This window comes from Salinisphaera aquimarina (assembly GCF_042643355.1).
Taxonomy (GTDB): domain Bacteria; phylum Pseudomonadota; class Gammaproteobacteria; order Nevskiales; family Salinisphaeraceae; genus Salinisphaera; species Salinisphaera aquimarina.
Window position 1 is genome coordinate 576,206 of sequence record NZ_JBHRSS010000008.1, and the last position, 55,349, is coordinate 631,554.

Annotated in this window: 47 protein-coding genes and 1 other RNA gene (1 of these 48 cut by a window edge); 19 read left to right on the forward strand and 29 right to left on the reverse strand. The window is 63.8% G+C overall.

The features are described 5' to 3' along the window. From folP to ACFOSU_RS18095, 3 genes are all read right to left on the reverse strand, one after another. Positions 1-292: the 5' portion of a dihydropteroate synthase gene (folP, locus tag ACFOSU_RS18085; RefSeq protein ID WP_380691382.1), read on the reverse strand. 548 nt of this gene lie to the left of the window's left edge; the window shows 292 of its 840 coding nt (coding positions 1-292); it begins with the start codon at positions 290-292; the stop codon falls past the left edge of the window. Between the two features lie 95 nt (positions 293-387). Beyond that, complete coding sequence (ftsH, locus tag ACFOSU_RS18090) at positions 388-2,361, reverse strand: ATP-dependent zinc metalloprotease FtsH (RefSeq protein WP_380691317.1); 1,974 nt, start codon at positions 2,359-2,361, stop codon at positions 388-390. Positions 2,362-2,483: 122 nt separating this feature from the next. Next, entirely contained in the window at positions 2,484-3,101 is a 618-nt protein-coding gene (locus ACFOSU_RS18095; RefSeq protein ID WP_380691318.1) for an RlmE family RNA methyltransferase, read from the reverse strand. Between the two features lie 51 nt (positions 3,102-3,152). On the opposite strand from ACFOSU_RS18095, the gene ACFOSU_RS18100 reads away from it, so the two are divergent. Continuing rightward, a complete protein-coding gene (locus tag ACFOSU_RS18100) occupies positions 3,153-3,473 on the forward strand; it encodes a YhbY family RNA-binding protein (RefSeq protein WP_380691320.1) in 321 nt (106 codons plus the stop codon). Between the two features lie 21 nt (positions 3,474-3,494). Here the strand turns inward: ACFOSU_RS18100 and greA are convergent, their stop codons facing one another. The 4 genes from greA to ubiA all read right to left on the reverse strand — a co-directional run bounded on the left by greA (position 3,495) and on the right by ubiA (position 7,468). Continuing rightward, positions 3,495-3,977 (reverse strand): transcription elongation factor GreA, encoded by a 483-nt coding sequence (greA, locus tag ACFOSU_RS18105; protein ID WP_380691321.1) that lies wholly within the window; start codon positions 3,975-3,977, stop codon positions 3,495-3,497. Positions 3,978-4,120: 143 nt separating this feature from the next. Beyond that, a complete protein-coding gene (locus tag ACFOSU_RS18110) occupies positions 4,121-5,479 on the reverse strand; it encodes an adenosylmethionine--8-amino-7-oxononanoate transaminase (protein WP_380691323.1) in 1,359 nt (452 codons plus the stop codon). Between the two features lie 38 nt (positions 5,480-5,517). Further along, entirely contained in the window at positions 5,518-6,558 is a 1,041-nt protein-coding gene (locus tag ACFOSU_RS18115; RefSeq protein WP_380691324.1) for a hypothetical protein, read from the reverse strand. A gap of 34 nt (positions 6,559-6,592) precedes the next feature. Continuing rightward, positions 6,593-7,468, reverse strand: coding sequence for a 4-hydroxybenzoate octaprenyltransferase (gene ubiA, locus ACFOSU_RS18120; protein WP_380691325.1), 876 nt, complete (start codon positions 7,466-7,468; stop codon positions 6,593-6,595). 206 nt (positions 7,469-7,674) lie between these two features. On the opposite strand from ubiA, the gene ACFOSU_RS18125 reads away from it, so the two are divergent. After that, entirely contained in the window at positions 7,675-9,039 is a 1,365-nt protein-coding gene (locus ACFOSU_RS18125) for a glutamate--cysteine ligase (RefSeq protein ID WP_380691326.1), read from the forward strand. On the opposite strand, the gene ACFOSU_RS18130 is transcribed toward ACFOSU_RS18125, so the two are convergent. Continuing rightward, positions 9,033-10,238, reverse strand: coding sequence for a cation diffusion facilitator family transporter (locus tag ACFOSU_RS18130; protein ID WP_380691327.1), 1,206 nt, complete (start codon positions 10,236-10,238; stop codon positions 9,033-9,035). The two genes, ACFOSU_RS18125 and ACFOSU_RS18130, sit on opposite strands and share 7 nt — an antisense overlap. Before the next feature lie 115 nt (positions 10,239-10,353). Next, complete coding sequence (locus ACFOSU_RS18135; RefSeq protein ID WP_380691328.1) at positions 10,354-11,082, reverse strand: epoxyqueuosine reductase QueH; 729 nt, start codon at positions 11,080-11,082, stop codon at positions 10,354-10,356. Positions 11,083-11,244: 162 nt separating this feature from the next. Between ACFOSU_RS18135 and ACFOSU_RS18140 the strand changes: the two genes are divergently transcribed. After that, positions 11,245-13,110, forward strand: a complete 1,866-nt coding sequence (locus tag ACFOSU_RS18140; protein WP_380691329.1) for a monovalent cation:proton antiporter family protein — start codon at positions 11,245-11,247, stop codon at positions 13,108-13,110. 77 nt (positions 13,111-13,187) lie between these two features. Beyond that, positions 13,188-13,499: a hypothetical protein gene (locus tag ACFOSU_RS18145; RefSeq protein WP_380691330.1), complete on the forward strand. Its 312-nt coding sequence runs from the start codon at positions 13,188-13,190 to the stop codon at positions 13,497-13,499. Between the two features lie 376 nt (positions 13,500-13,875). Here the strand turns inward: ACFOSU_RS18145 and ACFOSU_RS18150 are convergent, their stop codons facing one another. The 9 genes from ACFOSU_RS18150 to grpE all read right to left on the reverse strand — a co-directional run bounded on the left by ACFOSU_RS18150 (position 13,876) and on the right by grpE (position 25,700). Continuing rightward, positions 13,876-14,265, reverse strand: coding sequence for an ectoine synthase (locus ACFOSU_RS18150; protein ID WP_380691332.1), 390 nt, complete (start codon positions 14,263-14,265; stop codon positions 13,876-13,878). 95 nt (positions 14,266-14,360) lie between these two features. Then, positions 14,361-15,638 carry a diaminobutyrate--2-oxoglutarate transaminase gene (gene ectB / locus ACFOSU_RS18155; protein WP_380691333.1) on the reverse strand — a complete coding sequence of 426 codons (1,278 nt, stop codon included), beginning with the start codon at positions 15,636-15,638 and terminating at the stop codon, positions 14,361-14,363. A gap of 37 nt (positions 15,639-15,675) precedes the next feature. After that, the gene (gene ectA, locus ACFOSU_RS18160; protein WP_380691383.1) at positions 15,676-16,224 is read right to left on the reverse strand and encodes a diaminobutyrate acetyltransferase; all 549 of its coding nucleotides are present in this window, start codon (positions 16,222-16,224) and stop codon (positions 15,676-15,678) included. A gap of 62 nt (positions 16,225-16,286) precedes the next feature. Further along, on the reverse strand, positions 16,287-19,511 hold the full coding sequence (carB, locus tag ACFOSU_RS18165; protein WP_380691334.1) for a carbamoyl-phosphate synthase large subunit: 3,225 nt from the start codon (positions 19,509-19,511) through the stop codon (positions 16,287-16,289). Between the two features lie 95 nt (positions 19,512-19,606). Continuing rightward, complete coding sequence (gene carA / locus ACFOSU_RS18170) at positions 19,607-20,743, reverse strand: glutamine-hydrolyzing carbamoyl-phosphate synthase small subunit (protein WP_380691335.1); 1,137 nt, start codon at positions 20,741-20,743, stop codon at positions 19,607-19,609. Between the two features lie 108 nt (positions 20,744-20,851). Further along, entirely contained in the window at positions 20,852-21,661 is an 810-nt protein-coding gene (gene dapB, locus ACFOSU_RS18175; RefSeq protein ID WP_380691336.1) for a 4-hydroxy-tetrahydrodipicolinate reductase, read from the reverse strand. 51 nt (positions 21,662-21,712) lie between these two features. Beyond that, the gene (gene dnaJ, locus ACFOSU_RS18180) at positions 21,713-22,846 is read right to left on the reverse strand and encodes a molecular chaperone DnaJ (protein WP_380691337.1); all 1,134 of its coding nucleotides are present in this window, start codon (positions 22,844-22,846) and stop codon (positions 21,713-21,715) included. Positions 22,847-22,998: 152 nt separating this feature from the next. After that, positions 22,999-24,945: a molecular chaperone DnaK gene (gene dnaK / locus ACFOSU_RS18185; protein WP_380691338.1), complete on the reverse strand. Its 1,947-nt coding sequence runs from the start codon at positions 24,943-24,945 to the stop codon at positions 22,999-23,001. A gap of 125 nt (positions 24,946-25,070) precedes the next feature. Next, positions 25,071-25,700 carry a nucleotide exchange factor GrpE gene (grpE, locus tag ACFOSU_RS18190; RefSeq protein WP_380691339.1) on the reverse strand — a complete coding sequence of 210 codons (630 nt, stop codon included), beginning with the start codon at positions 25,698-25,700 and terminating at the stop codon, positions 25,071-25,073. 174 nt (positions 25,701-25,874) lie between these two features. Here grpE and ACFOSU_RS18195 point away from each other — a divergent pair, with 174 nt between their 5' ends. From ACFOSU_RS18195 to ACFOSU_RS18205, 3 genes are all read left to right on the forward strand, one after another. Then, positions 25,875-26,768, forward strand: coding sequence for an NAD(+) kinase (locus ACFOSU_RS18195; RefSeq protein WP_380691340.1), 894 nt, complete (start codon positions 25,875-25,877; stop codon positions 26,766-26,768). A gap of 21 nt (positions 26,769-26,789) precedes the next feature. Then, the gene (recN, locus tag ACFOSU_RS18200) at positions 26,790-28,463 is read left to right on the forward strand and encodes a DNA repair protein RecN (protein WP_380691341.1); all 1,674 of its coding nucleotides are present in this window, start codon (positions 26,790-26,792) and stop codon (positions 28,461-28,463) included. A gap of 446 nt (positions 28,464-28,909) precedes the next feature. Then, on the forward strand, positions 28,910-29,326 hold the full coding sequence (locus ACFOSU_RS18205; RefSeq protein ID WP_380691342.1) for an outer membrane protein assembly factor BamE: 417 nt from the start codon (positions 28,910-28,912) through the stop codon (positions 29,324-29,326). Here ACFOSU_RS18205 and ACFOSU_RS18210 read toward each other — a convergent pair whose 3' ends face one another. Both ACFOSU_RS18210 and ACFOSU_RS18215 read right to left on the reverse strand, forming a co-directional pair. Beyond that, positions 29,327-29,656, reverse strand: a complete 330-nt coding sequence (locus tag ACFOSU_RS18210) for an RnfH family protein (protein ID WP_380691343.1) — start codon at positions 29,654-29,656, stop codon at positions 29,327-29,329. Then, a complete protein-coding gene (locus ACFOSU_RS18215) occupies positions 29,653-31,035 on the reverse strand; it encodes a sodium-dependent transporter (protein ID WP_380691344.1) in 1,383 nt (460 codons plus the stop codon). Before ACFOSU_RS18215 ends, ACFOSU_RS18210 begins: the two co-directional genes overlap by 4 nt. Before the next feature lie 441 nt (positions 31,036-31,476). Between ACFOSU_RS18215 and smpB the strand changes: the two genes are divergently transcribed. Continuing rightward, positions 31,477-31,956, forward strand: a complete 480-nt coding sequence (gene smpB / locus ACFOSU_RS18220; RefSeq protein WP_380691345.1) for an SsrA-binding protein SmpB — start codon at positions 31,477-31,479, stop codon at positions 31,954-31,956. Between the two features lie 105 nt (positions 31,957-32,061). Then, positions 32,062-32,420: a transfer-messenger RNA gene (gene ssrA / locus ACFOSU_RS18225) on the forward strand. 39 nt (positions 32,421-32,459) lie between these two features. On the opposite strand, the gene ACFOSU_RS18230 is transcribed toward ssrA, so the two are convergent. After that, on the reverse strand, positions 32,460-33,284 hold the full coding sequence (locus ACFOSU_RS18230; RefSeq protein ID WP_380691346.1) for a sulfite exporter TauE/SafE family protein: 825 nt from the start codon (positions 33,282-33,284) through the stop codon (positions 32,460-32,462). Between the two features lie 586 nt (positions 33,285-33,870). Here ACFOSU_RS18230 and ACFOSU_RS18235 point away from each other — a divergent pair. Continuing rightward, complete coding sequence (locus ACFOSU_RS18235) at positions 33,871-35,631, forward strand: potassium/proton antiporter (protein WP_380691347.1); 1,761 nt, start codon at positions 33,871-33,873, stop codon at positions 35,629-35,631. A 24-nt stretch (positions 35,632-35,655) separates the two neighbouring features. Here ACFOSU_RS18235 and ACFOSU_RS18240 read toward each other — a convergent pair whose 3' ends face one another. Together ACFOSU_RS18240 and ppsR are read right to left on the reverse strand one after the other, a co-directional pair. Then, positions 35,656-36,138, reverse strand: coding sequence for a DUF1249 domain-containing protein (locus tag ACFOSU_RS18240; protein ID WP_380691348.1), 483 nt, complete (start codon positions 36,136-36,138; stop codon positions 35,656-35,658). A 105-nt stretch (positions 36,139-36,243) separates the two neighbouring features. Next, on the reverse strand, positions 36,244-37,080 hold the full coding sequence (gene ppsR / locus ACFOSU_RS18245; protein ID WP_380691349.1) for a posphoenolpyruvate synthetase regulatory kinase/phosphorylase PpsR: 837 nt from the start codon (positions 37,078-37,080) through the stop codon (positions 36,244-36,246). Between the two features lie 126 nt (positions 37,081-37,206). Between ppsR and ppsA the strand changes: the two genes are divergently transcribed. Genes ppsA through ACFOSU_RS18260 form a run of 3 tightly spaced genes read left to right on the forward strand, consistent with a single transcriptional unit; the run spans position 37,207 to position 41,496 of the window. Further along, the gene (gene ppsA / locus ACFOSU_RS18250; RefSeq protein WP_380691350.1) at positions 37,207-39,603 is read left to right on the forward strand and encodes a phosphoenolpyruvate synthase; all 2,397 of its coding nucleotides are present in this window, start codon (positions 37,207-37,209) and stop codon (positions 39,601-39,603) included. A gap of 27 nt (positions 39,604-39,630) precedes the next feature. Beyond that, complete coding sequence (locus ACFOSU_RS18255; protein WP_380691351.1) at positions 39,631-40,452, forward strand: sulfurtransferase; 822 nt, start codon at positions 39,631-39,633, stop codon at positions 40,450-40,452. Positions 40,453-40,482: 30 nt separating this feature from the next. Beyond that, the gene (locus ACFOSU_RS18260; RefSeq protein WP_380691352.1) at positions 40,483-41,496 is read left to right on the forward strand and encodes an MBL fold metallo-hydrolase; all 1,014 of its coding nucleotides are present in this window, start codon (positions 40,483-40,485) and stop codon (positions 41,494-41,496) included. 94 nt (positions 41,497-41,590) lie between these two features. On the opposite strand, the gene ACFOSU_RS18265 is transcribed toward ACFOSU_RS18260, so the two are convergent. The 5 genes from ACFOSU_RS18265 to ACFOSU_RS18285 all read right to left on the reverse strand — a co-directional run bounded on the left by ACFOSU_RS18265 (position 41,591) and on the right by ACFOSU_RS18285 (position 48,037). Beyond that, the gene (locus tag ACFOSU_RS18265; protein WP_380691353.1) at positions 41,591-43,249 is read right to left on the reverse strand and encodes a putative bifunctional diguanylate cyclase/phosphodiesterase; all 1,659 of its coding nucleotides are present in this window, start codon (positions 43,247-43,249) and stop codon (positions 41,591-41,593) included. 96 nt (positions 43,250-43,345) lie between these two features. After that, the gene (locus tag ACFOSU_RS18270; protein WP_380691354.1) at positions 43,346-44,113 is read right to left on the reverse strand and encodes a competence/damage-inducible protein A; all 768 of its coding nucleotides are present in this window, start codon (positions 44,111-44,113) and stop codon (positions 43,346-43,348) included. Positions 44,114-44,188: 75 nt separating this feature from the next. Then, positions 44,189-45,958, reverse strand: coding sequence for an isocitrate dehydrogenase (NADP(+)) (icd, locus tag ACFOSU_RS18275; protein ID WP_380691355.1), 1,770 nt, complete (start codon positions 45,956-45,958; stop codon positions 44,189-44,191). Positions 45,959-46,032: 74 nt separating this feature from the next. Next, positions 46,033-46,362 (reverse strand): Grx4 family monothiol glutaredoxin, encoded by a 330-nt coding sequence (gene grxD / locus ACFOSU_RS18280; RefSeq protein ID WP_380691356.1) that lies wholly within the window; start codon positions 46,360-46,362, stop codon positions 46,033-46,035. Between the two features lie 91 nt (positions 46,363-46,453). Continuing rightward, positions 46,454-48,037 (reverse strand): hydantoinase B/oxoprolinase family protein, encoded by a 1,584-nt coding sequence (locus ACFOSU_RS18285; RefSeq protein ID WP_380691357.1) that lies wholly within the window; start codon positions 48,035-48,037, stop codon positions 46,454-46,456. Between the two features lie 163 nt (positions 48,038-48,200). On the opposite strand from ACFOSU_RS18285, the gene ACFOSU_RS18290 reads away from it, so the two are divergent. The 3 genes from ACFOSU_RS18290 (at position 48,201) to argF (ending at position 51,029) form a co-directional block, all read left to right on the forward strand. Continuing rightward, a complete protein-coding gene (locus tag ACFOSU_RS18290; protein WP_380691358.1) occupies positions 48,201-48,806 on the forward strand; it encodes a superoxide dismutase in 606 nt (201 codons plus the stop codon). A gap of 130 nt (positions 48,807-48,936) precedes the next feature. After that, positions 48,937-50,121 carry an acetylornithine transaminase gene (locus ACFOSU_RS18295; RefSeq protein ID WP_380691359.1) on the forward strand — a complete coding sequence of 395 codons (1,185 nt, stop codon included), beginning with the start codon at positions 48,937-48,939 and terminating at the stop codon, positions 50,119-50,121. A gap of 8 nt (positions 50,122-50,129) precedes the next feature. Continuing rightward, positions 50,130-51,029 carry an ornithine carbamoyltransferase gene (gene argF, locus ACFOSU_RS18300; RefSeq protein ID WP_380691360.1) on the forward strand — a complete coding sequence of 300 codons (900 nt, stop codon included), beginning with the start codon at positions 50,130-50,132 and terminating at the stop codon, positions 51,027-51,029. Positions 51,030-51,035: 6 nt separating this feature from the next. On the opposite strand, the gene egtD is transcribed toward argF, so the two are convergent. Then, positions 51,036-52,031 carry an L-histidine N(alpha)-methyltransferase gene (egtD, locus tag ACFOSU_RS18305; protein ID WP_380691361.1) on the reverse strand — a complete coding sequence of 332 codons (996 nt, stop codon included), beginning with the start codon at positions 52,029-52,031 and terminating at the stop codon, positions 51,036-51,038. Between the two features lie 74 nt (positions 52,032-52,105). Here egtD and egtC point away from each other — a divergent pair, with 74 nt between their 5' ends. From egtC to nadC, 3 genes are read left to right on the forward strand one after another with little or no spacing between them, the layout of a single operon-like run. Continuing rightward, positions 52,106-52,870, forward strand: a complete 765-nt coding sequence (gene egtC, locus ACFOSU_RS18310; RefSeq protein ID WP_380691362.1) for an ergothioneine biosynthesis protein EgtC — start codon at positions 52,106-52,108, stop codon at positions 52,868-52,870. Then, positions 52,867-54,000, forward strand: a complete 1,134-nt coding sequence (locus ACFOSU_RS18315; RefSeq protein WP_380691363.1) for an SUMF1/EgtB/PvdO family nonheme iron enzyme — start codon at positions 52,867-52,869, stop codon at positions 53,998-54,000. The genes egtC and ACFOSU_RS18315 overlap by 4 nt, the downstream gene beginning before the upstream one ends. A 56-nt stretch (positions 54,001-54,056) precedes the next feature. Next, a complete protein-coding gene (nadC, locus tag ACFOSU_RS18320; protein WP_380691364.1) occupies positions 54,057-54,941 on the forward strand; it encodes a carboxylating nicotinate-nucleotide diphosphorylase in 885 nt (294 codons plus the stop codon). The last annotated feature ends 408 nt before the right edge of the window (positions 54,942-55,349 follow it).

The window sequence follows — 55,349 nt, forward strand, 5'->3', positions numbered from 1 at the left end:
GAGTATCGATGGAGATGAACACATCGCTTGCGGCACGCAACGCACGGATCACCGGCAGCACGCGCTCGCATTCATCGTGCGCCGTGACCGGCGACGCGCCGGGGCGCGTCGACTCGCCGCCGATATCGATGATCGCCGCGCCCTCGTCGACCATCGACAGCGCGCGCGCCACCGCCGCATCCGCCGAGGCGTAGCTGCCGCCGTCGGAAAACGAATCGGGGGTGACGTTGAGAATGCCCATCACCGCCGGCTGCGACAGATCGCAGACCGAACGCGGACCGACCAGTTGCATGGAGAGCGCCATTCGATTTTCAGCCGTCATCAGGGCGTTACGCAAAAAGCCGGCAGCACAGGCTGCCGGCTTGAACATTCACCATCGAGGCGAAATCAGGACTGGCGGTTGTGCGCCGGGCTCGGCACACCCTTGTCCTTGTCCCGCTTGCCGCTGTCATCGGTTGACGCCGTGCCTTCGGACGTGTCCGTGACCGTGGCGCCACCGCCGCCGGAACTCGGCGGGGTGTCGGAATCGTCGTCCCAGCTCTGGGGCGGGCCGGGCTCGCGTCCCTGCATGATCTGGTCAATCTGCTTGCGGTCGATGGTCTCGTACTTCATGAGCGCATCGGACATGCAGTGCAGCTTGTCCATGTTGTCCTCGAGAATCTGCTTGGCGCGCTCGTAGCAGCCGTCGATGATAGAACGCATTTCCTCGTCGATCGCGTGCGCGGTCTCGTCGGAGATCCCACTGGACTGGGTCGCCGATCGGCCCAGGAACGGCTGGCTGTCCTCGGTATCGTAGGCAATCGGGCCGAGACGGTCCGACAGGCCCCACTTGGTGACCATGTTGCGGGCGATCTCGGTGACACGCTCGATGTCGTTGGAAGCACCGGTAGTGACCGCTTCCTTGCCGAAAATGATCTCCTCGGCCAGACGACCGCCATAGAGCGTGCAGATCTGGCTGATCAGGCGCTGCTTGGAATAGCTGTAGCGATCCTCTTCCGGCAGGAACATGGTCACACCCAGGGCACGCCCGCGTGGCACGATCGTCACCTTGTGCACCGGATCGTGCTGGGGCACGGTCAGGCCGATGATGGCGTGGCCGGCCTCGTGGTATGCAGTCAGGCGCTTTTCGTCCTCGGTCATGACCATGGACTTGCGCTCGGCGCCCATCATGATCTTGTCCTTGGCGCGCTCGAAGTCTTCCTGGGTCACCGTCTTCTTGTTGGCGCGGGCGGCGAACAGCGCCGCCTCGTTGACCAGATTGGCCAGGTCCGCGCCCGAGAAGCCAGGGCAGCCGCGCGCGATGATCGAGGCCTTCACGTTGTCGTGAATCGGCACGTTCTTCATGTGCACCTTGAGAATCTGCTCGCGACCGCGTACGTCCGGCAGCGGTACGACCACCTGGCGATCGAAACGGCCCGGACGCAGCAGCGCCGGATCGAGCACGTCGGGACGGTTGGTGGCGGCGATGACGATAACGCCTTCGCTGCCTTCGAAACCGTCCATCTCGACCAGCAGCTGGTTGAGCGTCTGCTCGCGTTCGTCATGACCGCCGCCCAGGCCGGCGCCGCGCTGACGACCGACCGCGTCGATCTCGTCGATGAAGATGATGCAGGGCGACTGCTTCTTGGCCTGCTCGAACATGTCCCGAACACGCGAAGCACCCACGCCGACGAACATCTCGACGAAATCGGAACCCGAGATCGAGAAGAACGGTACGCCTGCTTCGCCGGCGATCGCCTTGGCCAGCAGCGTCTTGCCGGTGCCGGGCGAGCCGACCATGAGCACGCCGCGCGGGATCTTGCCGCCGACCTTCTGGAACTTGCCCGGCTCGGCAAGGAACTCCACCAGTTCCTGGACCTCGGACTTGGCTTCCTCGACGCCGGCCACGTCCGCAAACGTGATCTTGATCTGGTCGGCCTGCATCATCCGCGCCTTCGACTTGCCGAAGGACATCGCGCCGCGACCGCCGCCGCCGCCCTGCATCTGCCGCATGAAGTAGATCCACACGCCGATCAGCAGCAGGAACGGGAACCAGGAAATGAGGATCTGCTTGAGGAACGAGCCCTGATCCGGCGGCTCGCCGGTGATCTCGACACTGTTGTCCATCAACGTGCCGATCATCGCCTTGTTGTCCGACTCCGGACTGTAGGTGGCGAACTTCTGCCCGGACTTGAGCTGACCGCGAATGCGCTGGTCCTCGATATGAACCTGCGATACGCCGCCGCTCTTGACCTGGGTCAGGAACTGCGAATACGGAATCTCGTTGGCGTTGGACGTGGAAGGCGCAAAGCTGGAGAACACGCTCATCAGCACCAGCGCAATCACGACCCACAGCAGCAGATTCTTAGCTAATTCGTTCAAGATCGTCGTCCTCGACCACGGCACGTGCGGTCGTGTGAATACTTCGTGCGTTGCTTGGCAAACAGTATAAACAATCGGGGCCGAACCCCGCCTGCGTCATGCACTCATTTTGTTCAGTTCAGTCATGTACGCCAGCCCTGGCCCAGCAGATACATTTCGCGACTGGCATCCCGGGACGCCTTGGGCTTGCGCACGGCCACCCGGCCGAAACGCTGGCGCATGTTGACGAGCAGTTCGTCGAACCCTTCGCCCTGGAATACCTTGATCAGCAGATCGCCACCCTTGACCAGCACCTGATCGCACAGATCGAGGGCGAGTTCGGCCAACTGCATCACGCCGGCCTGATCAGCCACCATGATCCCTGTAAGATTGGGGGCCATGTCGGAAAGTACAAGATCGACCGGATCCGCGCCCAGTCGTTCGGTCAGCGCGTCCAGCCCCGCCGCCTGCGCGAAGTCGCCGTGCAGAAATTCCACGCCGTCGATCGGATCCATTTCCAGCCGATCCAGCGCCAGTACACGCGCCTTCGGACATTCGCGCCGGCAATACTGGCTCCAGCCGCCCGGCGCCGCGCCCAGATCGATGATGCAGCGCTTGCCGTGCAGCAGACGATCGCGCGCGTCGACCTCGGCGAGCTTGTAAACCGCCCGTGAGCGGTAGTTATCCTTCTGCGCCGCCTTCACGAACGGGTCGTTGCGATGCTTGTCCAGCCAGCGGCGTGTTTCACTGCGCTTGCTCATGAGCCGTATACTGCCTCGCCCCTGAATATCCCACCGACAAAGCTGTTCATCATGTCTCTAACGCTCGATACCGAGGCGCGCCGCGCCCTGAAGAAACAGGCCCATCATCTCAAGCCGATCGTACAGAGCGGCGCCGCCGGTCTGAGCGAAGCCGTACTGGCCGAAATAGAGCGCGCGCTGGTCGACCACGAACTGGTCAAGATCAAGCTGGCCGCCGACGACAAATCCGCCTTCCAGGCCGATGTCGACACTGCCTGCGAGACACTGCGCGCTGCCTGCGTACAGCAGATCGGGCGCACCGCAACCCTGTATCGGCCGAAACCCGACAAGCAGAAGACAGAAAAAAGCGGCAATAAAAAGAAGAAGAAATAATTCAGTGCCGCGCTTCGCGCGCTAGATATAACGCACTTCCACGATTTCCAGCGTGCGCTTGCCGCTGGGCACGGCGACATCGACCACGTCGCCCTCGGTCTTGCCGATAAGCGCGCGCGCAATCGGCGAGGCGAACGAGAGCATGCCATTCTTGATATCGGCCTCGTCCTCGCCAACGATCTTGTAGGTCAGTTCGTCGCCGGAATCCTCGTCGGCCAGATCCACGGTGGCACCGAACACGACGCGGCCGTTGGCCTGCGCGCCCACGCGCGCGACGTCGATGATCTGCGCCGTCGCCAGCTTGCCTTCGATATCGTTGATACGGCCTTCGTTGAAGCCCTGCTCTTCCTTGGCGGCATGATATTCGGCGTTCTCCTTGAGATCGCCGTGAGCGCGCGCTTCCTCGATCGCGGCGACAATGCGCGGGCGCTCGACTTTCTTGAGCCGCTTCAATTCATCGCGCAGCGCGTCGGCGCCGGTCTGGGTCAAGGGTGTCCTGTCCATAACTTAAGCCTCGAAATATAATCGGTTCCGCGGGGACTACGTCCGTTCGAAACAAAACGGCCGCCGTTTGGCGACCGTTTCTGCTGAGAATCGGTTGTGGGCTCTCGTCCAGCCTTTGCACTCAGGCTAGCAGTGCGGCCGATTCAAGTCGAGACGGCGCGCTCGATGCCTTCGATCGCCACGCGGCCCAGATGCGCGATCTGCTCGGGCGTGATGATGTAGGGCGGCATGAAATAGATCGTATCGCCGAGCGGGCGCAGTAGCGCGCCCTGACTCAGCGCATGGCGATAGACAGCCAGCCCACGCCGTTCACGCCAGTCGAAGGGCGTCCTGGTGGCCTTCTTGGCAACCATCTCGATAGCCAGCACCATGCCGGTCTGGCGCACCTCGGCGACATTGGGGTGATCGGCCAGTGGCGCGACCGCGTCGGCCATGCACTGCGCCAGCCGCTTGTTCACATTGACCTGATCGCGACGCTCAAACTCGTCCAGAGTCGCGAGCGCAGCCGCGCAGGCGAGCGGATTGCCGGTATAGGAATGCGAGTGCAGAAACGCGGTCAGGTTCGCGTAGTCGTCGTAGAAGGCGTTGTAGACATCGTCGGTGGTCATCGTGATCGACAGTGGCAGATACCCCGCGGTCAGCCCTTTCGACAGACACATGAAATCCGGCGTGATCCCGGCCTCGCCGGCCTGCTCGCAGGCGAACAACGTACCGGTGCGACCAAAACCCACCGCAATCTCGTCGGCGATCAGGTGTACGCCATGACGCGTGCAGGCCTCGCGCAGCAGTTCCAGATACACGGGGTGATACATGCGCATATGGCCGGCACATTGCAGCAGCGGCTCGACGATGACCGCACAGGTTTCGTGCGCATGTTCGGCCAGCAGTGCTTCCATGTCCGCGAACACGGCACGGCTGTGTTCTTCCCAGCTCACGCCCGGCGCGCGGTGATAGCAGTCCGGCGAACGCGCGGTCAGGGGTTTGAGCAGCAGCGGTTCGTAAGTCTTCTTGTAGAGATCGACGTCGCCGACCGCGAGCGCGCCCAGGGTTTCGCCGTGATAGCTGTTGGACAGGTTGATGAAGCGCGTCTTCTCACCGTGGCCGGTATTGCGCCAGTAGTGAAAGCTCATCTTGAGCGCGACCTCGACCGCGGCCGAGCCGTTGTCGGCAAAAAAGGCGCGGGTCAGGCCTTCGGGGGTGAGATCGACCAGGCGTTCGGCCAGTTCCACCGCCGGCTCGTGCGAAAAGCCGGCCAGCATCACGTGCTCGAGCGTATCCAGCTGGTGCTTGATGCGATCGTTGATGGCCGGATTGGCGTGGCCGAAGATATTCACCCACCAGGAACTCACCGCGTCGATATATCGATTGCCGTCGAAGTCCTCCAGCCACACGCCCTCGCCCCGCTTGATCGGTATCGGCGGCAGCGTCTCGGTGTCCTTCATCTGCGTGCAGGGGTGCCAGACCACGCGCAGATCGCGCGCTATGAGTTCGTCGTTGGTCATGGGATCAGGGGCCAAAAGTCGGTGAATGAGCGCTCGCGTCAATCCAGCGCGAGCAATGTGTAGGGGGCTTCGTGCGGTTCGCGCGCATCGCGCGGATGCTCGTCCTCGAGTTCGAGTGCGCGGTCCGGGTCATAGACCACGAACAGCCGGCCGTCGCCGAGCACCGCCACACCCTCGGCCTTGTTGGCGAACTCGAACGGGCTACCGTCCTCGGCCTGTACCAGCTCCGGATCGCGCCCGGCCAGAAAATCGTCGAGTGTCAGGGCCCAGAGATAGGCGCCGACCTGTTCGTCGCCGTTATCGTCGGTGACTTCAAAACTGGTCAGAAAATAGATCCACGCGCTGGCGTGATCGTATTCCAGGCTCGACAGACCAACCGCAAAACGCACACCGTCCCAGCGCGACGGGTCGAAGTCGTAGATCACGCCGAAATCGCCGGTGAACACCAGCGCATCGCCATCCATGCGATAAGGCGCGGCCACCACCCGGCTGACGTAGTCGAAGTGCTCGTGGTCCTGGCCGAGTTCGCGGATACCGAACAACAGTCTCGCATCGGCGCCGTCGCGGCCCGGAATCGCGGCCAGGCCCTCTACCTTGTAGTACGGCGCGCCGAGCGCGGCTTCCAGATCGTCGCGCAGGCCGACCGAACTGCGCACGCCCTCGTCCTTGCGATCCGCGATCAGATGCGGCGTGGCCGGATCGCCCACCGGCCAGATCAACAGCCGGTTGTAGTGGTGCATGGCGGCGGATTGTCCGTCCACGCGATCGAAGCCGGTGGTTGCGATCAGATGATTGCCCTCGGCGGTGAGGGCGAAATCCTCGTACTTCTCCGCAGTGCGAATAAGGTCGGCCGTGTAGAACTGCAGGCTGTCCGGTTGCGGCAGGCCGTCCACGCAGTCGAGCGCGAAAACCGGCGAGCGCTGATCGCCCGGCACGTCCTTGTCGCTGGCCATCACCAGGCGCCGACCGTCCCAGGCCACGGCCGAGACTTCGGCGTTGACGGACTGGCCGTCGGCATCTTTCAGGCCCGGCTCGAAGCAGGCGAACACGCCTTTTTGCAGAATACGAACACGGCTCATGGCGCAGCGGCGGTTGAAACGACAGCGCTGCAGGCTAGCGAATCGCCAGATCGATCACAATGCCGAAGAAGATCACCCCGCCGAGCACGTTGTGGTGCATGAACGCCTTGAAGCAATCGGCGCGGTCGCGCGCACGCGCCAGCCACTGGTGATAACAGGCCATGCCGGCGCCGACCACGAGCGAGGCGTAGTAGACACCACCCAGATCGAACTGGAGGCCGACGATCACCAGCAGCGCCAGCCAGATGCATTGGAACAGGCCGATCACCGCGCGATCGTAGCGCCCCCAGAGGATGGCCGTCGACTTGACCCCGATCTTGAGATCGTCGTCGCGATCGACCATCGCATAGAAGGTGTCGTAGACCAGCGCCCAGATCAGCGTGGCGATGAACAGCGTCCAGCCGCCCGCGGGAACCGTGCCCATCTGTGCGGCAAAAGCCATCGGCACGGCCCAGCCGAATGCCGCGCCCAGAAACATCTGCGGCCAGTGGGTCAGGCGCTTGGTAAACGGGTACAGCACCGCCAGCCCCGCGCCCACGAAGGCCATGGCGATGGTGAGCCCATTGAGCGTGAGCACCAGCAGGAACGACGCAATACACAGCACCGCGAAAAGCGTCAGCGCTTCACGCGCCGAGACCTCGCCGGTGGCCAGCGGTCGCGCCCGGGTGCGCTCGACGTGGCCATCGATCTTGCGGTCGGCGAAGTCGTTGATCACGCAGCCGGCCGACCGCATCAGCACCGCGCCCACGACGAACACCAGCAGCACCCACAGATCCGGCAGCCCACCGGCCGCCAGCCACAGCGCCCAGAGCATGGGCCAGACCACCAGAAAGATGCCGATCGGCTTGTTCAGCCGGGTCAGCCGCAGATACACATCCAGCCGACGCGTCGGCGCGCTTGCAACGCTCATGACCAGCACCGATCAAACGCGCGCACCACCGGCGCGCGGCCCGCCCCGATCCGCGCGGCCGCGAGCCCGTATCCGCCGCGATTCATTGATTGCATTGGCCAGCTATCCCGAAAAGACTCTTTTAACGTTACCATGCAGCAAATTTACGAACTGCAGCACGACGTGTCCCGATATCGGCCGGCACGTCGTGAGTCATTGGAGAGCCCATGTCCGCTCCATCGCAATCCGGCGGCGCGCCGATCACCGATCGGCGTCAACTCGTCGAATATTTCGAGAACGCCTGTAAACCGCCGAGCCGCTGGCGCCTGGGCACCGAACACGAGAAGTTCGTATTCGACCGCGAGACGCTGCGTCCCCTGCCGTTCGACGGCGAACAGGGCATCGAGGCGTTTCTCGACAAGCTGACCCGTTTCGGCTGGCAGCCGATGAAGGAGAACGGTCATCTGGTCGCCCTCGAACTCGGCCGCTGTCATATCACCCTCGAGCCAGGCGGCCAGCTGGAGCTGGCGGGCGCGCCGCTGGATACCATCCACGAAGCCTGTGACGAGGTTCAGACGCATCTCAAGCAGGTCAAGGAAGTGGCCAAAGAGATGAACGTCGGCCTCATCGGTCTCGGTTTTCAGCCCAAATGGGCACGCGAGGACTGTCCGTGGATGCCCAAGCAGCGCTACGACATCATGAAGGCCTATATGCCCAAGGTCGGCAGCCTGGGACTGGACATGATGCTGCGCACCTCCACCGTGCAGGTCAATATCGACTACGGCTCGGAAGCCGACATGATCCAGAAGTTCCGGGTCGGTCTGGCGCTGCAGCCGGTGGCGACTGCCCTGTTTGCCAACTCGCCGTTCACGCTGGGCAAGCCCAACGGGTTCGTCTCTTATCGCAGCCAGATATGGACCGATACCGATCCGGATCGCTGCGGCATGCTCGACTGGGTATTCGACGACGACATGGGCTTCGAGCGCTATATCGACTACGCCCTCGATGTGCCGATGTATTTCGTCTATCGCGACGGCAAGTATATTGATGCCTCCGGCCAGTCGTTCCGGGATTTTCTCGCCGGCAAGCTGCCGGCCCTGCCGGGCGAAAAGCCGATGCTCTCCGACTGGGACGATCATCTGACCACGCTGTTTCCGGAAGTGCGTCTCAAGCGATTCATGGAAATGCGCGGCGCCGACGGCGGCCCGTGGACACGTCTGTGCGCCCTGCCCGCGCTCTGGGCCGGGCTGTGCTACGACAGCCAGTCGCTGGACGAAGCCTGGCAGCTATGTCGGGACTTCACCACCGAGGAGCGCAACCATCTGCGCGATCAGGCGCCGATTCAGGGTCTCAGGACACCGTTTCGTGGCGGCACCCTGCAGGACATCGCCAGACAGGTCGTCGCCATCGCCCAGGCCGGGCTCAAGCGCCGTGCACGGCTGGACAGCCAGGATCGCGACGAGAGCATGTTCCTCAATCAGCTTGCCGAGATCGCCGACAGCGGCGTCACCTCGGCCGACCATCTGCTGTCGCTCTACGAGGGACGCTGGAATCAGTCGGTGGACCCGGTCTTCAGCGAATTCGCTTACTGAGCAGTGATCGTGTCGCCGCGCCCGGCTTCGGGCGCGGCGTAGAGCAGCCGGATTCGCGCCACCCCGCTCACCCGCTCGACGATCGCATCGAAGGCCGCCTGATAGGTGTCGTGCCGGCCCGCGCAGGACAGGGGCAGATGCACCTCGGCTTCGACCAGGTCGTCGAGATAATGCAGCGTGACGCGCTGCACCTGCCCAGCCACCTCCAGATGATTCCACGCCCGTTCCAGCTCGGGCATGATCTGTTCGCGTAGCGGCAGATCGAATGCCGCATCGGCGTCCGCATGCCCATCCGGCTCGATATGCACGCAGATATCCGCGATCTCGTCGACGTGCTTGACCAGTCGGGCCGTAATCGCCTCGCTGATCCGGTGGGCTTCGGTAAGGCTGATATAGGGGTCCACGAACACGCCCACATCCGCGAACGCATCGTGGCCGCCCATGGTCCGGGTGCGCAGCCGGCGCATGTGGCGCACGCCCGGCACGGTGGTGATCTGGTCGCGCACCACCTGCAACCGCTCGGGGTCCAGGCCGGTATCGACGAGTTCGCGAAAACTCTGATAGCCGTAGCGCACCCCGATCGCGCCCAGCATGAACGCGATGACGATGGCCCCCACGGCGTCGAACCAGGGATAACCCAGCATGGCCCCAGCGATGGCGATCAGCGCCGCGATCGACGACAACGCGTCGCTGCGGTGATGCCAGGCGTTCGCCTCGATCAGCTTGGAGTTGGCCTGCCGGGCCACGCGCAGCGTGTACCAGAACAGGGCCTCCTTGAGGGCCAGCGAGGCCGCGGCCACTGCCAGTGCCATCCAGCTCGGGCGCACCGGATCGGCCGTGCCGAACAGGCGTGCCGCGCCTTCGTAACCGATCAGCAGCGCGGCAATCAGCAGGAACAGCGACACCAGCGTGGTCGCCGCGGTCTCGATACGCGCGTGTCCATAGGGATGGTCGGTGTCGGCCTGCTGGATCCCCATGCGCACCGCCGCGAGCACCAGCGCGTCGCTGATCAGATCGGCCGCGGAATGTACGCCGTCGGCCACCAGCGACTGCGAGTGCCCGATCACGCCGACCACGACCTTGACCAGCGCAAGCGGCAGATTGACCAGCGCGCCGATGATCGTCGCGCGCTGTTTTTCGCGGAAATCCGCCCGGCTCTGGCGGTGGGCGGCCGCGGAATGGATATGGGGTTGGGTCATGGTTACAGCCGTGGCGGCATACGTCGGTCATTATAAGCCGCGAGTACCCTTGGCCCGCACGGCGGCTGCATGCGCCACAGGGAGGACAGCGGGTCGCGGGGTGTCGCCGGGGCGCTCAGCTGTTCGAGGAACCCTTGAACGCCGGGTATTCGCCGCGCCCGGGGATATCGCTTGTCAGCGCGTCACGGCCGTAGAACTTGATGCCTTTCTGGATACGCTCGCGGCCGCTGGCCTGCCGGTGCCGGTTGGTATCGCGCAGGCTGTATACGCAGCCGCAGTATTCCTGCTGGTAGAACGACTCGCGCTTGGCGATCTCGATCATGCGCTGCGAACCGCCCTGTTTGCGCCAGTTCAGTGTCCAGTAGCGCACATCCGGATAACGCGAGGCCGCGCGCACGCCCGACTGGTTGATCTGAGCCATGTTCTTCCAGCGCGAGATCCCCAGGGTGCTGGAAATGAGCCCATAGCCGTGCTCCGCGGCATACAGCGCGGTGCGCTCGAAGCGCATGTCGAAACAGACCGTGCAGCGACGGCCACGCTCGGGTTCGTTTTCCAGGCCGCGGATGCGATCGAACCAGTTGTCGGTGTCGTAGTCGCCGTCGATATGCGGGATGCCGAGTTCCTGGCAATAGCGGATGTCCTCCGCCTTGCGCATCTCGTATTCCTTTACCGGGTGAATATTCGGATTGTAGAAATACACCGTGGTATCGATCCCGGACGCCTTGACCGCAGCCAGCACTTCGCCCGCACAGGGCGCGCAGCAAGAGTGCATGAGCAGGCGCTCACCGCCCTCGGGCGGCTCGAGTTCCGGTCGCTGATAGCGGTCGAGGCTGTAGGGATTCATCTCGGCACGGCGGTTGTGGATGGTTCGGTAGCACTATTGTCGAGGCTCCATCGCCTTTTAACAATGGCAGGATGGCAGGCTGAACTGCCCGGGCGGCACGACGCGTAGGCGAGACCACTTCATGCCCACCGCCTGAAACAGGCGCGCACAAGAGACCTTTTCATGCCCGGATCCGAGCTGTCGTTTGTCCCGCTGCTGGTCGTCATCGCGCTGAGTTTCATCGTGCCGGTGGCGCTGTCCCCGGTACGCAGGCTGGGCATTCCGGTGGTCGTCGGCGAAATCATCGCCGGCATCGTGGTCGGCAAGAGCGGCTTCGATCTCGTCCAGCAGGATTTCGTGCTCGAAGTCTTGTCGGTGTTCGGCTTTGCGTACCTGATGTTCCTGTCCGGGCTGGAGATCGATTTCTCCGGCCTGCCGAGCGACCGGCGCGGGCTGCGCGCCAGTCGTCGCCGCGATCGCTTGCTGCGCAACCCCTTCGTGCTGGGCGGGGCCATGTTCGTGCTGACCGCCCTCTGCTCGCTCGCCGCCGGCTTCTATCTGCGCTGGCTCGGCGTGGTCAGCCAGCCGTTCATCATGGCGCTGGTGCTGTCCACGACGTCCCTGGGCGTTGTTGCGCCCGTGCTCAAGGAACGTGGCCTGGTCGGCAGCAACACCTACGGCCAGACCATTCTGGTGGCCGCAATGATCGCCGATTTCGTGACCATTCTGCTGATCAGCGGCTATGTGCTTATGCGCGGCCAGGGCCTGACCGTGGACCTGTTGCTCATCCTGGTGCTGTTGCTCGCTTTTCTGGCCACCTATCGGCTGGCCGCGCGTTTTCGCGGTCACCTGCCGGCCCAGCGGCTGATGCACGCGCTGTCCACGGCCACGTCGCAGATCCGGGTGCGCGGGTCGATGGCCGTGGCCCTGGTCTTCATCGCCCTGGCCGAGAGCCTGGGCATCGAGAACATCATCGGCGCGTTTCTGGCCGGCGTGATCATCTCCCTGCTGTCGGGCCAGGAAAGCTCGGTGCTGCGCGAGAAGCTCGACGCCATCGGCTACGGTTTCCTCATACCGATCTTCTTCATCATGGTCGGGGTCAATTTCGACCTGCCGGCACTGCTGGCCTCCAACTCGCCCTGGACGATGGTGGCACTGCTGACCGCCATCGCCTTCGGAGTGAAATTCGTGGGCGGACTGGTATTCCGGGCCGCCTTCGACTGGCGCGAAACCTTTGCAGCCAGCGCTCTGCTGTCGTCGCGGCTGTCGCTGATCATCGCGGTGGCAACCATCGGGGTACAGATCGGCGCCATCTCGCCGGCTCTGGATGCGGCCATTATTCTGGTGGCCATCATCACCTGCACGTTATCGCCGATCGCCTTTGCGCGCCTGGCGCCGCGACGCCATCGTACGGCCAACCGTACCCTGCTCGTGGGTTCCGGGCACGACGTCGACCCGCTGGCGCGTCGCCTGCGCCGGCTCGGCCACGACGTCGAAACGCTCACCGATATCGGCCCCGGCGCGGATGGCGATGCCGCATCGCGCGGCCAGGTCAGTGAACGCATGCGCGCACTGCATATCAAGCAGACCAAGACCGTCATCGCGATGGCCGATACGGACGCCGACAATCTGCAGATCTGTCGTATTGCACGCGAGGTGTATGCCGTTCCCAAGATCGTCGCCTGGATACGTGACCCGTCGCTCAACCAGCGCTTCATCGATGCCGGCGCGCTGGTGGTCAATCCGGCGTTCTCGAAACTGCTGATTCTCGAGAGCATGGCCTTGGGCGCGCATGGCTTCGCACAGGGGCCCGATGACGACCCGGATCAGGAAATCCGCGTGATCAAGCTGCAGAACAGCTGGCTGAGCGGGCGCGAACTCAAGCAGCTCGGCGTGCCCGAAGGCGTGAGCGTGCTACGCATCGAACGCCGGGGCGCGGTGCTGGAGCCGGAACCGGGCACGATCGCCCAGGCCAACGACAGTTTCACCGTCTCCGGCCCCAAGGAGCAGGTATATTCGGTGGCGCGCCGCTTTGCCCGGCGATGGTAGCGTCATCGGTTCGGGCGAAGAATCGATATCATGGCACCGCGCCGCGACGGCCATAGACCAAACAAAGGACTTAATACGTGAAACAAGGCAGTCTCGTCATGGCCATGATCTGGATGGCCGTTCTTTCCCTGCTGCTGTTCTGGCTGCCCCTGTTCGGCCCACTCATCGCAGGCTTCGTGGGCGGGCGTACAGCCGGCAGCGCCGGGCGCGGGCTGCTGGCCGCGGTCCTTCCCGCCGCGGTGCTGTGCTTTCTGCTCGTGGGCTTTGGTACCGCCCTGATCGGCCTGCCGGTCATCGGCGTGATCGCAAGCGCCAGCCTGTTTCTGCTGATCGTCGTGCAGAGCCTGCCGCTACTGGCCGGGGCGCTTGTGGGCGGATTGATGGCCTGATGCGCTCCAGAAAATCCGGCAGCGCCTAATGCGGCTCACTTGAGCAATGAAGCCCGGAGATTGATCGGATAAAACGTCCCTTGATTCTGGCTCGAAGTCGGCAAGCTCGGCCGTGGTTCATGGCCGACCAACCGGTTGTTGCACGGGCGATCACGCTTTTACGCGGATCCCGATCGACGCCGGAACGACTAAAGAGGGTTGCGGTCGCTTGTAGCCCCCGTGAAGCAGGACTTCCTTACAGACATAAAAAATCCGGTTCCACCAAGTGAAAACCGGATTCTCGATAGGCCTCGGCGGCGAAGCAATGCTCAAATAACTGCATTACCGGCACGGCCGAGGCTTTTTCATACGCGTCAACGACGACGCGTGCCGATAACTAGTCCTCGACCAGCGTGTAGGCACCGTCTTCGTCGTGCATCTCGCGACCGGTGACCGGTGGCCAGAACGAGCAGACCAGCTTCATTTCGGTCTTGGCCTTGAGGGTATGACGATCGTGCTTGTCGAGCGCATACACCGTGCCCGGCTCGATCTTGTGCTCTTCGCCGGTGTCGCGATTGACGAGCGTGCCTTCGCCCTTGTAGCAGAACACGGCTTCGAAGTGGTTCTTGTACCACATGTCGAATTCGAGGCCCGGCGGGAAAGTGGTCTCATGGAACGAGAACCCCATGCCGTCGCTCTTGAGCAACCAGCGAACGCTGGTCCAGCCGCCAGGGCTGACCACTTCACGATCGGTGCCACGTAGGTCTTCAGTACGAATAATTTTCATCAAAGACTCCTTGTCTTCAAAATGCCGTTCGACCACTCCACGCTACAGTAATCGAACGCTTCCAACCAACGCCAACAGCGGCGCTGGCCAAAGTTCTAGGCCGCGGTGTTGAGCAGGCCGTTACGCTCGAGCACGGTGTGTACCGCCTTTTCGATGATATCCAGACCGGCGTCCAGATCTTCATCCGGCGTGATCAGCGGCGGCATCACTTTCATGACGTTGTCATTCGGGCCCGCCGTTTCCAGAATCAGCCGATGCTTGAAGCATTCGGCGGCGATCTCGTCCGCCAGCTCGGCGTTTTCACAGTCCATGCCGATGAAGAAGCCGCGACCGCGCAGTTCCGCCTTGAAGCGGGTATGCGCGTCGATGATGCCCTGCATGCGGGTCATCACGTGCTCGCTCTGACGCAGCACCTTTTTCTCGAGCTTGTCGTCGCGCCAGTATTCGTTCAATGCCGCGGTAGCGGTGACGAAGGCGTGATTGAAGCCGCGGAAGGTGCCGTTGTGCTCGCCCGGATTCCAGATATCGAGTTCGGGGCGGATCATGGTGATCGCCAGCGGCAGGCCGTAGCCGGACAGCGACTTGGACACCGTGATGATGTCCGGTTTGATGCCGGCCGGTTCGAACGAGAAGAACGGTCCGGTACGGCCGACACCCGCCTGGATATCATCCACGATGAGCAGCATGTCGTGCTCGTGGCACAGCTTCTCGATCTTCTTGAGCCAGTCGAAATCGGCGACGTTGATGCCACCCTCGCCCTGCACGGTTTCAAGAATGATCGCAGCTGGCTTTTCCAGGCCGCTGGAACTGTTCTTGAGCAACATCTCCAGGTCGTCGGCGGTATCCCGGCCCTTGCCGAAGTAACCGCTGTAGGGCATCGGGATGGCGCCCGGCATGTTCACGCCGGCACCGCCGCGCTTGGAGGCGTTGCCGGTCACGGCCAGCGCACCCAGGGTCATGCCGTGATAGGCGTTAGTGAAGAACAGCACGCCCTCGCGCTGCTTGACCTTGCGCGCGATCTTGAGCGCCGCTTCGACGGCGTTGGTGCCGGTCGGCCCGGGGAACTGGATCTTGTACTCCATGTTCCGCGGCTTCATGACCACATCCTCGAAGGTCTTGAGGAAGATGCTCTTCTGAACAGTGGCCATGTCGAGGCCATGGGTGACGCCGTCGGACTCGATGTATTCGAGCAGCGCTTTCTTCATGACCTCGTCGTTGTGGCCATAGTTGAGCGCGCCGGCGCCGGAGAAGAAGTCGAGATAGTCGTTGCCGTCCTCGTCGACCATGTGATTGGCCTTGGCGGTCTTGAACTTGACCGGGAACGAGCGGACATACCCGCGGACTTCGGATTCGAGACGATTGATGGTTTCCATAGGAACTCCTGAACCTTGGTCAGGCGATTAAAAGAATTTAAGCAGCGCTGTCGATGGCGCGGCGGTCGAAGGGGCCGATATGGAAGAGAATTTCCTCTTCATGCGGCTGGTCGTCGAAATCGCCGAACATCTCGCTTGAAAACAGCACTTCCTCGTTCACTTCCGTGCCGAGCCGACGGGCCAGACCGCGAAACAATGCCTGAGACGGATCATTGCTCGGACCGATGGTCGTGTCCAGATAACACACGTCGGCACAGGCCGGGCGTTTGAGAATCTCTACCAGCATCCGCGTTGCCAGCCCCTGGCCGCGGCCGGCTTCGGACACGCCGACCTGCCAGACGAAAACGATCTCGGGGGACTCGGGCAGGATATAGGCGGTGATGAATCCCGCCAGTTTGCCGTCTATTTCGGCAACGACGCTGGTGCCTGCGTGGTGCTCACCAATGAGCATGTAGGCGTAGGCGGAATTGACGTCGAGTACGCCCAGGCGGTGGACGAGCTGCAGTATGCCGGCGCCGTCTTCCTTGTTCGGCGGCCTGAACGTGACGCTTGAAGAATTCTCGGATGGTGTCGGAGAAATAGCGATTCGCTGGTTCGTATTTGACCCGTATTATAACGGGTCGCAGAGAGTTTTTCTTGGCCCGGGCCTCAGACGCGAATGGCTGCCTGCAGCGATTGCAGCGAATACACCTGCGCGGCGCGATCGTCGGCGAGCGCCGTACAGCTGGCTTTCGCACCCGCGATGGTCGTGAAATAGGCGACCTTGTAACGCAAGGCCGTGATCCGGATCGAGCGCGATTCCTCGATCGCCCGCTTGCCTTCTGTGGTGTTGACCACGAGCTGAATCTCGCCGTTCTTGATCATGTCGACGATATGCGGGCGCCCTTCCTTGACCTTGTTGGCCATCGCACAGGCGATGCCGGCCTCGGTGATCGCCGCCGCAGTGCCGCGGGTCGCAACCACCGAGAAGCCGGCCGCGACCAGGTCACGCGCCAGGCTTACCGCGTGCGGCTTGTCGCCGTCGCGCACGGTAATCAGCGCCGCACCGCTCTCGGGCAGGCCGACGCCGCTGGCCAGCTGCGACTTGGCGAAGGCCTCGCCGAAGGTCCGACCCACGCCCATGACTTCGCCGGTGGATTTCATTTCCGGGCCCAGCAGCGGATCCACGGTCGGGAACTTGTTGAACGGGAACACCGCTTCCTTGACCGCGTAGTGCTCGATCACCCGCTCCGCGCCGACCGACTGTTCGGCCAGCGTCTGGCCGACCATGCAACGGGCCGCGATCTTGGCCAGCGGAACACCGGTGGCCTTGGACACGAATGGCACGGTACGCGAGGCGCGCGGGTTGACCTCGAGCAGATAGACATCGCTGCCGCGAATGGCGAACTGCACGTTCATCAGGCCGACCACGGACAGACCGCGCGCGAGTGCGGCGGTCTGGCGCCGCACCTCGTCGAGCACGTCCTTGCCCAGGCTGTAGGGCGGCAGCGAACAGGCGGAGTCGCCCGAGTGCACGCCGGCCTGCTCGATATGCTCCATGATGCCGCCGATATAGACTTCGGTGCCGTCGCAGATGGCGTCCACGTCGAGCTCGATGGCGTCTTCGAGGAAGCGATCCAGCAGCACCGGCGAGTCCGGCGAGACCTTGACCGCGGCGCTCATGTAGCGCTGCAGATCTTCCGGTTCGTAGACGATTTCCATGGCCCGGCCGCCCAGCACATAGGACGGACGCACGACCATCGGAAAGCCGACTTCCTCGGCCAGGCGCATGGCCTCGCCCTCGGAGCGGGCGGAACGATTGGCCGGCTGCTTGAGACCCAGCTTGTTGACCAGGTTGAGGAAACGGTCACGATCCTCGGCCAGGTCGATGGAGTCCGGCGTGGTGCCGATGATCGGTGCGCCCGCGGCTTCCAGACGCCGCGCGAGCTTGAGCGGGGTCTGGCCGCCGTACTGCACGATCACGCCCTTGGGCTTTTCGACATCGATGATGGACATGACGTCCTCGAAGGTCAGCGGCTCGAAATAGAGCCGGTCCGAGGTGTCGTAGTCGGTGGACACGGTTTCCGGGTTGCAGTTGACCATGATGGTTTCATAACCATCCTCGCGCATGGCGAGCGCGGCGTGCACGCAGCAATAGTCGAACTCGATGCCCTGGCCGATACGGTTGGGCCCGCCGCCGAGCACCATGATCTTGTCGCGGTCGGTGGGCGCGGCCTCGCATTCGTCGTCGTAGGAGGAATACTGGTAGGCGGTCGCGGTCGGGAACTCGGCCGCACAGGAATCGACCCGCTTGTAGACCGGCACGATCCCGTGCTTGAGACGCGTGCGACGCACCGCGAACTCGTCGCAGCCCAGCAGGCCGGCCAGCCGCAGATCGGAGAAGCCCTTGCGCTTGTAGGCACGCAGCGTGTCGGCGTCGATATCGCCGAGCGTGGATTGGGCGAGTTCGCCCTCCATCAGGATCAGCTCTTCGATCTGATCCAGGAACCACGGATCGATATGGCACAGCTGGTGGACTTCATCGAGGGTGAAACCGGCGCGGAAGGCATCGGCCACATACCACAGCCGCTCGGCTCGCGGCGTGGACAGTTCGCTGCGCAGGGTGTCCTTGGCGGCCTCGCTGGTCAGGTCGTCGAGCTTGGGCTCGAAACCGTCGGAGCCGATCTCGAGGCTGCGCATGGCCTTCTGCAGCGATTCCTGAAAATTGCGGCCGATCGCCATCGCCTCGCCCACCGACTTCATCTGGGTGGTCAGGCGGCTGTCCGCGGTCGGGAATTTCTCGAACGTGAAGCGCGGCATCTTGGTGACGACATAGTCGATCGACGGCTCGAACGAGGCCGGGGTCGCGCCGCCGGTGATCTCGTTCTGCAGTTCGTCGAGCGTATAGCCGACCGCCAGCTTGGCGGCCACCTTGGCGATCGGAAAACCGGTCGCCTTGGAGGCCAGCGCCGAGGAACGCGACACACGCGGATTCATCTCGATGATGATCATGTCGCCGGTGGCGGGATTGATCGCGAACTGCACGTTGGAGCCGCCGGTGTCCACGCCGATCTTGCGCAGGCAGGCGATGGAGGCGTCACGCATGACCTGGTATTCGCGATCGGTCAGGGTCTGGGCCGGGGCCACGGTGATCGAGTCGCCGGTGTGCACGCCCATGGCGTCGACGTTCTCGATCGCGCAGATGATGATGCAGTTGTCGGCGTGATCACGCACGACCTCCATCTCGTATTCCTTCCAGCCCAGCACCGACTGCTCGATGAGCACTTCGTTGGTTGGCGACAGTTCGAGTCCGCGGGCGAGCAGATCATCGAATTCCTCGCGGTTGTAGGCGATGCCGCCGCCGGTGCCGCCGAGCGTGAAGGACGGGCGCATGATGATCGGAAAACCGATCTTGGCCTGTACTTCCTCGGCTTCCGCGGCCGAATGCACCACGGCCGAATCGGGCGTGAACAGGCCGATCTCGTGCATCGCCTCGCGAAAGGCGCTGCGATCCTCGGCCATGTCGATGGCGTCACGCGATGCGCCGATCATCTCCACGCCGTGCTCGGCGAGCACGCCGTTGGCATACAGATCCAGGGCACAGTTGAGCGCGGTCTGGCCGCCCATGGTCGGCAGCAGTGCGTCGGGCTTCTCGGCCTCGATGATGCGCGCCACGGTCTGCCAGGTGATCGGCTCGATATAGACCGCGTCCGCCGTTTCCGGATCGGTCATGATCGTGGCCGGGTTGGAGTTCACCAGGATGACCCGGAAACCCTCGTCCTTGAGCGCCTTGCAGGCCTGCATGCCTGAATAGTCGAATTCGCAGGCCTGACCGATCACGATCGGACCGGCGCCGATAATCAGGATGCTTTTCAGGTCGGTGCGTTTTGGCATAGCTCGCTGCTCGGTAGCTGGCAGGCGCAGCCGATGCGCAGGGGCGCATGGCTTACGCTTCTTGATTCAATTGACGGGCCGGTGCGCGCCCCCGCTCATGCGGTCTGGCGGCGCGCTTCCATGGCCTGGATGAAACGGGCAAACAACGGCGCGACATCGTGCGGACCAGGGCTGGCTTCAGGGTGGCCCTGGAACGAAAACACCGGCTTGCCCACGATTTCGATTCCCTGAAGACTCTGGTCGAACAGGGACCGATGGGTCACCCGCGCGCTATCCGGCAGGCTTGCCTCGTCGATGGCGAAACCGTGGTTCTGGCTGGTGATCATCACCTCGCCGGTATCCACGTCGAGCACCGGATGATTGGCGCCGTGGTGGCCGAACTTCATCTTCAGGCTCTTGCCTCCCGCGGCCAGGCCCAGGATCTGGTGGCCCAGACAGATGCCGAGCGTGGGAAAGCTGCGCTCGATGAGCTCACGACAGGTGGCGATCGCATAGTCACAGGGCTCGGGATCGCCCGGGCCGTTGGCCAGCAGCACGCCGTCCACGCCCATGGCGAACACATCGTCGAGCGGGGTGCGCGGCGGCACCACGGTGACCTTCGCGCCGCAATCGACCAATCGCCGCAGGATGTTGTACTTCACGCCGTAGTCGTAGACCGCGACATGGAACGTGGCCGCAGCCGGGGAGTGGCTGTCGTTCGGCCCCACCCAGCTGGGCTGATCCCAGGTATAGATCTCGGTGGACCCGGCGTCGGCGGCCAGATCGGCGCCTTTCAGGCCGGGAAAGGCTCGCGCCTGCTCGAGCGCTGCCTCGGCGTCGATGTTGTCGCCGGCGACGATGCAGCCGTTCTGGGCGCCCTTCTCACGCAGCAGGCGAGTCAGGCGGCGCGTGTCGATATCGCCGATGCCGACAATATCGTTCGCTTCCAGATAATCGATGAGGCTGCCGCGGGTTCGCCAGTTGCTCGGCGCGCGCGGCACTTCCCGCACGATCAGACCGGCGGCCTGGACACGATCGGACTCGATGTCCTGTTCGTTGGCCCCGGTATTGCCGATATGCGGATAAGTCAGCGTGACCATCTGCTGACGATAGGATGGGTCGGTAAGAATTTCCTGATAGCCGGTCATGGCGGTGTTGAAGACCACCTCGCCGACCGTGGTACCGATCGCGCCAATGGCGCGACCGTGGAACAGGCTACCGTCTTCTAGCGCAAGCAGGGCTGTCGGGCGCAACAATGACTCCGGATGCTGTGATCGAGCGGAATTCGACAATCGGGCGCGGCACAATGGCCGCACGCGGCGCGAAATTATAGCCGCTCGACGCTGTCCCTGCCAGCCTTGTCAGTCTTTACCCAGGCCGAGCACGTCGTTCATGTCGTAACGCCCGGCCGGTTTGTCCGCGGCCCAGGCCGCGGCGCGCATGGCGCCACTGGCGAAAGTCTGGCGTGATGACGCCTTGTGTGTGATCTCCAGCCGCTCGCCGTCGCCGGCGAACAGCACCGTGTGCTCGCCGACGATGTCGCCGCCACGAATAGTCTGAAAACCGATCGTGCCGCGCTCGCGCTCGCCGGTATGGCCGTGCCGCGCATAGACCGCGCAGTCGTCGAGATTGCGGCCGGTGGCATCGGCCAGTACTTCGCCGATGCGCAGCGCGGTGCCCGACGGCGCATCGACCTTGTGCCGATGATGCGCCTCGACGACTTCAATATCGACGCTGTCGCCCAGAGCTTTCGCTGCGGTTTCAAGCAGTTTCAGCGTCAAGTTGACGCCAGCGCTGAAGTTCGGCGCCATCACCACGACGATCTGCCCGGCAGCCTTGTCGATCGATTTCATCTGCTGCGCATCGAAACCGGTGGTGCCGATCACGATCGCCGCACCGCCGGCCACGCAATCGTCGATCGCCGACAGACAAGGCTCGGGGCGGGTGAAATCCACCAGCACATCGAACGCCGACGCGTCGCGATCGTCCGCCGAGGCAATAGCCACGCCCGCGTCCTCGCCCGTGGCAAGCCGTCCGGCATCCTGGCCTACCGCGTCGCTGCCGGGCGCTTCGAAGGCAGCGGCCAACTCGAGCGACTCGTTGCGCTGACAGGCGATGACCAGTTCGCGGCCCATGCGACCGGCGGCGCCGTTGATTGCGATTCGGGTCATGGCGTCGTTTCTCCGCAAAAACTCGTGAACATCGACCAGTGCCTGGCGCGGCTAGCCCAGACGTTCGCCGAAGAAACGCTTGGCCTTGTCGAGCCAGCCGGTCGTCGCCGGGCTGTGGCTATGGCCGCTTTCGACCATGCTCTTGCGCAGATCCTCGAGCAGTTGCTTCTGTTTCGAATTCAGATTGACCGGCGTCTCGACACTGACCTTGCACAGCAGGTCACCGGGCGAGGAGGTACGCACCGACTGCACGCCCTTGCCACGCACGCGGAATGTCTTGCCGGACTGGGTTTCGGGCGGGATGCGCAGGCTCACCTTCCCCTTCAGGGTCGGCACGTCGATGTCGCCGCCCAGCGCTGCGGTGATCATGTCGACCGGCACATTGGCGCGCAGATGATTGCCGTCGCGCACGAAGAACTCGTGCGGTTTGACGTTCATCTGTACATACAGATCCCCGGACGGACCGCCCATTTCGCCGGCCTCGCCCTCGCCGGACAGGCGGATGCGATCACCGTTGTCCACGCCGGGCGGCACTTTCACCGACAGGGTCTTGGAGGCCTGAACACGGCCTTCACCGTGGCATTTGCGACAGGGATTGCGCACTTTCTTGCCGGAGCCATGGCAGTCCGGGCAGGTCTGCTGAATCGACAGGAAACCCTGCTGGATACGGACCTGGCCCACGCCCTGACAGGTGCTGCAGGTATCCACCGGCGAGCCCTTCTCGGCGCCACTGCCGTCGCAGGTCTCGCATTCTTCCAGCGTGGGGATACGAATCTCGACGGTATCGCCGTCGATGGCGGTCTCGAGATCCAGATCCAGGTCATAGCGCAGGTCGGCCCCGCGCGAGGCGCGCTGACGCCCGCCGCCCATGCCGCCGCCACCGAAGATATCGGAGAAGATATCGCCGAAGATGTCGCCGAAACCACCGGCGCCACCGGGACCGCCACCACCGGCCGCGCCGCCCAGCCCGGCATGGCCGAACTGGTCGTAGGCCTGGCGCTTGCGGTCGTCCGAGAGCACTTCGTAGGCTTCGGAGGCTTCCTTGAAGCGTGCTTCGGCTTCGGCGTCGTCCGGATTGCGATCCGGGTGATTCTTCATAGCCAGCCGTCGATAGGCCTTCTTGATCTCGTCCTTGCCGGCGCCCTTGGAAACACCGAGGACATCGTAGTAATCGCGTTTCGCCATGATGTTCTAGCTTGAAAATCGCTGATTGAGCCGCGCGCCTGCGCTGTTGCGCCATGACACGTCGGTTGAATCAGCCATCTTCGTTGTCTGGATCAAAAATGCCGGGACAGCGATTCACGCTGCCCCGGCTCTTCACTCGACAGGCGTCGGGTTTACGAGTTGGTGCCGGATTTCTTGTCGTCGTCCTGCACTTCCTCGAAGTCGGCGTCGACGACGTCGTCTTCCTGACCACCCTGGGCCTGACCTTCGGCGCCAGCGGCGGGCTCGCCCTCGCCTTCGGCACCCTGGCCGTAGACTTTTTCCATGACCGGCGTCGACGCTTCGGACAGCTTCTGCGTCTTCTCGTCGATGGCGGCCTTGTCGTCACCTTCGAGGGCTTCACGCAGCTCGGCGATGGCCTCGTCGATCGGCTTCTTCTCGTCCTCGGTGACCTTGTCGCCCAGGTCACGCATGGATTTCTCGATGCCGTGGATAAGGCCGTCGGCCTGGTTGCGCGCCGTGATCAGTTCGTTGAACTTGGCGTCTTCCTCGGCGTGCGTCTCGGCGTCCTGCACCATCTTGTCGATCTCTTCGTCCGACAGACCGGAGGAGGCCTTGATCACGATCGACTGTTCCTTGCCGGTGGCCTTGTCCTTGGCCGACACGTTCAGGATGCCGTTGGCGTCGATATCGAAGGTGACCTCGATCTGCGGCGTGCCGCGCGGTGCCGGCGGGATGTCCGACAGATCGAAACGACCCAGCGACTTGTTGGCGGACGCCTGTTCGCGCTCGCCCTGCAGGACATGCACGGTCACGGCCGGCTGGTTGTCCTCGGCGGTCGAGAAGGTTTCCGACTTGCGGGTCGGAATGGTCGTGTTCTTGTCGATGAGCTTGGTCATCTTGCCGCCCAGCGTCTCGATACCGAGGCTCAGCGGGGTGACGTCCAACAGCAGCACGTCCTTGGTGTCGCCCGACAGGACGGAGCCCTGAATGGCGGCGCCCACGGCCACGGCTTCGTCCGGGTTGACGTCCTTGCGGGCTTCCTTGCCGAAGAAACTCTTGACTGCTTCCTGCACGGCCGGCATGCGCGTCTGGCCACCGACCAGGATCACGTCATCGATGTCCGAGGCCTTCATGCCGGCGTCTTTCAGCGCGGTGCGGCAGGGATCGATGGTACGTGCAACCAGATCCTCGACCAGGCTTTCCAGCTTGGCGCGGGTCATCTTCATGTTGAGATGCTTCGGACCCGAGGCGTCGGCGGTGACATACGGCAGATTGATTTCGGTCTGCTGGGTCGAGGACAGCTCGATCTTGGCTTTCTCGGCGGCCTCTTTCAGGCGCTGCAGAGCCAGCTTGTCCTTGAGCAGATCGACGCCCTGTTCCTTTTTGAACTCTTCGGCAATGTGCTCGATGATCTTGTTGTCGAAATCCTCACCGCCCAGGAACGTGTCGCCGTTGGTGGCGTGCACTTCGAACTGATGCTCGCCGTCGATGTCGGCCACTTCGATGATCGAGATATCGAAGGTGCCACCACCCAGGTCATAAACCGCGATCTTCTTGTCGCCGCCCTTCTTGTCCATGCCATAGGCCAGCGCGGCCGCGGTCGGCTCGTTGATGATGCGCTTGACGTCCAGGCCCGCAATGCGGCCGGCGTCCTTGGTGGCCTGACGCTGGGCGTCGTTGAAGTAGGCCGGCACGGTGATGACCGCTTCGGTGACCTTTTCGCCCAGGTAATCCTCGGCGGTGCTCTTCATCTTCTGCAGCACCTTGGCCGAGATTTCCGGCGGCGCCATCTTCTTGCCGCGCGCCTCGACCCAGGCATCGCCGTTGTCGGCCTTGACGATCTTGTACGGGACCGTCTCGATGTCCTTCTGCGTGGTCTTGTCGTCGAAGGTGCGGCCGATCAGGCGCTTGATCGCGTACAGCGTGTCATTCGGGTTGGTGACGGCCTGGCGCTTGGCGGGACGGCCGACCAGCGTCTGGTCATCGTCGGTGAACGCAACAACACTCGGCGTGGTGCGCTCGCCTTCCGCGTTCTCGATCACTTTCGGCTGATCGCCTTCCAGGATCGCCACACACGAATTCGTGGTGCCGAGGTCGATACCAATAATCTTGCCCATTTTCATTTCCCTCTGATGTGCGCTGCATTGGCAGCGCCGATCAACGTTTCGTTACAAACTTTGCTTGACAATCGATTTGGGGCACGGCGCGATTGTTTTCAAGCGCCGCGGCCCGGTTCCGCGCTCTATTTACCCTGATCCGCGGGCTTGGCCACGACCACCATGGCGGCACGCAGCACACGCCCGTTGAGCATGTAGCCCTTCTGCATCACCGCGGCGACCGTGTTGGCCGGCAGTTCGTTGCTGGGTTGGGTCGATACCGCTTCATGCAGTTCCGGGTTGAAGGCCTCGCCCTCGGGGTCGATCGCCTCCACGCCGGCCTTGTCCATGCTCGACGCCAGCATGCGCGCGGTCATGTCCATGCCTTCCTTGAGCTTTTCATAGTCGCCGCTGTGCTCTTCGGCGGCCTTGAGGCCCAGTTCCAGGCTGTCGCGTACGCCCAGCAGATCGGCGGCGAATTTTTCCAGCGCGAACTTGCGCGCGGATTCAACGTCGCGCTGCGCGCGCTTGCGCACATTCTCCATTTCGGCCATTGCACGCACGGCCTGATCACGATATTGATCCGCCTCCGCGCGGGCCTGGTCGAGTTCGCCCTGCAACTGCTCGGTCTCGGCCAGACTGTCGGCGCTGGCACCACCGGCATCGACATAGTCTTCGCTGCCGTCCTGAATGCCTTCGATGTCCGGCTGCTGCGTATTTTCGGCCGCCGGGTCGCGTTCGCCGTGCGGCGTCTGCGATTTTTCGTTTTGACTCATAGAAAATCCCCGCTTGGATGACTGGGCAGCGTCAGCCTCTCACTTCACGCTGTCTTGACAGCGAGCATGATTGGGCTGGCTGGCGTCATTTCAAGCGGCCGGCTCGTTCACGCGCGTTGAAATTATGGGGCAAGGTGTGAATGCTTACGCGATTCGAACCGGGATGATTCCAGCATGGCGAATGAATTCGCAACGATCGGCATTCTCGCCAAAAGGGACGACGAGGGCGTGCGACGCACACTCAACGCGTTGATTGCGGACCTGAGCGCGCGCGACAAGACCATTCTCGTCGACGACAGCCACGAGGATATCGACGGTGCCGTCGATCATTGCCCGCGGGCGGATCTGGGCACGCGCTGCGATCTGATCGTGGTGGTGGGCGGCGACGGCACGCTGCTCGACGCCGGCCGCTCGGTCGCGGCTACCGACACGCCGCTGCTGGGCGTGAATCTCGGCCGGCTCGGCTTCATGGTCGATGTGCTGCCGGCCGACATGAGTGCCACGCTCGACGACGTGTTCGCCGGGCGTTATATCGCCGAATCCCGGCTCATGCTTGCCGCGCGGATCCAGCGCGCCGACGGGCATCTGGAAAAAGGCGTGTTCGGTGCGATCAACGAATGCGTGATTCGCAACCAGGCTTTCGCCCGCGTGCTCGATTTCGACACCTACATGAACGGCGACTTCATCAGCCATCACCGCGCCGATGGCATGGTGGTGGCCACGCCTACAGGCTCCACCGCCTATGCCCTGTCCGGCGGCGGCCCGGTCCTGCACCCGGGTCTGAATGCGCTGGCGCTGGTGCCGATCTGCCCGCACACGCTCTCGGACCGGCCGCTGATCGTCGACGCCAATCACCGGATCGAGGTCCATGTCGCCGACAGCCTGGACGGTTCGGCCCTGTTCACCAGCGACGGCCAGGTGACCCAGGCACTGGCCGCCGGCGATCGCGTGCTCATCGAGCGCGGGGCGCACGATCTGCAACTGATCCACCCACCCGGCTACGATTACTTCAATATCCTGCGCAACAAGCTTCAGTGGGGCCGCGGCCAGAACACGCCAGCCGTCTGAAGCGCGACCGAGCCCAACCGCATGCTTGCAGAAATCACGATTCGCAATTTCGCGATCATCGATCAACTGGATGTCGAATTCGGCGCCGGCATGACCGTGCTGTCGGGCGAGACCGGCGCCGGCAAGTCGATTCTCGTGGATGCGCTCAATCTGATTCTGGGCGATCGCGCCGACGCGGATGCGATTCGCGAAGGCGCCGATCGGGCCGATATCACCGCGCGCTTCACGCTCGACGATGCGCCGGCCGCGGTGGCGTGGCTCGCAGAACACGAACTCGACGATGACGAGGAATGCGTGATCCGCCGCATCGTCGCCCGCGAAGGCCGCAGCAAGGCCTGGGTCAACGGCACGCCGATGCCGGTGCGCGAATTGCGCACGCTCGGCGAGACCCTGGTGGATATCCACGGCCAGCACGCGCATCAGTCGTTGCTGCGGCGCAACGCCCAGCGCGAACTGCTGGACGAATACGGCGAACACGCCGACGAACTGGCCACGGTGGCCGACGCCGCCGCCGCCCTGCGCGCCACCCGCGCCGACATCGAGCGTATCGAACAGGTCGATGCCTCCGGCGACATGCGCATCGACCTGCTGCGTTATCAGGTCAACGAGCTGGACGCGCTCGACCTGGGCGACGACGAGCTCGACTCGCTCGACGCCGAACACAAGCGCCTGGCCAGCGCCGAGCGGCTGATCGAGGACGGACAGCGCGCCCTCGCCCTGCTGTTCGACGCCGACGAAGGCGCCGCGATGGACCAACTCGGCGTCGCCGAACGTCTGCTCTCGGAGCTGGCCGCAATCGACGCCGGCTTCGAGCCGATCGCCGAACTCATTACCAGCGCGCGTATCCAGACCCAGGAAGGCGTCGACAGTCTGCGCCATCACGTCGACACGCTGGACATCGATCCGCAGCGTTTTCGCGAGGTCGAACAGCGCCTGGCCAGTATTCAGGATCTCGCCCGCAAGCATCACTGCCCGCCGGCCGAACTGCCGGCACTGGCTCGCCGCCTCACGGACGAGCTCGGCGAGCTGGAAAACGCCGGCCAGCGCCTGGATACGCTCAGACAAGACGAAGCACGCCAACTCAAAGCCTACGAAGACGCCGCCGCAGTGCTGAGCGACCGACGCACACATGCGGCCACCCAGCTCGGCGCGGCGATCACCGAGATCATTCGTACCCTGGGCATGCCCGAGGGTGATTTCAGCGTACGCGTCACGCCCGCGGCGTCGGCGCGTATCGCGCCCGCCGGCAACGACGATATCGAGTTTCTGATCGCGGCCAATCCCGGCCAGAGTGCGCGCCCGCTCGATCGCGTGGCCTCCGGCGGCGAGCTGTCGCGTATCAGCCTCGCCATCGAAGTCGTGGCGGCGGCGCGCACGCGCGTGCCCACGCTCGTCTTCGACGAAGTCGATACCGGCATCGGCGGCGGCGTTGCCGAAATCGTCGGCCGCCAGCTACGCACGCTGGGCGCGGCGGGGCAGTCGCTGTGCGTGACCCATCTGCCGCAGGTGGCCGCCCTCGCCGCGCACCATCTGCAGGTCTCCAAGCAGGTGAGCAACGGCCAGACCAGCACGTCGATCAAGACATTGGCGTCCGAGGATCGCATCGAGGAGATGGCGCGCATGCTCGGTGGTGTCGAACTCACCGAACAGACCCGCGCGCACGCCGCCGACATGATTGCGCGCGGCCAGGCCTGATAATCAGATAAGTTGCGACCCGTGTGGGATGAAACCCCGCTGGACGTCCGAAGAAGAATCGTGATTCTCCGCTTCGGCAGACCTCAACTTGACTATGTACCAAGCTCAATTCGTTTGCCTTACTCCGTGCGGACTCAGGCGCCGGAACCAAAACGGTTTCACGCAAAGGCGCAAAGACGCGAAGAAGACAACACAGCGCACCGTCGAAAGTCGTGCTTCATTTGTGCGCCTTGGCGGCTTTGCGTGAGGAATGCTTTCTTCTCAAGCTACCCGCCCGTTGCGGCGTGCGGGTGCCACGCCTCAGGGAATATGCGGGATTAACAAGCGGCTGTTTGGCAGCAACAAAAGCGCTACCGTATGATGCGGTTCGCGCACCGGGGCTGCAGACACGACCGAACGCGTTCGCGAATCAGACCATACGCAGTTCCAACAGGGATTTAGGATCTATGAGAACACTCGTCGTGCTCGCCACGCTGTTACTGCTTAGTGCTTGCAGCCTGCCGGTTTTCTTTCGCGTACCCGTGGTTCAGGGCAACGTGGTGACGGCCAAGGAAGTCAAGAAACTCGAAATCGGCATGACCAAGCGTCAGGTCAAGTACGTCATGGGCACGCCGCTCATCGACAGCAGCTTCGAGAAAGACCGCTGGGACTACGTGTTCTATTACCGCGATCCGCGCGCGCATGTGCGCCAGAGCGAGCTCAATCTGTTCTTCGTCAACGACAAGCTCTCGGATATCGAGGGCGACGACGAATACACAGCCCAGATCCTGGGCGATGACGGCCAGAGCCAGGAACAGTTCGAGGACACGCCGCTGCCGGCCGAGGCCACTCCCGGCGCCAACAACGAACGCCTGACCTATTAATCAGTCGCCGCTGCCATCGTCGCGCGCCTGTTGCAGGCGCGTACGCTCGCGGCGCGCCTGTACGTCGGCGCGGCGACGCTGGCGCGGGTCGGCGGTCAGTTCACGGTAGAGCTCCAGCCGCTCACCGGCCTGAACCACGTGGTCATCGCCTACCTTGCGTCCGAACACACCGATTTTCGGCATCTGCCCACACTGCTCATGGCACAGTGCGTCCAGCCCGGACGCGCGTACGGCATCTGCCGCAGTCGTGCCGGGCGCGATCTCGATCCGGCGCCGCCAGCACTTGTGCGGCAACGCCAGCAGAACGTCCACCGTCAGCATCTCGCTCATGGCGCCCAGATCATTTTTATCAACGTGAAACCGCCCAGGGCATAGACCAGCACGATGAGCAGCGCGATCCGGGTCGGATAGCGCAACAGCGCGTGCCAGACCGCAAACCCCGTGGTTCGACCCTGGGACGGGTCGTTGCGCCACGCCTCGACCAGACGGCGACGCGCCAGCACTCGGCCCATCAGCACGCATAACAGCAATCCGCACAGCGGGCCGATCAGATGCGTAGCCGCCAGCATGATCCATCCGAATGCGTCGTAGCCGAGCATGCGCCACTGCCCCAGCGCGCCGAAGGACAACAGCCCCAGCAAGCCCAGCAACGCCACCGCGACCCCGGAATACAGGCTCGAGCGCAGGCGCGAGAATCCACTGCGGTGCTGGACGAGTTGCACCACGGGCTCGAACAGGCCGATGGCCGTGGACACACTCACCAGCGCAACGAGCACGAACATGATCGGCGCGCGCCAGCTGCCGTCGAGGGCCACCGGCAACACCTCGAACAGGCTCTGCAGACCCGCGCCCAGGGTCACGTCGTGCCCCCAGATGAACACGGTGAGCATGAACGATGCCGCCAGCGCGGCCGCCAGATCCGCGGCAATCACGATCAGCGACAAGCGGATGATCGGCGCCCGGTTGGGCAGATAACTGCCGAACGCCACAATCACCCCGCTGCCGAGGCTGAGCGTGAAGAACGCCTGATAGAGCGCTTCCAGCACGCCCTGCCAGTCCATCTGTGAAAAACGAACGACAAACAGCGACCGCAGCGCGGGCCCGGCATTGCTGTCGGTAAACGCCGATATCGACAGCGCGCACAGGGCAGCCGCGATGCACAACGCCAGCGTACGCATGACCGGCTCCACACCCCGGCGCAGACCGCGAGCGGCAGTGGCGGTCAACAGACAGAAGAACAGCAACAGCCAGCCGAAGCCGCGCTCCGAATCGCGCGCGAAATCCACGAACTGTGCGCGCGCCGCCTCGATCGTCGAACCGTCCAGACCACCGGTAACCGCACGCAGGCTATAGGCCAGACTCCATGCCGCAATCACGCTATAGGCGGCCAGCAGCAGCGCGGCCCCGAGCACGGCCAGATAGCCACCCCATATCCACAGCCGCGAATGCGGTGAGTTGCGAGTCCAGGCCGCAATGACACCGGGCACGTCGGCGCCGGTGCCACGCGCCATGAGCAGCTGACCGCTGAATAGCGGCAGGCCCATGGTCAGCAGCGCACCGACATAAACGAGCAGGAAGGCGCCGCCGCCGTAGGTCTCCATCATGTAGGGCAGGCGCCAGACATTGCTCAGGCTGACGATCGCCGCGATCGACACCACCACGAACATCATCGACGACGACCAGGTCGGCCGCGCGGGCCCCAGAGCCATCAGCGTAGCGCTCGTGGCGCGCTGGATGACGCGGGTACATGCCGGCACGCTGCCAGCACGCAGGCGACGCCGGCGCTATCCGACGGTCGCCCACGGCTGCAGATCACGCGCCTGCCCTGTTCGCTGTTGCTGATCAAGGTCGCCCCTGGTTCTGTACTTGCCCCCGGCGGCTATACTAGGCTCTGATTCCAAAGTATGCACGCGCACCAAGGCAGCTCGCAGAGTACGGACAAGGTTACTGACAGACGGCTTCGGCAGGCCCGATGAACGGCTCGCAACTCTCGACGCGTACGGTTCGATACCGGGTTCGCCCAGTATTGCTCCGGGAAGCACGTCGACGAGATCGCCCAGCCGAACCCGGTCACGATCCAGGCCCTCACCGGTCAGTACATCACCTCCACAGCGCCGCGTACGGATGCGTCGAGTTCAGAGTCCAAGCACATGGCAAGACCGAAAAAGAGCAAGCAGCCCAGTTCGACCATCGCGCTCAACAAGCGAGCGCGTCACGATTTCTTCATCGAGGACAAGTTCGAGGCCGGTCTCGTGCTGGCCGGCTGGGAAGTCAAGGCGTTGCGCGCTGGCAAGGGGCGGATTACCGAAGCCTATGTCCTGATCAAGGACGGCGAGGCGTTTCTGCTCGGCAGCCATATACAGCCGCTCGAGTCCGCTTCCAGCCACGTGGTGGTCGACCCGACCCGCACGCGCAAGCTGCTGCTGCACGAACGCGAACTGTCGACGCTGATCGGCGCCACCGAACAGAAAGGCTATACGGTCGTGCCACTGGCGATGTACTGGAAGCGTGGCCGGGCCAAGCTCGAGATCGCGCTGGCCAAGGGCAAGGCCAACTACGACAAGCGTCAGAGCAAGAAGGACGCCGACTGGAATCGCCGCAAGGCGCAGATCATGCGCAGCGACGCCTGAACGGCCGACCCCGGGGAGTCGCCGGTTTAGGTGCGGTATCCACCGGCCATTGAAAAGTCACCGCACAACACAAGTTTCATTACTGCTACAATTCACCGGTATTTCGGGGGCGACATGGCTTCGACGCGGATGTCAAAACCCAAGGTGCATGCCGAGGTCGCAAATCACCTCGTTAATCAATTTGCAACCTAAGCTAGTTGCGAACGACGACAACTACGCTCTAGCGGCTTAAAGCCCGTTAGTGCCCGCCCGGTAAGTGTCTGTGCTTCCGGTCACGGGTATCGACTCTTACAGACTCGCGGCAAGGCCCCGCTTCGGGCCAACCCGTTAAGAGCAAACGAAGATAAGCGATCGTTGTCCCTTTTCGTCGGGTAACGTAAGCCGACAATCAAAGACGAAATAAGCATGTAGACCCAAGGGTCTAGAATCCGCGGACGCGGGTTCGATTCCCGCCGCCTCCACCATCTCAGCCCGCACGATTCGTCGTGCGGGCTTTTTTGTCGTCAAAGCCAGAGCTTTGCCACGCCGATGAACACTGCGATCGCGATCATGGCGACGGCGAACACGATCTGCAGCGTCGCTCCGGCCAGATAGCGTGCCAGTGCGCGCCCGCCGAACATGCCGATGAGCCCGCCGACCACGAACAACGCGGTCAGCGCCCAGTCGATATCACGGCCCGCGAACACCGCCGAGATCACGCCGGACAGCCCGATCAGGGCAATCACCAGCAGCGACGTGGCCACCGCGCGGTGCATACCCATTTCGGTGATCAGGATCAGCGCCGGGACAATGAGAAAACCGCCGCCGACGCCGAAGAAACCCGACAACACGCCCACCACCAGGCCGACCAGCAGCAGCGCGGCGCTGCAAGGCGCATTCAGACGCAGGCGACCATCGGTGCTGTAGCGACAGACCGTACCCGGGTCGGCACCGGCCTGCGCCGAGGGTCGCGCGCGCACGATGGCGGACTCGGCCGGCGCGCGTCTCGCCTTGAGCATCATGCGAACAGCGACGATCAGCATTAGCGCTGCAAACAGCAGCACGACGACAGCCTCACTCACCTGCCCGCCGAGATAGACGCCGAGCGGCGCGGCCAGCATCCCGGCGACCGCGAATATCAGCGCGGCCCGCACTTCGAGCACGCCGCGCAGATGACTCTCGACGGCGCCGAACGCGGCCGTGATCGCCACGGCAGCCAGAGAGACTGCCACCGCGCTGCGCGGCGCCACATCCAGGCCGTAGATCAGCAGCGGCACGGCGAAGATCGAGCCGCCGCCCCCCGTCAGCCCAAGCGCGAGACCAACGATGATGCCGAACAGCACGCTCATCGCTGCCCGGCCACCCGGTCAGCGCGGCAATCCGACGCGTCGGTGGAAAAACGATGCCGGCAATCCTTTATTTCCATCGGCCTTCGGCTCGTTAAAACTTCGAGTTCTATCGTTATGCTAGCACTCGATGCATGCACCAGCGTATACGTCGCGCGGGGCACAGCGCGATGCCGCGGCATGCAATCGGGCCGCTTGAGATCGCCCTGCTTATCGAAAGCCATGGCCGTGCCCTCCTGACCCGCGATTCACGGGCTCGTTCGTGCGGACTTACAGATGTTCCCGGATCACGCCCGATCGATATACGGGCAGCAGGCCAACGACCGGCTTTCGGGCGCCGCATGCCGGCGACCAGCCAGCGCGCCGTCGCCGCGCTAGACTGCGCCCGCAAACACGTGGCCGCCCATTTTTGCCCTTGCCCTACAGTCATGGCGCCTGGCGCGCAAACCGGTCGTAGTGGCCGATCGCACCAAGGCTGGCCACATAGCGCCGTCGGGCGCGTTTTGTCACGATACAGGCACCCCCGCAACGCGCCCGGGCATTCGTCGCTCGCGCGTCGCCCTCTTTTCCAGGATTCCACGACGCCTCAATGAGCGAAATAAACGCCATACTCTTTTTCGTCGGCCTGCTCCTTTTTCTGAGCGTGCTGGCGAGTTCGCTGGCGCGTTTCGGACCGCCCTTGCTGCTGATCTTTCTGGTGGTGGGCATGCTGGCCGGTCAGGATGGCCCCGGGAAGATCGGCTTCGACAACGTACCGGTGGCTTTCTTCGTCGCCAATCTGGCGCTCGCGATCATCCTGCTCGACGGCGGCCTGCGCACGCATATCCAGACGTTTAGGGTGGCCCTGCGCCCGGCGTTGTCGCTGGCGACGATCGGCGTGCTCGTATCGGCGTCGCTGGCGGGCGCATTCATTGCCGTCTGGCTCGATCTGGACTGGCGTTACGGCCTGTTGCTGGGTTCGATCGTGGCCAGTACCGATGCCGCGGCCGTGTTCTCGCAGCTACGCAGCAGCGGCGTCACGCTCAATCAGCGCGTGAGCGCCACGCTGGAGATCGAATCCGGCACCAACGATCCGATGGCGATCTTCCTGGTCACTTTTCTATTGACCACGATCGACAGCGACCAGGGGTTCACCGCGGCCGGCATCTTCCAGCAGATCGTCAGCCAGTTCGGCATCGGCATCGTCGGCGGCGTGGTGCTGGGCTATGCGCTGTCGTTTCTGGTGTCGCGCATGCAGCTCGTGGAAGGTCTGTACGCGCTGCTGATCGCCTCGGGCGGCCTGATGGCGTTCACCGCGATCAACCAACTCGGCGGCAGCGGCTTTCTGGGCATCTATCTGGTCGGTCTGATCGTCGGCAACCGGCGCAATCATGCCTCCGAGCATGTGTTTCGGGTCATGGATGGCCTGGCCTGGCTGGCCCAGGCCGGCATGTTTCTGGTGCTCGGGCTGCTGGTCAACCCGACCCAGCTCTGGGAACACGCCGGGCCGGCGGCCCTGGTGGCACTGTTTCTGATCTTCATCGCGCGACCGATCGCGGTATGGATCAGCCTGCTGCCTTTTCATTTCCCCAGCCGCGAGCAGGGGTTCGTGGCGTGGGTCGGTCTGCGCGGCGCGGTGCCGATCGTGCTGTCGCTGTTTCCATTGATGGCGGATCTGGAAGGCGGCCAGTTCCTGTTCGATATCACCTTCGCGGTGGTGCTGGTATCGCTGCTGATCCAGGGCACGACGCTGGGCTGGATGGCACAGCTGCTCAAGCTGCAGGTGCCGCGCGAGCCCGGCCCGGTCGCCAGTTTCGCCTTTGAAGGCACCCGTCCGGATACGCATGCGCTGCTGGCGTTTCGAATCCAGCGCTCGTCCAACTTGGCGGCCACCGCCGGCGAGGCCCTCTACCGATTTGCCGGGCTGCGGTGCGTGGCCGTTACCCGGCGTAATCGCCTGCTGTTCCCCAAACCGCAGTTCGTGTTCGCCGTCCACGACCTGATCTACGTGATCACGCCGGAGCGCCACCGAGAGGAACTGGGCGTGCTGTTTCGCGGCGACAGCAAGAATGCACCCGAGGTGCGCACCTTCTTCGGCAGCTTCACCCTGCACGGCGAGGCGACCATGGACGGCCTGGCCGAGGTCTACGGCCTGGCACTCAAGCAGGGACAGGCCGAACTCTCGATCGCAGACTACATGCGTCGGCGCCTGCGCAGACGGCCGGTGGAAGGCGATATCGTGGAGGTCGACGGCATCCGGCTGACGGTGCGCACCCTCGCCGCGGGCGTGATTGCAACCGTGGGGCTGCGGCTGATGGACACCGAGCAGGACACCAGGCCGTCATCGCTGGACAAGAAGATCCCCAGATAGCGACCTCAAACGGCTCTATCGAGGCTACGGAGTCTCGACAGGCCGGCGCGGACGATGGGCCCCGCCGAAGCTGTGGCCCTGCAGCAGGCAATAGGCCAGCCATTTGTTGAGCAGCAGGTTGCGCGGCCACTGGGTCTGGAGCACGTCCTCGTCGATCTCCGGCACGCCGGCGAGCGCGACATAGCGCGAGCGTGCATCGCAGGAGATGGCTTCGGCGAGCTGGGCATCGCGGTACAGACGCAGCCGCAGGTCCGGGTCGGCGCGCGCGCTATCCCCCTCACCGAACCAGTAGGTCAGATGAATGGTGGTGGTATAGCGACAGCGCTCGAGCACGCGCAGATAGAGCACCGCATGCTCACCCCGCGAGGTCGCCTCGTCGAACGGCAGATCCAGTTCCGGGACCAGACGCTCGAAGCGCCGATAGTTGCTTTCGTACAGACCCATCAAGCCGGTGAAACTGCGCGGCTGCGCGGCCTGAAGCCAGTGGTTGCGTTTGAGTTTGGGCATCACCGGACTATACGGCAGGGTCGGCGCTTTTCAAATTGACGATACAGGGACCTGCGAACACGCCAGCGTCGTCGCAGCCCGCTTGCGGCGAGCGGCGCGTGACCGTCAGAACGAGCGCCGGCGGATATCCTTGTCCTGCATGATCATGGTCGCAATCTCCTCGATCGACTTGTTGGTCGTCTCGGAATACGGCAGCCCGTGGCGCTTGTACAAGGCCTCGGCCTGGCGCAGTTCGTAGCTGACCTGCGGCAGTGCCGCGTACTGGCTGCCGCGCCGGCGCTCGCTGCGTATCTGGTGCAGCCGCTCGGGATTGATCCACAGCCCGTAGAGCTTGTTCTTGTGCGGCTTGAGCGCCCGCGGCAACGTGCGCTGTTCGAGGTCTTCCTCGGTGAGCGGATAGTTCGCGGCGTAGACACCGTGCTGCATCGCCAGATAGATGCATACCGGCGTCTTCCCGCAGCGCGACGGTGCCACGAGTATCACCTGCGCGTCCTCGTACCCGTTGTCGCCTACCCCGTCGTCATGGGTAAGCGCGAAGTTCATCGCATCGATACGCGATTCGTAGACGTCCTCGTTGGCGATGCCGTGCGCACGCCCTTCCCGGTGGCTGGACTTGGCGTCCAGCGCGCCCTCGAGTTCCGGCACGAAACGATCGAACAGATCGAGAAACAGTGCGCTGCCGGTGCGCAGGATATCGCGCACTTCCTCGCTGACCGTGGTCGAGAACACGATCGGTTGCAGGCCACTGGTCTTGCCCGTGTGCTCGATGTATTCGAGCGCGGAGCGCGCCTTCTCGGGCGTGTTGATGAACGGCAGCGTCGATTGCTTGAACTTGGTCTCATCGAACTGCGTGAGCAGCGTCGAGCCCAGGGTTTCGGCGGTGATGCCGGTCCGGTCGGACAGAAAGAAAATAGAACGCTTGGGCGTATCGGGGCTTGTCATGGCGCTATCCTGCCCGAGCCACGCGCTTGCGCCTAGCCTCCATTGGCGCAGATGCCGATATGCCGCGGCGAGCCGTGGCGAAGAACGGGCGCGCACGCGCGCGAGCGTGTAAAATCCGCGCTTTGGATGAGCTTCGCGAGGACGCAATCTGTGCAAAACGCGCACGTAGTCTGGTTTAGCCAGTTGGGAATGAACGACGTCGAGCATGTGGGTGGCAAGAATGCCTCGCTCGGTGAAATGATCAGCCACCTGGCCGATGCCGGGGTCAACGTGCCGGATGGTTTTGCGACCACCGCCGACGCCTATCGCCAGTTTCTGGCCCACGACGGTCTCGCCGATCGCATCAACGCCGCGCTCGACGACCTCGACGTCGACGACGTCGACGCGCTGGTCGAGACCGGCGAGAAGATCCGCACCTGGGTCATCGATCATCCCTTCCCGCCCGAACTCGAAGCCGCGATCCGCGACGCCTTCGAGACGCTGTCCGGCGAGAACAGGGATATATCCGTTGCCGTGCGCTCATCGGCAACCGCCGAGGATCTGCCCGACGCCTCGTTTGCCGGCCAGCAGGAAACCTTCCTCAACGTGCGCGGGCTCGACAACGTCATGCTCGCGATCAAGGACGTGTTCGCGTCGCTGTTCAATGACCGCGCCATCTCCTATCGCGTGCACAAGGGCTTCGAGCACAGCCAGGTCGCACTCTCCGCGGGCATCCAGCGCATGGTGCGCTCGGATACCGGTTCCTCGGGCGTGATGTTCACCATCGATACCGAATCCGGTTTCGATCAGGTCGTGTTCATTACCAGTTCCTGGGGGCTCGGCGAGGCCGTGGTCCAGGGCGCGGTGAATCCCGACGAATTCTATGTCTACAAGCCGAACGTGGACGCTAAACGTCCGGCCATCCTGCGGCGGGTGAACGGCGGCAAGGCCATCAAGATGGTCTACACGGCCGACCGCAGCCACGGCAAGACCACCGAATTCGTGGACGTGGACGCGGCCGATCAGGCGAAGTTCTCGATCACCGACGCCGACGCCGAAGCGCTGGCCGCGCAGGCGCTGATCATCGAACGTCATTACAAGCGGCCCATGGATATCGAATGGGGCAAGGACGGCGAGACCGGCGAGCTGTATATCCTGCAGGCGCGTCCGGAGACGGTGAAAAGCAACAACGGCGGCACGCTGGAGCGCTATCTGCTGGATTCCAGCGGCCGTGACGTGCTCGTCGAAGGCCGCTCGATCGGCCAGCGCGTGGGCGCCGGCAAGGTCCGCAACGTCAAGTCGATCAAGGAAATGAACAAGGTCCAGGAAGGCGACATCCTGGTCACCGACATGACCGACCCCGACTGGGAGCCGGTGATGAAACGCGCCGCCGCGATCGTGACCAACCGTGGCGGACGGACCTGCCATGCGGCGATCATCGCGCGCGAACTGGGCATCCCGGCGGTGGTCGGCACCGGTGACGGCACCGAGAAACTCACCGACGGCATGGGCGTGACCGTGTCCTGCGCGGAAGGCGATACCGGCTATGTCTACGACGGCGAGATCGATTTCAAGATCGATGAAGTCTCGCTCGACGAGATGCCCGAGATCGACACCAAGATCATGATGAACGTCGGCAACCCCGACCGTGCATTCGATTTTGCCGCCACCCCCAATGCCGGGGTCGGGCTGGCGCGCCTGGAGTTCATCATCAATCGCCAGATCGGCGTGCACCCGCGCGCCCTGCTCGAATACGACGATCAGCCGCTGGAACTGCAGAAGACCATCGACGCGCACATCGCCGGCTATGCCGACCCGGTGTCGTTCTATGTCGACCGCCTGGTCGAAGGCATCTCCACGATCGCCGCGGCGTTTGCGCCCAAGCCGGTCATCGTGCGCCTGTCGGATTTCAAATCCAACGAATACGCCAACCTGATCGGCGGCGAGAATTTCGAGCCCGACGAGGAAAACCCGATGATCGGCTGGCGCGGTGCTTCGCGCTATCTGGCCGAGGACTTCCAGCCCTGCTTCGAACTGGAGCTGGCGGCAGTCAAGCGCGTGCGCAACGAGATGGGGCTCAAGAACGTCCAGATCATGATTCCGTTCGTGCGCACGGTGGGCGAAGCCAGGGGCGTGTCGGAACTGCTGGCCGGGCACGGCCTCAAGCGCGGCGAGGATGATCTCAAGATCATCATGATGTGCGAACTGCCCTCGAACGCGATTCTGGCCGATGAGTTCCTCGAATACTTCGACGGCTTCTCGATCGGCTCCAACGACATGACCCAGCTCTCGCTAGGCCTCGATCGCGACTCCGGACTGATCTCGCATCTGTTCGACGAGCGCGACCCGGCGGTGAAATTCATGCTGGAACGCGCAATCTCCGCCTGCAAGCGCAACAACAAATACGTGGGCATCTGCGGTCAGGGGCCGTCCGATTATCCGGATCTGGCCAAGTGGCTGCTGGAACAGGGCATCGAGAGCATGTCGCTGAACCCGGACACCGTGGTCAGCACCTGGCTCTATCTGGCCGGCAAGCAGGTCTGATTTACATCCGCATCCAAGGACGACGCCATGGCCGATAAACTGCCGATTTTCGTCAGCCCGGAACAGTTGCAGGAGGCGCTGGGTGACGCGGGGATTCAGATCGTCGCGGTCGACAGCGCCTCGGATTATGCGAGCGCGCACATCCCCGGCGCCCTGCAGCTGACGATGGCGGACTTTACTGCCAGTCAGGCGCCGGTCGCGGGCCTGCTGCCGGATGATCAGCGGCTGGCAGAGGTGTTCTCGGACGCCGGACTGCGTAACGATGCCCATATCGTCGCCTATGATCGCGTCGGCGACGGCCAGGCTGCGCGCCTGCTGTACACCCTCGACGCCATGGGCCACGAGGCGATCTCGTTGCTCGACGGCGGCCTTGCCGCCTGGCATCAGGCCGGGCTGGAACTCGCCGATGGCGCGCCCCAGCACGGCGAAGGCGATTTCAGCGTGAATCGTCAACCCGATCGTATCGCGGACCGGGCGTGGATCAAGGCGCATCTGGAGGACGCTGACACCGCGTTCCTCGATGTCCGCAGCGCAGCCGAATACGCCGGCGCGGATGTGCGCAGCGCGCGCGGCGGGCATATCCCCGGCGCGATCAATCTCGACTGGAATCGACTGAAAGACGACAACGGTCGCCTGCGCCCGCGCGCCGAGCTGCTGGAACTGCTCGCCGATCACGGCGTGCGCGAGGATCAGGACATCACCCACTACTGCCAGAGCCATGTACGCTCGTCGTATACCTATCTGGTGCTCAGGTATCTGGGCTATGACAAGGTGCGCGGTTATCCGGGCGCCTGGTCGGACTGGGGCAACGCCGATGACACGCCGATCGATACCGGCGCCGGCAGCTAGCAACAGAAGGTCCGCAACGCAGACGCGCCCATGAAACGTCTCCTGCTCGGACTCGCCGCCCTGTTCGGTGTCGGCTGCACCAGCACCGGTTATCAGGGCCCGGTGAGCGATCATTTCGACGGGCATCGTTTTCACAACGCCGAGCCGATCGAACACGGCTTCGGCGACCTGCTGCGCTGGATGCGTACACGCGAGAATCATCCATGGCAGCGCGTGTCGGGTTTTGCGCCGCCGCCACCACCACCGGCGCGCGTGAACGACGGCTTGCGTATCACCTGGATCAATCACGCCACCGTGCTGATCCAGGTCGCGGGCGTGAATATCCTCACCGACCCGGTCTTTTCCGAACGCGTCAGCCCCCTGCCCGGCTTCGGCCCGCGTCGCTATCATCCGCCCGGCGTCGCGTTCGACAACCTGCCGCCGGTGGACGTGGTGCTCATCAGTCACGCCCACTACGATCATCTGGATCGTGCCTCGATAAAACGTCTGGCCAGCCGCTTCGACCCCCTGTTCGTCACCGGCCTGGGGCTTGCCGACTGGTTTGCCGGCACCGGCGCGCGTCATGTCGTGACAGCCGACTGGTGGCAGCAGGTCGCGTTGCCCGGTCAATTGTCGCTGACCGTCACACCGGCGCGTCACTGGACACGCCGCGGTCTGGGCGATCGCAACCGAACCCTGTGGGCGAGCTACTGGATCGATACGCCCGCCGGCGGGGTCTATTTCGCCGGCGACACCGGCGCCGGCCCGCATTTCGGCGCGATCCGCGCGCGCCTGGGGTCACCGCGCGTGGCCCTGCTGCCGATCGGTGCCTACGAGCCCCGCTGGTTCATGGCCCAGCAGCATATGAACCCGGCCGACGCGGTTCAGGCCCATCGCCAACTGGGCGCGGCACACAGCGTCGGCATTCATTTCGCCACTTTCAAGCTCAGCGACGAAGCCCGGTTCGCGCCGGTCGACGATCTGGCGCAGGCGCTCAGCCAGGCGGGATTGACGCGCCATGACTTCTGGGCACCGGCCTTCGGTGCCGGCTATTCGTTCGACTGACCGCGCCCAGCGTGCAATACAGAGATCGGCCTCGATGAGATCGCGCTGGCGACGATAGCCAACCGCCAACGCGCCGCGGCCGGCGCGCGCAGCGCTATCCGAGCCAGCGATCCTGCTCCGGTGTGTGGTGCAGATACCATTGATCCAGCCATTCACGCAGCTTGTCGATCGGCATGGGCCGTCCGATATAAAAGCCCTGGATCAGATCACAGCCGAGCAACCGCATACGGTCGGCCTGGGCCTCGGTTTCGATCCCTTCGCCGACCGCGCGCAGGCCCAGCGCGTGGCCCAGCCCGATGGTGGCCTGCACGATGGACAGATCGGTCTTCGAGATCAGCATATCCTGCACGAATGACCGATCGATCTTGATCTCCGACGCCGGCAGGCGCTTGAGATAGGCCAGCTGCGAATAGCCGGTGCCGAAATCGTCGATCGAGATCTGCACGCCCATGTTGGCGACGCGGGTGATCACATCCAGAGTGCGCCGCTGATCCGCCATGAGCGTGTCTTCGGTGATCTCCAGCGTCAGGAACTTGCTCGGCAGTTCGTAGGCCGCCAGCAGGCCCGCCAACACGTCCGGGAAATCGGGGTCCAGCAGAGAACGGGCTGACAGATTGACCGACATGCGCAACGGCCAACCGTTGGCGCGCAGGTCGGCCGCGTACTCCAGCGCGCGCCGCAACACCCAGTTGGACAAATCACGCATCAGGCCGCTGCGTTCGGCGCGCGGAATGAAGTCGCCGGGCATGATCAGCCCACGGCGCGGGTGCTGCCAGCGCACCAACGCCTCCACGCCGTGCACACGGTCGGCGACGGTATCGACCAGCGGCTGCAGGTGCAGAATCAGTTGATCCTTTTCGATCGCGGTACGCAGTTCGGCGCTCAGGCTGTGCATTTCGGCATCGCGTAGCGGCATGCGCGCCTTGACCAGTTCAAAGCCGCCCCCGCGTGTCTTGGCGTGCTGCATCGCCCCTTCCGCGGCGTTGATCAAGGCATAGGTATCGCGTGCATTATCGGGGTAGACAGCACCGCCGATACTCGCGGCCAGATTCAGCGCAAGACTTTCCAGAGCACACGGCGGCTCGAGCCCCTGCTGAATACGCCGAGCCGCGTTCTCGAGAATATCGGTGGATTGCAGCGGGTCGAGCAGAACGCCGAAGCTGTCGCCACCCAGACGGGCAACCAGCCCGGCATCCCCGATTGCATTGCCGAGACGGCGCGCCACGCTCTTGAGCACGCGGTCGCCATTGGCCGCACCATAGTGGTCGTTGACCTCGGAAAAACCATCCAGATCCACCACGATCAGGCCCAGCCGGGTGCGGCTCAGATGCGCCGCGGCGATACCGCTTTCCAGTTGATCGATGAAATAGGCCCGGTTGCACAGCCCCGTCAGGGCATCGCGTTGCCCCAGACGCACCGCCTCGGCCTCCAGCGCGTGCTTGTCGATACGCAGCCGTTCGGTCTGATCGAGCACCATGGCACCCGCCTGGTGCGACATGATCACCCCCACGTACTGGCCCCACATCGCAAACAGGAACGGCATGAAATCCAGCGCCAGCAGGCTGGCATTGCCGCGCTGGGCGGCGTAAAGCGTCGACAGGGTTACCGGTTCGCCGGACAGCGCCACGGTGGTGATGGTGGCCATCAATACCGCGAACGAGGCGATGGCCAATCCGTAGTATGCATAGCGGGATACGCGGCTACGCAGGGCGCGTACGACCTGCGAAAAATACGCTGCGTTGGACTGCTGCACGGCTACCTCCCCCAGGCGGTTGCTACGACTTTAGCACCACGGGGAATCAAAAAGCACTTTTTGAAGCCGAATCAGGGGTATATGCCCAAGCGTCCTTTAGCGGGTGGCCCGCGTGCCCAACGGCACATCGGCAGCGATAAGCGCGTGTTCCAGCGCTGCGAACGCCGCTTCCACCTCGGCGGCTCTGCCACGCACGCCGAACTCGATCGCGCGTCGTCCGCCGGCATTGGGCAGGCAGGCGATACGTACGGCCGGGTGGGCGTCCATCACCGACTGCATCAAGTCGATCAACGCACTTTCCGGGGTGTCGAGTGCCTCGATGAGCCATTCGACATCGCGGTCCTCCCGCTGCAGTTGGGGATAATGATGATCGAGCACCCAGGCGGCCATCGGCCAGGCCATGCGAGGAAAACCCGGCACGAAGTGATGATGCCGCAGGGAAAAACCCGGCACCTCGTTGACGGGATTGGGAATCACCGACGATCCCACCGGCCATTCCACCATGTGGATGCGCTTGGGATACGCCTGATCGCCGAACTTGCGCTCGAGAATGGCCTTGCCGTCGGCATTGAACTCGAGTGCCACGCCGGCGGCGGCCGCGGCGCATTGCCGCGTACGGTCATCCGGCGTCGCCCCGATGCCGCCGAAGCTGAACACGATATCGCCGCCGGCGAGCGTCTGACGCAGCGTGTCTTCAAGCAGGCCGGCGTCATCGCCGACCATCCGGGCCCACGACAATTCCATGCCCCGCTCGGCCAGCAGATCGATCATCGCCGGCATGTGCTTGTCACTGCGCTTGCCGGAGAGCAGTTCGTCGCCGATGAGGACGATGCCGACACGGGTCGGCTGCACCGGATCATGCATGCGAACGCACCGCCCAGGACGGGCCGCGTCGATGACGCGGCCCGTCCACGAGGGTCGACTCGATGTCGTCCTCCATCAGGCCTCGGGCAGCCAGCCCGACTGTTCGATGGCACCGAAGATATCGGTCTCGGTGGTGATACCCAGCAGCTTGCCGTCCTTGTCGGCCACCAGCAGGCGGCTGATGTTCTTCTCCGCAATGACGTTGGCCGCTTCACGCAGTTGCGTATCCGGCGATACGGTCACCACCGGACGCGAAGCGATCTGGCCGACCGTGAGATCGGTGGGTGACTTGTCGTCACGCACGATCTTGGTGACGATATCGCGCCGCGTCATGATGCCCCAATCGCCCGAATCGTTAGGCTCGACCACCAGCGACGACACTTCGTTCTTGCGCATCTCGTGCATGGCGTCGTGCACGCTGGTCGCATCGGTCACGGTGATCAGCGAACGGGTCATCACGTCCGACACGGAGGTCGGAGTGCGGCCGCTGGCGATCATCTCTTCCATCGGCTGGAGCAGACGCCGGATCTCGCGCTGCTTGCGCTCACGGGCCAGCTTGTCGCTGCGCTGCTGGCGCTTGGTTTCGAGATCGATGCCGCCGTTGATCTGCTCGATCAGGGCGTCGGCGAACTGGCTGGTGCCGACTTCCGTGGCGCCTTCCATGTTGCGGGCGAAATCGTAGGTCACGATCTTGTCGGCGAGCACTTCCGGATAAGCCAGGCTGATCAGATCGGCAGCTTCCTGCCAGCCGATGTATTCGAGCATATTGACGCCCGAGAACAGCAGCGAACCCGGATTGACCTTGTTCTTGTCGGCGTACTTGGGCGCGGTGCCGTGGGTGGCCTCGAACACGGCGATATTGTCGGACATGTTCGCGCCGGGCGCGATGCCCATGCCGCCGACCTCGGCCGCGGCCGCGTCGGAGATGTAGTCGCCGTTGAGGTTCATGGTGGCCAGCACGTCAAAATCATCGGGTCTAAGCAGCATGAGCTGGAAGATGATGTCGGCGATGCGATCCTTGATCACGATCTTGCCTTCCGGCTGACGACCGTTGTACTCGGAGTAGAGCTGGTCCTCGGTGATCGTGCAGTGGCCGAACTCTTCGCGCGCAACCTCATAACCCCAGGCACGGAACGCGCCCTCGGTGAACTTCATGATGTTGCCCTTGTGCACCAGGGTCACCGACTCGCGGCCGTTGTCGACCGCGTACTGGATGGCCTTGCGCACGAGACGCTTGGAGCCGAACTCGGAGATCGGCTTGATGCCCAGGCCGGCGTCATCGAAGAAGTTGGCGCCCATTTCCTCTTTCAGGAACTTGGCCAGCTTTTTGTTCTCGTCGGTGCCGGACTGATACTCGAGACCGCAGTAGACGTCCTCGGTGTTCTCGCGAAAGATCACCACGTCGACCTTGCCCGGATCCTTGAGCGGCGACGGCACGCCGGTGTAGTGACGCACCGGACGCACGCAGGCATACAGATCCAGCTCCTGGCGCAGCGACACGTTCAGCGAGCGAAAACCTTCGCCGACCGGCGTGGTCAACGGGCCCTTGATCGCAACCCACAGTTCCTTGATCGCTTCCAGGCTTTCGGCCGGGAAGTAATCGCCGTCGTAGACCTTGGCGGCCTTCTCGCCCATGAACAGCTCGGCCCAGTGGATCTTGCGATCACCGCCGTAGGCTTTTTCCACCGCCGCATCCCAGATGCGCATGCAGGCCTTGGTGATATCCGGACCGATACCATCACCCTCGATATAACCGAGGATGGGGTTGTCGGGAACATGCATCTTATCGTTTTCGACGGTGATCTTCTTACCGTCTTCGGGCAAGCGTACGTGCTTGTAGGCCATGGGCCACGACTCCTTCGCAGATTTTCGGAACTAGAGACTTCGGGCAGCAGGTGCGCGCATTGCGCACAACACCGTCACGCCGCGCTGGCAGCGTTTTCGAGCATGGTTTTCAACTCGCCCGACTGAAACAGGTCGATCAGGATATCGGAGCCGCCGACCAGTTCGCCGTTGACGAACAGCTGCGGAATCGTGGGCCAGTTCGAATACAGCTTGACGCCCTGACGATAGATTTCCTCGTCGTCGAACACGTTGACGGCCTTGAACGGAACGCCGCAGGCCTTGAGCGCTTCCGCGCTGCGTGCCGAAAAGCCGCACTGAGGAAAGTCGGGGGTGCCCTTCATGTACAGCACGATCGGGTTGTTCTCGACTTCCTGCTTGATGGTTTCCATTGCCTTGGCGCTCATGGCGATATCCTTGTTGCTTGAATCTGTTGTCGTTGCCGCGAATTATACCGCGCCTGTCGATCCCGAAAACTTGGGGCCGGCAGTAAAAATATCAATCCTCTGCCGAGGCCGCGCCATAACCGCCGCCGCCCGCGGATGCGATCGTCAGCCGCTGACCGACATGGGCCACGCCGCTGCATTTGGGGCCGATACGCTGGCCGTCGAGCCTGTTCTCGCCACGCATGCCGGCTTCGCCATCCGCGCGGGCCCACGGCGCATGGCGTCGGCGCTCGGTAAGCACGGTATAGCGGGCCTCGCGCCGAAATTCGATCTCGCGGATCAGGCCATCGCCGCCGCGGTGCGCGCCTGCCCCGCCGCTGCCGCGCCGGATCGCATAACGACGCATGCGCAGTGGAAAATGGCGTTCCAGCACTTCGATCGGTGTATTCAGGGTATTGGTCATATGTGCCTGCACCGCGGACGCCCCGGCGCGTTCGGGCCCCGCGCCCAGACCGCCGCCCATGGTTTCGTAGTAGTCCCAGGGCGCCTGCGCGTCGTGCGAACCGAGCGCGACATTGTTCATGCTGCCGTGGCTGGCCGCCGGGATACGTTCGGGCGCGGCCCCGGCGAGCGCGCCGAGCACCGCATCGACCACGCGCTGACTGGTCTCGACGTTGCCGGCGGCCACCGCGTGCGGATGTTCGGCGTTGAGCAACGAGCCTTTCGGCGCGCTGACCTCGATATCTTCGAACGCTCCCGCGCAGGCCGGCACCTGATCCGGCATGAGACAGCGAAACGCGTACAGCACGCCGGCCGCGGTCACCGACAGCGGACAGTTGACGTTGCCGGCAACCTGCTCGCTGCTGCCGGCAAAATCGACCGCCACGCGACCACCATCGATATCGATGCGACAGGCGATGGCCAGGTCCTCGTTGCCCTGGCCGTCGTCGTCGAGCAGGTCGGTGAATTCGTAGCGGCCGTCGGGCAGCTCACGCAGCGCGCTGGCTGCCAGCTCGCGGGCATAGTCGTTGTATTCGGCCAGCCGCTGCTCGAAGCGATCCACCGCTGCTTCGTCGGCGTCGCCGATCAGCGCCGACAACCGGGTCAGGCCGATCCTATTGGCGCCGATCTGGGCGCTGAAATCACCGCGTGCGACAGGCGGATTGCGCAAGCGCGCCAACCAGCTGTCGAGTACCGACGCCACGATCTGCTCGTTCTCCACCAGCGCGACCGGGGCGATCACCAGCCCTTCCTCGTCGAGCGTCTTCGACAACGGCATGGAGCCGGGCGAATCCGCGCCGATATCGGCGTGGTGCGCGCGATTGGCGACGAAACCGGCGACCCGATCGGCCACGAACAGCGGCGCGATCAGGGTCACGTCCGGCAGATGGGTGCCGCCGAGATAGGGGTCGTTGAGCGCAATCATCTCGCCCGGCCGCCAGTCGCGGGCCGCCACGATGTCCGCCATCGCGTACGCCATGCTGCCCAGATGCACCGGGATATGCGCGGCCTGCGCGCACAAACGACCCCGGGCATCGAACACGGCACAGGAGTAATCCAGGCGGTCGCGGATATTGGGGGAGAACGCGGCCTGTGCCAGGCGTGCGCCCATTTCCTCGCACACCGCCGTGATGCGGCTGGCGAAAATAGCCAGTTCGATCGCGTCGGCGCGCCCGTCGGCGGAGTGCTTGTTCATCGCTGGATTCTAGCAACGCCGCGCATCCGCGTCAGGCCCGCGCTCGGGCGGCGCCAATCTAGGTATAAACCCGCAGATGCTTGCGCTGCCTTTGAAAAAAGACTGACAAACCTTATATAAGTAGTCGTCGTTGACTCACTCATCTCATCAGAAGGGATATGACATGGCATTTGAACTGCCCGATCTACCGTATGACTACGACGCGCTCGAACCGTACATCGACGGTCGCACGATGGAAATCCATCATGACAAGCATCACAACGCATACCTGACCAAGTTCAAGAAAGCCATCGAAGGCACGGAACTGGAAGATCAGGATCTCGAGACAATTCTCGCCAAGGCTGGCCAGCACGGCGCTGGCGTGCGCAACCAAGGTGGCGGTTATCTCAACCACATCATCTTCTGGGAAAGCATGTCGCCCAGCGGTGGCGGCAAGCCCAGCGGCAAACTGGGTGAGGCCATCGACAAGAGCTTCGGCTCCTTTGACGACTTCAAGGAAAAGTTCACGGGCGAGGCCACCGGGCTATTCGGCTCGGGCTTTGTGTGGCTGGTCCCGCAGGGCGGCGAACTCAAGATCGTGCCCACCCCGAATCAGGACAACCCGGTCATGGACGTCGTGTCCGAGTCCGGCAAGCCGATTATGGGTCTGGACGTGTGGGAACACGCCTTCTATCTGAAGTACCAGAACCGCAAGCCCGAGTACGTGGATGCCTGGTGGAACGTCGTCAACTGGGACGGCATTTCCAAGAAATTCGACGCGGCCGGCTAACAAAGAGCCGCTTGCGCTAGAATGCAGCCCCGTCGCTTTGCGGCGGGGCTGTTTACGTTTGTAAAGACGTGATCCACAGTCGGCGCTCGAATAAACGCCCGGCTTGGCATCTACATTCCGGGGCGCCCCTATGGCCGATTCACACCTGATACCCACCTACAAGCGTCAGCCGATCGCGTTCGAGCGCGGCGAAGGCGCCTGGCTGTACGACAGCCAGGGCAACCGCTATCTCGACGCGCTGGCCGGCATCGCGGTCAATGCACTGGGGCATTCGCACCCGGCGCTGGTGGCGGCGATCACCGATCAGGCCAGCCGCCTGCTACATACGTCGAATCTCTACGAAATCGATGTTCAGACCGCCCTGGCCGACCGGCTGTGCGCCTATTCGGGCATGGAAGCGGTGTTTTTCGGCAACAGCGGCAGCGAAGCCAACGAGGCCGCGATCAAGCTCGCACGCCTGCACGGCCACGCCCGCGACATCGACGCGCCGCGTATCGTGGTCATGGAGAACGCCTTCCATGGCCGCACTCTCGCCGCCCTGGCTGCCACCGGCAACGTCAACGCACAGAAAGGCTTCGAGCCGATGCCGGAGGGCTTCATCCGCGTGCCCTACGGCGATCTTGCCGCGGTCGAAGCCTTGGATGACACGCGTATCGCGGCGGTGCTGGTCGAGCCGATCCAGGGAGAAGGCGGCGTGCGCGTGCCGCCCGCCGATTTTCTCGCCGGGCTGCGCACACTGTGCAGCGATCGCGACTGGCTGCTGATGATCGACGAGGTACAGACCGGCGTCGGCCGCACCGGGCACTGGTTCGCCCATCAGGCGACTGGCATCACCCCGGATGTGATGTGCCTCGCCAAGGGGCTGGGCGGCGGCGTGCCCATCGGCGCCGCGCTTGTCGCCGGCCCGGCCCGCACCCTGTTCGGCCCCGGCAGCCACGGATCCACCTTCGGCGGCAATCCGCTGGCCTGTCGCGCCGCACTCGCGGTGCTGGATACCATCGAGAACGACAAGCTGCTCGCCCACGCCCAGGCCATGGGCGAGTCGATCCGGACCCAGATCGAGGCCCGCGTGGGCGAACTTGATATCGTCACGGATATCCGCGGTGCCGGTCTCATGATCGGCATCGAACTGGCCGAACCCTGCGCTGCGCTGGTCGACACCGCCCGCGAACACGGCGTGCTGTTGAACGTCACGGCGACGAACGTCATCCGCCTGCTGCCACCGTTGATCATCGGCCCCGCCGAAGTCGAACGTCTGGTCGATGTGGTCTGTCAATTGATCGAGACCATGCCGATACCTGCCACTCAAACATAGAAAAAATCATGACCGTGCGACATTTACTCAGCCTCGACGACCTGGGTGCCGACGGCATCCGGCGCGTCATCGACAGCGCCATCGCGCTCAAGCGCAAACCGAAGCAGAAGACGCCGCTGGCCGGCCAGACGCTGGCCATGGTGTTCGAAAAAGCCTCGACCCGGACCCGCGTGTCGTTTGAAGCCGGCATGACCCAGCTCGGCGGCCACGCGATCTTCCTGTCGCCCGCCGACACCCAGATCGGGCGCGGCGAGCCGGTCGAGGACACCGCGCGCGTGCTCTCGCGCATGGCCGACGCGGTGATGATCCGCAATCATTCCCACGACATGCTCGAGCGCTTTGCCGCCTATTCGGACGTGCCGGTAATCAACGGTCTGACCGATCGTCTGCATCCCTGCCAGCTGCTGGCCGATCTGCAGACCTATCAGGAACACCGCGGCGGTATCGCCGGCAAGACGGTGGCCTGGATCGGCGATGGCAACAACATGTGCCATTCGTACCTGAACGCCGCGCGCCTGCTCGGCTTTACCCTGCGTATCGCCGCGCCCGAGGGCTATGCCCCGGATGCACATATCCTCGCCGCTGCCGGCGAGCATGCGGTGACCTGCGAGGACGCCTCGGCGGCAGCCGACGGCGCCGATCTCGTGGTCACCGACGTCTGGGCCAGCATGGGCGACGAGGACGACCGCGAAACCCGGCTGGCCGACTTCGCCAACTATCAGGTCAACAAGGCGCTGATGAGCTGGGCCGCCGACGACGCCCTGTTCATGCACTGCCTGCCCGCCCACCGCGGCGAGGAAGTCAGCGCCGAAGTCATCGACGGCAAGCAGAGCGTGGTCTGGGACGAGGCCGAAAATCGCCTGCATGCCCAGAAGGCGCTGCTGCTGGATCTGCTCGACGCGGGCTAAACGCCTTCAACTATCGCGGCGGACCAGCAGCAGGGAATAATCGCCCTGGTCCGCCTCGAAGTGGGTATCCACGATGAGGCCGGCGTCCGCCAGCAAGGCCTCGATGGACGCCGGCGTGAACTTGTGGCTGAACTCGGTGACGATCTCCTCGCCCGCCGTGATCTCGATGGTGGTATCCAGCGCGCCCAGCCGTACCGAGTGATCGCGCTCGGACACCAGACGCATCTCGATGCGGGCGCGCTGCTCGTCAAACACCGCGCGGTGCCGATAGGCGGCCAGATCGAAATCCGCGTCCAGTTCGCGATTGAGCACCGTCAGTACATTGCGGTTGAATTCGGCGGTGATGCCCTGGGCATCGTCATAGGCGGCCTCCAGGCGGGCCGTGTCCTTGACCCGATCGACCCCGAGCAGCAACAGATCGTCGCCGCGCAGCAGCCCCACGATCTCGCCCAGCATGGCGCGCGCCTGGTCGGGCTCGAAGTTGCCCAGCGTACCGCCGAGAAACACGATCAGCCGTCGGCCCTGGGCCGGTAGCGGCAGATTGCCGATACCACCGGTGTAGTCGCCGATCAACGCATGTACCGACAGCCAGCTGTAGTCGGTCACCAGCGCGGCACCGGCGTCGAGCATCATCTGCGCGCTGACGTCGAAGGGCCAGTAGATACAGGGCATGGCGAGAGCGTCGCAGGCATCGAACAGCAGACGGGTCTTGCGGGAACTGCCGCTGCCCAGCTCGAGCATGTGATCGGGCGCGGCGCGCTCGATGATCTGTGTCGCGTGCCGACTCAGCAGGCTGGCCTCTGCGCGCGACGGATAATACTCGGGCGTCGCACAGATCGCCTCGAACAGCTGCGAGCCGTAGTCGTCGTAGAAATACTTGGGCGGCAGCTGGCGCGGCGGCGCGAGCAGACCCGCGCGCGCATCGTCGACAAGCGTGGGCAACGCACGCGCAGGCGTGATTTCAGAGCTGGACAGTCGCCGCGTACCTAGGGAAAGACGCATGAATCAATGATTTGGCGTGATGCGTCCAGAGGTTATCATCCACCGATATATTGCCAACGCGGATAACTACCGACATGTGCCGAATCGCTGCCTACCTGGGCGCACCCTGCACCCTGGGCACGTTCGTGAGCGAGCCGTCCCACGGCCTCGCTCGCCAATCCTGGGACTCGCGCGAAATGGTCAGCGCCACCGTCAACGCGGACGGCTGGGGGGCGGCCTGGCTCGATGCCGCGCGGCGCCCCGCCGTTTATCGCCAGGTGCTGCCGATCTGGGCCGACGTCAATCTCGAACCGCTCGGGCGCAGTCTGCGCTCGCCGCTGTGGCTGGCCAACGTCCGCAGCGCGACCACCGGACTGGGTACCGACTATGCCAACACCCAGCCGTTCGTGGACGACGAGCTGCTGTTCACCCACAACGGTTTCATCGATCGCTTCGCGCATACCCTGCGGGCCCGGATGCGCGCTGAACTGGACCCGGCGATCGAAATCACGATCAACGGCAATACCGATTCGGAGTATCTGTTCGCGCTGATACGCCAGCAGGCCGGCAGCCTGGCCGCGCGTGTGCGCGCCACGCTGGCAAAGCTCCGTGAATGGCTGCTCGAGACCCCCGACGTGCGCGCCCTGCTCAACGTCATCGTCAGCGACGGCAATACGCTCGTCGCCACGCGTGCCGCGTTCAACGGCGACGCCCCCTCGCTCTACGTCAACGCGCAATGGCAGGACGGCGCCGTCATCGCCTCCGAGGCCTTCGACAACCAATCGGGCTGGGAACGCGTAGAGGCACAACAGATGATCATCGTGAGAGCCGGCCAGGCGCCGGTGCGAGAGTGCCTATGACCGCCAACGCCCCGACCCGCCTGGCACAGCTGCGTGCCGCGAGCCTCGCCATGCTCGATGGCTTGAGCGGCGACGAACTGATCGCGCAGAGCCACGTCGAGCTCAGCCCCATGCTCTGGCATGTCGGCCACGTGTTCTTCGTGGAGACCTACTGGATCGCCGAACGCGTGTTCGGCGATACCACGATCACCGAACCCTGGCGTGACCTGTACTTCCCGGAGATCTGTCCCAAGCAGAACCGCGGCGCGCGCCTGCCCGACGCCGCCGCGCTGCGCGACTGGGCCGACCGGGTCAGTGCGAGCAACGATGCCTACTGGCAACGCGCCAGCACCCACCCACTGCTTGCCGATGGCTACCTCGCCGCATTCGTTCGCCAGCACTATGCACAGCATCTGGAAACCATGCGCCACGCCCAAGCCCAGCTCTGCAATACCCGGCGCGACGGCGCGACCACGGCCAGTGCGCTGACCGCGCGCGCGCCGGTCACCACACGGGTTCGCGTCGACGCGCAAAGCGTGACCCTGGGTACCCCCGGCATCGAGGCCTACGACAACGAACAGCCGCCCTGCACCGTCGACGTGGCGGCCTTCGAGCTGTCGACCCACTGCGTGAGCAACGACGAATGGCTGGGCTTCATCGAAGCCGGCGGCTACGACGACACACGCTTCTGGGACGACGCCGGCTGGCAATGGCGCGCCACCCACGCGGTCGAGCACCCCCAGCATTGGCGCGCGCTCGACTCACGGCGCTGGCATGTGCCGTCGGACGATGACGACCTGCCGGTCGGCTGCCAGCCGGTACATGGCATCGGCTGGTACGAGGCCCGCGCCTTTGCTCGCTACGCCGGCGCGCGGCTGCCGCGTGAAGTGGAATGGGAAACCGCGGCACGCGGTAATCGCCTGGCTAATGCGTATCAGGTCTGGGAATGGTGCGACGACGCCTTCTACCCCTACCCCGGGTTTCGCGCTTTTCCCTACGACGGCTATTCCATGCCCTGGTTCGACAGCGCCCATTTCATCGCCCGCGGTGGCAGCCGGCATACCGAACCCGATATCCGGCGCCCCGGTTTTCGCAATTTCTATCCGCCCACGCATCGGCATGTGTTCGCCGGCCTGCGCCTGGCCTGGTAGCGGACCGCGACAACGCTCTGCACCGCATCCCTTATACTGCAAGGCCGAAATCGACAATGTCCCAAGTTCTTATGGCGAAAAGTGAAGCGGCCGTGCCGAGCGACGTCAGTACGGTCGTGCAATACGCGCTGGCCGAGGATATTGGCGACGGCGATCGCAACGCGGCGCTCGTGGCCACCAATACCTCGGCGCGGGCGCGCGTGATCGCCCGCGAAAACGCGATCCTGGCCGGCGCCCCCTGGTTCGATGCGGTGTTCGCCGCCCTCAATCCGGCGGTCACCGTGCGCTGGTCCTGCGCCGACGGTCAGCGCCTGCGTGCCGACGCCACGGTCGTTGAACTCGAAGGGCCGGTGCATGCCCTGCTCAGCGGCGAGCGCACGGCGCTCAATTTCCTGCAGCTGCTGTCCGGCGTGGCCAGCGCCACCCATGAATACGTCGAGCGGGTGAAAGGCACCGATACCGCCATTATCGACACCCGCAAGACACTGCCCGGCCTGCGCAGCGCCCAGAAATACGCGGTGCTGTGCGGCGGCGGCGTCAATCATCGTTTCGGGCTGTTCGACGCCATCCTGATCAAGGAAAACCACATCATGGCCGCGGGCTCGATCGACGCGGCCGTTGCCCGCGCGCGTGAGCAATCGCCGGCTCTGTTCCTGCAGGTGGAAGTCGAGAACCTGACCGAACTCGAACAGGCGCTGGAGGCCGGCGTCGACGGCGTGCTGCTGGATAATCTGGCCACTCACGTGCTCGCCCGGGCGGTGAACATGGCCGACGCGCACCGGCGGCGTTTTCGCCGCGATATCGTGATCGAGGCATCCGGCGACATCTCGCTGACCAACGTGCGCGAGATCGCCGACACCGGCGTCGATCGTATCTCCATCGGCGGGCTCACCAAACACGTGCGCGCGACGGATTTCTCGATGCGGATGTACACCGAGTAGCGCGTCGGCGAATGCAGGCAGCTTTATCCGCCGCTCGGGGCGCTCCGACAGCCGCCCGCATTGCGTTGAATCGCGGCGAGCCGGGTCGCGCAGCTAATCCGTGCACATCTGCATCTGGGGCAAATACATACAGGCTTATCCGCAGATAGACGCAGATTGAATACAGGCAAGCAGATTTCGGTCTTCTCTCTCTGCGTTGATCTGCGGATAATGTCCTTTCTTTTGTGCCCATTAAGGCACTTTCCTAGTGCGGAATCTGCACAAGCCTGCGCCGTCGCTTGCGAGCCGGCTTGTCCTTCTAGCTGTGATCTCTCAGTAGGTTGTTCATCCGAGCCACGGGCCCGAAGCTGATGGGTGTTCAAAGTCCGTCAGCGAAAGGAGTGACCCGGATGAACACGCACAAGAATG

What these genes read in the sequence shown, in the direction of transcription:
- ACFOSU_RS18095 (WP_380691318.1), bottom strand. Translation starts at nt 3,101, where the DNA reads ATGAGCAAGCGCAGTGAAACACGCCGCTGGCTGGACAAGCATCGCAAC.
- ACFOSU_RS18100 (WP_380691320.1), top strand. Translation starts at nt 3,153, where the DNA reads ATGTCTCTAACGCTCGATACCGAGGCGCGCCGCGCCCTGAAGAAACAG.
- greA (WP_380691321.1), bottom strand. Translation starts at nt 3,977, where the DNA reads ATGGACAGGACACCCTTGACCCAGACCGGCGCCGACGCGCTGCGCGAT.
- ACFOSU_RS18110 (WP_380691323.1), bottom strand. Translation starts at nt 5,479, where the DNA reads ATGACCAACGACGAACTCATAGCGCGCGATCTGCGCGTGGTCTGGCAC.
- ACFOSU_RS18115 (WP_380691324.1), bottom strand. Translation starts at nt 6,558, where the DNA reads ATGAGCCGTGTTCGTATTCTGCAAAAAGGCGTGTTCGCCTGCTTCGAG.
- ubiA (WP_380691325.1), bottom strand. Translation starts at nt 7,468, where the DNA reads ATGAGCGTTGCAAGCGCGCCGACGCGTCGGCTGGATGTGTATCTGCGG.
- ACFOSU_RS18125 (WP_380691326.1), top strand. Translation starts at nt 7,675, where the DNA reads ATGTCCGCTCCATCGCAATCCGGCGGCGCGCCGATCACCGATCGGCGT.
- ACFOSU_RS18130 (WP_380691327.1), bottom strand. Translation starts at nt 10,238, where the DNA reads ATGACCCAACCCCATATCCATTCCGCGGCCGCCCACCGCCAGAGCCGG.
- ACFOSU_RS18135 (WP_380691328.1), bottom strand. Translation starts at nt 11,082, where the DNA reads ATGAATCCCTACAGCCTCGACCGCTATCAGCGACCGGAACTCGAGCCG.
- ACFOSU_RS18140 (WP_380691329.1), top strand. Translation starts at nt 11,245, where the DNA reads ATGCCCGGATCCGAGCTGTCGTTTGTCCCGCTGCTGGTCGTCATCGCG.
- ACFOSU_RS18150 (WP_380691332.1), bottom strand. Translation starts at nt 14,265, where the DNA reads ATGAAAATTATTCGTACTGAAGACCTACGTGGCACCGATCGTGAAGTG.
- ectB (WP_380691333.1), bottom strand. Translation starts at nt 15,638, where the DNA reads ATGGAAACCATCAATCGTCTCGAATCCGAAGTCCGCGGGTATGTCCGC.
- carB (WP_380691334.1), bottom strand. Translation starts at nt 19,511, where the DNA reads ATGCCAAAACGCACCGACCTGAAAAGCATCCTGATTATCGGCGCCGGT.
- dapB (WP_380691336.1), bottom strand. Translation starts at nt 21,661, where the DNA reads ATGACCCGAATCGCAATCAACGGCGCCGCCGGTCGCATGGGCCGCGAA.
- dnaJ (WP_380691337.1), bottom strand. Translation starts at nt 22,846, where the DNA reads ATGGCGAAACGCGATTACTACGATGTCCTCGGTGTTTCCAAGGGCGCC.
- dnaK (WP_380691338.1), bottom strand. Translation starts at nt 24,945, where the DNA reads ATGGGCAAGATTATTGGTATCGACCTCGGCACCACGAATTCGTGTGTG.
- grpE (WP_380691339.1), bottom strand. Translation starts at nt 25,700, where the DNA reads ATGAGTCAAAACGAAAAATCGCAGACGCCGCACGGCGAACGCGACCCG.
- ACFOSU_RS18195 (WP_380691340.1), top strand. Translation starts at nt 25,875, where the DNA reads ATGGCGAATGAATTCGCAACGATCGGCATTCTCGCCAAAAGGGACGAC.
- recN (WP_380691341.1), top strand. Translation starts at nt 26,790, where the DNA reads ATGCTTGCAGAAATCACGATTCGCAATTTCGCGATCATCGATCAACTG.
- ACFOSU_RS18205 (WP_380691342.1), top strand. Translation starts at nt 28,910, where the DNA reads ATGAGAACACTCGTCGTGCTCGCCACGCTGTTACTGCTTAGTGCTTGC.
- ACFOSU_RS18210 (WP_380691343.1), bottom strand. Translation starts at nt 29,656, where the DNA reads ATGAGCGAGATGCTGACGGTGGACGTTCTGCTGGCGTTGCCGCACAAG.
- ACFOSU_RS18215 (WP_380691344.1), bottom strand. Translation starts at nt 31,035, where the DNA reads ATGGCTCTGGGGCCCGCGCGGCCGACCTGGTCGTCGTCGATGATGTTC.
- smpB (WP_380691345.1), top strand. Translation starts at nt 31,477, where the DNA reads ATGGCAAGACCGAAAAAGAGCAAGCAGCCCAGTTCGACCATCGCGCTC.
- ACFOSU_RS18230 (WP_380691346.1), bottom strand. Translation starts at nt 33,284, where the DNA reads ATGAGCGTGCTGTTCGGCATCATCGTTGGTCTCGCGCTTGGGCTGACG.
- ACFOSU_RS18235 (WP_380691347.1), top strand. Translation starts at nt 33,871, where the DNA reads ATGAGCGAAATAAACGCCATACTCTTTTTCGTCGGCCTGCTCCTTTTT.
- ACFOSU_RS18240 (WP_380691348.1), bottom strand. Translation starts at nt 36,138, where the DNA reads ATGCCCAAACTCAAACGCAACCACTGGCTTCAGGCCGCGCAGCCGCGC.
- ppsR (WP_380691349.1), bottom strand. Translation starts at nt 37,080, where the DNA reads ATGACAAGCCCCGATACGCCCAAGCGTTCTATTTTCTTTCTGTCCGAC.
- ppsA (WP_380691350.1), top strand. Translation starts at nt 37,207, where the DNA reads ATGAGCTTCGCGAGGACGCAATCTGTGCAAAACGCGCACGTAGTCTGG.
- ACFOSU_RS18255 (WP_380691351.1), top strand. Translation starts at nt 39,631, where the DNA reads ATGGCCGATAAACTGCCGATTTTCGTCAGCCCGGAACAGTTGCAGGAG.
- ACFOSU_RS18260 (WP_380691352.1), top strand. Translation starts at nt 40,483, where the DNA reads ATGAAACGTCTCCTGCTCGGACTCGCCGCCCTGTTCGGTGTCGGCTGC.
- ACFOSU_RS18270 (WP_380691354.1), bottom strand. Translation starts at nt 44,113, where the DNA reads ATGCATGATCCGGTGCAGCCGACCCGTGTCGGCATCGTCCTCATCGGC.
- icd (WP_380691355.1), bottom strand. Translation starts at nt 45,958, where the DNA reads ATGGCCTACAAGCACGTACGCTTGCCCGAAGACGGTAAGAAGATCACC.
- grxD (WP_380691356.1), bottom strand. Translation starts at nt 46,362, where the DNA reads ATGAGCGCCAAGGCAATGGAAACCATCAAGCAGGAAGTCGAGAACAAC.
- ACFOSU_RS18285 (WP_380691357.1), bottom strand. Translation starts at nt 48,037, where the DNA reads ATGAACAAGCACTCCGCCGACGGGCGCGCCGACGCGATCGAACTGGCT.
- ACFOSU_RS18290 (WP_380691358.1), top strand. Translation starts at nt 48,201, where the DNA reads ATGGCATTTGAACTGCCCGATCTACCGTATGACTACGACGCGCTCGAA.
- ACFOSU_RS18295 (WP_380691359.1), top strand. Translation starts at nt 48,937, where the DNA reads ATGGCCGATTCACACCTGATACCCACCTACAAGCGTCAGCCGATCGCG.
- argF (WP_380691360.1), top strand. Translation starts at nt 50,130, where the DNA reads ATGACCGTGCGACATTTACTCAGCCTCGACGACCTGGGTGCCGACGGC.
- egtD (WP_380691361.1), bottom strand. Translation starts at nt 52,031, where the DNA reads ATGCGTCTTTCCCTAGGTACGCGGCGACTGTCCAGCTCTGAAATCACG.
- egtC (WP_380691362.1), top strand. Translation starts at nt 52,106, where the DNA reads ATGTGCCGAATCGCTGCCTACCTGGGCGCACCCTGCACCCTGGGCACG.
- ACFOSU_RS18315 (WP_380691363.1), top strand. Translation starts at nt 52,867, where the DNA reads ATGACCGCCAACGCCCCGACCCGCCTGGCACAGCTGCGTGCCGCGAGC.
- nadC (WP_380691364.1), top strand. Translation starts at nt 54,057, where the DNA reads ATGTCCCAAGTTCTTATGGCGAAAAGTGAAGCGGCCGTGCCGAGCGAC.